Annotated in this window: 47 protein-coding genes (1 of these 47 only partly in view); 19 read left to right on the top strand and 28 right to left on the bottom strand. The window is 71.0% G+C overall.

The window, feature by feature from the left end; translation table 11 throughout:
* The 7 genes from H9Y04_RS27055 to H9Y04_RS27085 all read left to right on the top strand — a co-directional run.
* On the top strand, positions 1-305 hold the final stretch of the coding sequence (locus tag H9Y04_RS27055; RefSeq protein ID WP_187816797.1) for a helix-turn-helix transcriptional regulator. 553 nt of this gene lie to the left of the window's left edge; 305 of the gene's 858 nt are visible here — the last part of the coding sequence; its start codon lies off the left edge, out of view; its stop codon occupies positions 303-305.
* Positions 306-489: 184 nt separating this feature from the next.
* Positions 490-1,260 (top strand): hypothetical protein, encoded by a 771-nt coding sequence (locus H9Y04_RS27060; RefSeq protein WP_187816655.1) that lies wholly within the window; start codon positions 490-492, stop codon positions 1,258-1,260.
* Between the two features lie 77 nt (positions 1,261-1,337).
* Positions 1,338-2,087, top strand: coding sequence for a hypothetical protein (locus tag H9Y04_RS27065; protein ID WP_187816656.1), 750 nt, complete (start codon positions 1,338-1,340; stop codon positions 2,085-2,087).
* Positions 2,088-2,348: 261 nt separating this feature from the next.
* A complete protein-coding gene (locus H9Y04_RS27070) occupies positions 2,349-2,702 on the top strand; it encodes a cytidine deaminase-like protein (protein ID WP_187816657.1) in 354 nt (117 codons plus the stop codon).
* Between the two features lie 387 nt (positions 2,703-3,089).
* Entirely contained in the window at positions 3,090-3,575 is a 486-nt protein-coding gene (locus H9Y04_RS27075; protein ID WP_187816658.1) for a hypothetical protein, read from the top strand.
* Between the two features lie 206 nt (positions 3,576-3,781).
* Entirely contained in the window at positions 3,782-5,128 is a 1,347-nt protein-coding gene (locus H9Y04_RS27080) for a beta-xylosidase (RefSeq protein WP_187816659.1), read from the top strand.
* A 114-nt stretch (positions 5,129-5,242) separates the two neighbouring features.
* Complete coding sequence (locus H9Y04_RS27085; RefSeq protein WP_438818152.1) at positions 5,243-6,244, top strand: WxL protein peptidoglycan domain-containing protein; 1,002 nt, start codon at positions 5,243-5,245, stop codon at positions 6,242-6,244.
* Between the two features lie 21 nt (positions 6,245-6,265).
* Here H9Y04_RS27085 and H9Y04_RS27090 read toward each other — a convergent pair whose 3' ends face one another.
* Entirely contained in the window at positions 6,266-7,378 is a 1,113-nt protein-coding gene (locus tag H9Y04_RS27090; protein WP_187816798.1) for a carbohydrate kinase family protein, read from the bottom strand.
* Between the two features lie 107 nt (positions 7,379-7,485).
* On the opposite strand from H9Y04_RS27090, the gene H9Y04_RS27095 reads away from it, so the two are divergent.
* Together H9Y04_RS27095 and H9Y04_RS27100 are read left to right on the top strand one after the other, a co-directional pair.
* Entirely contained in the window at positions 7,486-8,787 is a 1,302-nt protein-coding gene (locus H9Y04_RS27095) for a 6-phospho-beta-glucosidase (RefSeq protein ID WP_187816661.1), read from the top strand.
* Positions 8,788-8,922: 135 nt separating this feature from the next.
* Positions 8,923-9,327: a hypothetical protein gene (locus tag H9Y04_RS27100; protein ID WP_187816662.1), complete on the top strand. Its 405-nt coding sequence runs from the start codon at positions 8,923-8,925 to the stop codon at positions 9,325-9,327.
* 45 nt (positions 9,328-9,372) lie between these two features.
* On the opposite strand, the gene H9Y04_RS27105 is transcribed toward H9Y04_RS27100, so the two are convergent.
* Positions 9,373-10,671 carry an enolase C-terminal domain-like protein gene (locus tag H9Y04_RS27105; protein WP_187816663.1) on the bottom strand — a complete coding sequence of 433 codons (1,299 nt, stop codon included), beginning with the start codon at positions 10,669-10,671 and terminating at the stop codon, positions 9,373-9,375.
* Between the two features lie 106 nt (positions 10,672-10,777).
* Here H9Y04_RS27105 and H9Y04_RS27110 point away from each other — a divergent pair, with 106 nt between their 5' ends.
* A complete protein-coding gene (locus H9Y04_RS27110) occupies positions 10,778-11,599 on the top strand; it encodes an IclR family transcriptional regulator (RefSeq protein ID WP_187816664.1) in 822 nt (273 codons plus the stop codon).
* A 65-nt stretch (positions 11,600-11,664) separates the two neighbouring features.
* On the opposite strand, the gene H9Y04_RS27115 is transcribed toward H9Y04_RS27110, so the two are convergent.
* Positions 11,665-12,570, bottom strand: coding sequence for a ribonuclease Z (locus H9Y04_RS27115; RefSeq protein WP_187816665.1), 906 nt, complete (start codon positions 12,568-12,570; stop codon positions 11,665-11,667).
* A gap of 32 nt (positions 12,571-12,602) precedes the next feature.
* Positions 12,603-12,956, bottom strand: a complete 354-nt coding sequence (locus H9Y04_RS27120; protein ID WP_187816666.1) for a histidine triad nucleotide-binding protein — start codon at positions 12,954-12,956, stop codon at positions 12,603-12,605.
* A 146-nt stretch (positions 12,957-13,102) separates the two neighbouring features.
* On the opposite strand from H9Y04_RS27120, the gene H9Y04_RS27125 reads away from it, so the two are divergent.
* Together H9Y04_RS27125 and H9Y04_RS27130 are read left to right on the top strand one after the other, a co-directional pair.
* Positions 13,103-14,197, top strand: a complete 1,095-nt coding sequence (locus H9Y04_RS27125) for an acyltransferase family protein (RefSeq protein WP_187816667.1) — start codon at positions 13,103-13,105, stop codon at positions 14,195-14,197.
* Positions 14,198-14,318: 121 nt separating this feature from the next.
* Positions 14,319-17,117, top strand: coding sequence for a CDP-glycerol glycerophosphotransferase family protein (locus tag H9Y04_RS27130; RefSeq protein WP_187816668.1), 2,799 nt, complete (start codon positions 14,319-14,321; stop codon positions 17,115-17,117).
* A gap of 91 nt (positions 17,118-17,208) precedes the next feature.
* Here H9Y04_RS27130 and H9Y04_RS27135 read toward each other — a convergent pair whose 3' ends face one another.
* Positions 17,209-20,439: a S41 family peptidase gene (locus tag H9Y04_RS27135; protein ID WP_187816669.1), complete on the bottom strand. Its 3,231-nt coding sequence runs from the start codon at positions 20,437-20,439 to the stop codon at positions 17,209-17,211.
* A 59-nt stretch (positions 20,440-20,498) separates the two neighbouring features.
* Between H9Y04_RS27135 and H9Y04_RS27140 the strand changes: the two genes are divergently transcribed.
* Entirely contained in the window at positions 20,499-21,029 is a 531-nt protein-coding gene (locus H9Y04_RS27140; protein WP_236071483.1) for a hypothetical protein, read from the top strand.
* A gap of 59 nt (positions 21,030-21,088) precedes the next feature.
* Here H9Y04_RS27140 and H9Y04_RS27145 read toward each other — a convergent pair whose 3' ends face one another.
* From H9Y04_RS27145 to hrcA, 5 genes are all read right to left on the bottom strand, one after another.
* Entirely contained in the window at positions 21,089-21,535 is a 447-nt protein-coding gene (locus H9Y04_RS27145) for a hypothetical protein (protein WP_187816670.1), read from the bottom strand.
* Positions 21,536-21,546: 11 nt separating this feature from the next.
* Positions 21,547-22,290: a 16S rRNA (uracil(1498)-N(3))-methyltransferase gene (locus tag H9Y04_RS27150; protein WP_187816671.1), complete on the bottom strand. Its 744-nt coding sequence runs from the start codon at positions 22,288-22,290 to the stop codon at positions 21,547-21,549.
* Positions 22,287-23,360, bottom strand: a complete 1,074-nt coding sequence (locus H9Y04_RS27155; protein ID WP_187816672.1) for a nitronate monooxygenase — start codon at positions 23,358-23,360, stop codon at positions 22,287-22,289. Before H9Y04_RS27155 ends, H9Y04_RS27150 begins: the two co-directional genes overlap by 4 nt.
* An 89-nt stretch (positions 23,361-23,449) precedes the next feature.
* Positions 23,450-24,586 (bottom strand): molecular chaperone DnaJ, encoded by a 1,137-nt coding sequence (gene dnaJ, locus H9Y04_RS27160; RefSeq protein ID WP_187816673.1) that lies wholly within the window; start codon positions 24,584-24,586, stop codon positions 23,450-23,452.
* Positions 24,587-25,603: a heat-inducible transcriptional repressor HrcA gene (gene hrcA / locus H9Y04_RS27165; RefSeq protein ID WP_187816674.1), complete on the bottom strand. Its 1,017-nt coding sequence runs from the start codon at positions 25,601-25,603 to the stop codon at positions 24,587-24,589. It lies immediately after the preceding gene.
* A gap of 142 nt (positions 25,604-25,745) precedes the next feature.
* Between hrcA and H9Y04_RS27170 the strand changes: the two genes are divergently transcribed.
* On the top strand, positions 25,746-26,468 hold the full coding sequence (locus tag H9Y04_RS27170; protein WP_187816675.1) for an MBL fold metallo-hydrolase: 723 nt from the start codon (positions 25,746-25,748) through the stop codon (positions 26,466-26,468).
* 35 nt (positions 26,469-26,503) lie between these two features.
* Positions 26,504-27,325: a DUF3097 domain-containing protein gene (locus tag H9Y04_RS27175; protein WP_187816676.1), complete on the top strand. Its 822-nt coding sequence runs from the start codon at positions 26,504-26,506 to the stop codon at positions 27,323-27,325.
* Here H9Y04_RS27175 and H9Y04_RS27180 read toward each other — a convergent pair.
* The 3 genes from H9Y04_RS27180 to H9Y04_RS27190 form a co-directional block, all read right to left on the bottom strand.
* Positions 27,303-27,890, bottom strand: a complete 588-nt coding sequence (locus H9Y04_RS27180; protein ID WP_187816677.1) for a Uma2 family endonuclease — start codon at positions 27,888-27,890, stop codon at positions 27,303-27,305. The genes H9Y04_RS27175 and H9Y04_RS27180 overlap by 23 nt on opposite strands.
* Positions 27,891-28,278: 388 nt before the next feature.
* Entirely contained in the window at positions 28,279-29,511 is a 1,233-nt protein-coding gene (gene hemW, locus H9Y04_RS27185) for a radical SAM family heme chaperone HemW (RefSeq protein ID WP_187816678.1), read from the bottom strand.
* Positions 29,512-29,587: 76 nt separating this feature from the next.
* A complete protein-coding gene (locus H9Y04_RS27190; protein ID WP_187816800.1) occupies positions 29,588-31,552 on the bottom strand; it encodes a SpoIIE family protein phosphatase in 1,965 nt (654 codons plus the stop codon).
* Between the two features lie 147 nt (positions 31,553-31,699).
* Here H9Y04_RS27190 and H9Y04_RS27195 point away from each other — a divergent pair, with 147 nt between their 5' ends.
* Positions 31,700-35,803, top strand: a complete 4,104-nt coding sequence (locus H9Y04_RS27195; RefSeq protein WP_236071541.1) for a HAMP domain-containing hybrid sensor histidine kinase/response regulator — start codon at positions 31,700-31,702, stop codon at positions 35,801-35,803.
* Between the two features lie 11 nt (positions 35,804-35,814).
* Positions 35,815-36,402, top strand: a complete 588-nt coding sequence (locus H9Y04_RS27200; RefSeq protein ID WP_187816680.1) for a response regulator — start codon at positions 35,815-35,817, stop codon at positions 36,400-36,402.
* 55 nt (positions 36,403-36,457) lie between these two features.
* Here the strand turns inward: H9Y04_RS27200 and H9Y04_RS27205 are convergent, their stop codons facing one another.
* The 4 genes from H9Y04_RS27205 to lepA all read right to left on the bottom strand — a co-directional run bounded on the left by H9Y04_RS27205 (position 36,458) and on the right by lepA (position 41,617).
* On the bottom strand, positions 36,458-38,347 hold the full coding sequence (locus tag H9Y04_RS27205) for an AMP-dependent synthetase/ligase (protein ID WP_187816681.1): 1,890 nt from the start codon (positions 38,345-38,347) through the stop codon (positions 36,458-36,460).
* A 211-nt stretch (positions 38,348-38,558) separates the two neighbouring features.
* Entirely contained in the window at positions 38,559-38,870 is a 312-nt protein-coding gene (locus H9Y04_RS27210) for a hypothetical protein (RefSeq protein WP_187816682.1), read from the bottom strand.
* Positions 38,871-39,089: 219 nt separating this feature from the next.
* Positions 39,090-39,467 (bottom strand): hypothetical protein, encoded by a 378-nt coding sequence (locus H9Y04_RS27215; RefSeq protein ID WP_187816683.1) that lies wholly within the window; start codon positions 39,465-39,467, stop codon positions 39,090-39,092.
* A gap of 287 nt (positions 39,468-39,754) precedes the next feature.
* Positions 39,755-41,617 (bottom strand): translation elongation factor 4, encoded by a 1,863-nt coding sequence (gene lepA, locus H9Y04_RS27220; protein ID WP_187816684.1) that lies wholly within the window; start codon positions 41,615-41,617, stop codon positions 39,755-39,757.
* A 248-nt stretch (positions 41,618-41,865) separates the two neighbouring features.
* On the opposite strand from lepA, the gene rpsT reads away from it, so the two are divergent.
* Entirely contained in the window at positions 41,866-42,132 is a 267-nt protein-coding gene (rpsT, locus tag H9Y04_RS27225) for a 30S ribosomal protein S20 (RefSeq protein ID WP_187816685.1), read from the top strand.
* A gap of 186 nt (positions 42,133-42,318) precedes the next feature.
* Here the strand turns inward: rpsT and H9Y04_RS27230 are convergent, their stop codons facing one another.
* The 5 genes from H9Y04_RS27230 to holA form a co-directional block, all read right to left on the bottom strand.
* Positions 42,319-43,071 carry an ATP-binding cassette domain-containing protein gene (locus H9Y04_RS27230; protein WP_187816686.1) on the bottom strand — a complete coding sequence of 251 codons (753 nt, stop codon included), beginning with the start codon at positions 43,069-43,071 and terminating at the stop codon, positions 42,319-42,321.
* Positions 43,068-44,168 (bottom strand): ABC transporter ATP-binding protein, encoded by a 1,101-nt coding sequence (locus H9Y04_RS27235; protein WP_187816687.1) that lies wholly within the window; start codon positions 44,166-44,168, stop codon positions 43,068-43,070. Before H9Y04_RS27235 ends, H9Y04_RS27230 begins: the two co-directional genes overlap by 4 nt.
* Complete coding sequence (locus H9Y04_RS27240) at positions 44,165-45,949, bottom strand: ABC transporter permease subunit (RefSeq protein WP_187816688.1); 1,785 nt, start codon at positions 45,947-45,949, stop codon at positions 44,165-44,167. Before H9Y04_RS27240 ends, H9Y04_RS27235 begins: the two co-directional genes overlap by 4 nt.
* Before the next feature lie 9 nt (positions 45,950-45,958).
* On the bottom strand, positions 45,959-47,458 hold the full coding sequence (locus tag H9Y04_RS27245; protein ID WP_187816689.1) for an ABC transporter substrate-binding protein: 1,500 nt from the start codon (positions 47,456-47,458) through the stop codon (positions 45,959-45,961).
* Between the two features lie 154 nt (positions 47,459-47,612).
* Positions 47,613-48,602, bottom strand: coding sequence for a DNA polymerase III subunit delta (gene holA / locus H9Y04_RS27250; protein ID WP_187816690.1), 990 nt, complete (start codon positions 48,600-48,602; stop codon positions 47,613-47,615).
* Positions 48,603-48,796: 194 nt separating this feature from the next.
* On the opposite strand from holA, the gene H9Y04_RS27255 reads away from it, so the two are divergent.
* Positions 48,797-49,651, top strand: a complete 855-nt coding sequence (locus H9Y04_RS27255; protein ID WP_236071486.1) for an alpha/beta fold hydrolase — start codon at positions 48,797-48,799, stop codon at positions 49,649-49,651.
* Positions 49,652-49,720: 69 nt separating this feature from the next.
* On the opposite strand, the gene H9Y04_RS27260 is transcribed toward H9Y04_RS27255, so the two are convergent.
* The 6 genes from H9Y04_RS27260 to H9Y04_RS27285 all read right to left on the bottom strand — a co-directional run bounded on the left by H9Y04_RS27260 (position 49,721) and on the right by H9Y04_RS27285 (position 57,078).
* The gene (locus tag H9Y04_RS27260) at positions 49,721-49,966 is read right to left on the bottom strand and encodes a hypothetical protein (RefSeq protein WP_187816691.1); all 246 of its coding nucleotides are present in this window, start codon (positions 49,964-49,966) and stop codon (positions 49,721-49,723) included.
* A 282-nt stretch (positions 49,967-50,248) separates the two neighbouring features.
* Positions 50,249-51,163: a YceI family protein gene (locus tag H9Y04_RS27265; RefSeq protein WP_187816692.1), complete on the bottom strand. Its 915-nt coding sequence runs from the start codon at positions 51,161-51,163 to the stop codon at positions 50,249-50,251.
* 229 nt (positions 51,164-51,392) lie between these two features.
* On the bottom strand, positions 51,393-52,241 hold the full coding sequence (locus H9Y04_RS27270) for an arylamine N-acetyltransferase family protein (RefSeq protein ID WP_187816693.1): 849 nt from the start codon (positions 52,239-52,241) through the stop codon (positions 51,393-51,395).
* Between the two features lie 53 nt (positions 52,242-52,294).
* Positions 52,295-53,611: an MFS transporter gene (locus H9Y04_RS27275; protein WP_187816694.1), complete on the bottom strand. Its 1,317-nt coding sequence runs from the start codon at positions 53,609-53,611 to the stop codon at positions 52,295-52,297.
* Positions 53,608-54,327 carry a winged helix-turn-helix domain-containing protein gene (locus H9Y04_RS27280; RefSeq protein WP_187816695.1) on the bottom strand — a complete coding sequence of 240 codons (720 nt, stop codon included), beginning with the start codon at positions 54,325-54,327 and terminating at the stop codon, positions 53,608-53,610. The genes H9Y04_RS27275 and H9Y04_RS27280 overlap by 4 nt, the downstream gene beginning before the upstream one ends.
* 30 nt (positions 54,328-54,357) lie before the next feature.
* Entirely contained in the window at positions 54,358-57,078 is a 2,721-nt protein-coding gene (locus tag H9Y04_RS27285; protein ID WP_308801118.1) for a ComEC/Rec2 family competence protein, read from the bottom strand.
* Positions 57,079-57,671 lie beyond the last annotated feature (593 nt).

Raw genomic sequence — 57,671 nt, forward strand, 5'->3', positions numbered from 1 at the left:
GCTCCGAGGCGCCCGACGACGAGGGGTTCCAGGCGCTGGTCGAGGAGGCCAAGGAGGCCAGCGACGAGTTCACGGCGCTGTGGGAGCGGCGTGACATCTCCCCCGGCGGCCTGATGAACAAGCAGCTCGACCACCCCGTGGTCGGCACCCTCCACTTCGAGTCCACGCAGCTGCGGGTGCCGGCTCGGCCCGATCTGGCGATCGTGCTGCACACGCCGCTGCAGGTCGCGGACACCGTGCGCAAGGTGGAATGGCTGGCCACACCGGAGGGCCGGCGGGGGTCGATGTATCCGGTCGCGGGCTGAGTCCCGCCGCTGGGTGCGGGCCGGGGCCCGCTGTCCACACGGCGTAGGGCTGCTCGGGAACTTGGTCCCTGCGCATCGGGACCTCCGGCGCACAGTGCGCCTTTACCTTCCATTTAGGTTGGTGGCATACCAAAGGCCGACAGTGGGTCGGCCGAGCATCTGTCACCCCCTTCAGGAGACCTTCGTGCGCACCCGTAACTCCCGTGCTGCAACTGGCGTGTTGGCGGCTGTGGCGCTGCTGACCGTGGCGGGATGCGGGGGCTCGGCGGACGCGGAGGAGAAGCCGAAGGCTTCGAAGCAGGCTTCTCCCTCCGCCTCCCCGAAGCCGGCGGCCAAGCCGCTGACGCAGGAGCAGGTCGAGGAGGCCCTGATCGAGGTGGCGGATCTGCCCAAGGGCTGGAAGCTGGACGCGTCCGGCGCCGAGGCCGCCGAAGGGGAGGGCCCGGCGCTCAAGGCGGACAAGGCCCAGTGCCAGCCGCTTCTGGACGGCACCGTCGAGGGCGACGCCGGTCCCCGGCCCAAGGCGGAAGCGCTCGCGGCCTTCGTGAAGAACACCGAGTACGGACCGTACCTGCTCGCCGAGGTCGGCGCCTTCACGGAGAAGCAGGCCAAGGCGCTGATGGAGGGCGAGGACGTCGTCAGCGGCTGCGAGTCGTTCACCGGCTCGTTCGACGGCGACGAAGTCTCCTTCCGTACCCAGGAGTTGTCCGTGCCGCGGGTGGGCGACGGCGAGGCCTTCGGGTACCGGTTCGTCATGGAGTACGAGGACGAGGACGGCTACGTCTACGTCGACCAGACCGACACCGTGACCGCCCGGGTCGGCAGCGCCCTTGTGCGCGTATCGCAGAACAGCGATGGGGGCCACGACCAGGAGGCCTTCGAGCAGGCCGTCGAGAAGCTTGTCGAGAAGACCCGCAAGATCGCGGCCAAGGGTGCGGAAGGTACCGGCGTCTGACGCCTCGTACCGCCTTCGTACCCTTGTGATCTGGTGCTTCGCGCATCGATTCGAACTCTGACACCTGGAGAACCTCCGTGCGTACCCCCTTGCGTCGCGCCGCCGTGGCCGCGCTCGCCTGCTCGTCCCTGCTGTTCGCCGCCGCGTGCGGCGGTTCGGCCGACGCGGACGGCAAGTCGTCGGCGAAGCAGAGCGCGCCGGAGAAGAAGGCGCCCGAGGCGAAGCCGCTGACCAGGGGCCAGGCCGAGGAGGCCGCCCTGGTGCTCAAGGACATGCCGTCCGGCTGGAGCTCGGACGAGTCGATGACCGACACCGAGGACGGCTCGACCGTCTTCGGGCTCGGCCAGGCCGCCAAGGACAAGAAGCAGTGCCAGCCGCTGCTCGACCAGATCGTCCACCACGCCCAGAGCCCGTCCCCGCAGGCCACGGTCACCAAGTCCTACAACAAGTCGGACCTCGGCCCGTACCTGTCGCACGGGGTGTTCTCGTACACGCTGGAGGACGCCAAGGAGGCCATGAAGAACTCGGCCCTGCCGACGGGCTGCGACTCCTTCACCGCGGACTTCGAGGGCGACAAGGCCACGTTCAAGTTCAAGAAGCTGGACCTGCCCGGGGTCGGCGACGAGACGCTGGCCTGGCGTCTGATCGCCGTGGACGACGAGAGCGGTGTGCCGATGCAGTTCGACTTCGCCGCCGCCCGCGTGGGCAGCGCGATCTCGGTCACGCTGCAGACCAGCGTCGACCGCAAGTCCGACGCCCCCGCCTTCGAGGAAGCCTTCGAGAAGGGCGCGAAGCGGGTCGCCGAGGCGGTCGAGGCCACCAAGTAGGACCTGCCCCCACAGCAGGGGGACTGGGGAGGGGAAACGGGGGAACCTCGGGGACTCAGGGAGGGACCCCGGAGGGGAGAGCACCCCGGTGCGGCTGTTGGGAGACGGCCGCACCGGGGCGCTCGTGTACTCGGCCGACGCCGGGCACGCGTACACGCGACCGGTGCCGCGGCCACGCTTACGCGACCAGTGCCGCGCAGCCCGTCACACGGACACAGGCCCCGCCCCGCACCCCCCGGCAACGCTTCGTATGCTCGACGCATGACCGAAAGCACCCCCCTCGACCCCGAGGACCGCAAGATCGTCACGCTGGCGCGCAGCGCCCGTGCCCGCAACGAGGTGCCCGAGGGTGCCGCCGTACGCGACGAGACCGGCCGCACCTACGTGGCCGGCACCGTGGCGCTCGAGTCGCTGCGGCTGAGTGCGCTGCGTACGGCCGTCGCGATGGCCGTCGCGAGCGGGGCGCAATCCCTGGAGGCCGCGGCTGTCGTCAGCACCTCGGAAGCGCTTTCGGCGGAGGACCTCGCGGCCGTACGCGATCTCGGCGGGGCGGGCACTCCGGTTCTGCTCGCGGGGCCCGATGGAACGGTGCGCTCCACCACGCCCGCTGGCTGAATCGAGCCCCCCAACTCCCTTGCTGAGCAGGGATGTTGACTGACGAGTCAGTAACCCGGATCGGCGCGGAAGTAGAAGAATCAAGGAAATTCCCCTTGTCTTCTCGCGCCGATTCGGTCTCAATAGGCAGCGCTTACTCATCCGACGGACCGTCAGATCTCCTGGGACGGCCGGTACGGGGAAGCAGAGCCGCAGCCCCGTACCGCTCTCGGCCTTCCCGCGTTCGTGCGGCACCCGCACTCCCCCACGGACGGTCTGCGCACACTTTTCACGCACCCCCTGCAGCGCCGTGCCCGCACGCCGGGCGACGGTGGGATGTCCTCCCGCGTGGATCTCGTGCGCCCTCGTGCGGCATACGGCAACTCCCTTACATGGAAGGGGAACCGAATGAGAGGCAGCAGAATCGGGCTCGGTGCGATGGCGGCGGGTGCGCTCGCCGCGGGAGCACTGGCCTTCGCGCCGGCGGCGATGGCGGTGACGCCGGCGAAGGCCACCGCGAACTACGACTGCGGCAGCTGGGGCGGCGGCACGGCCGAGCTGAACGCGACGCAGTCGGGCTCCGGCATCACCATCCAGGTCAAGACCGCGATCACCACCCCCATCGCCATCGGCGCGGGCGATGTGACGACCGCGCTGAAGCTGACCCACAACGGGACCGGCGCCGCCACGTTCACCGGCAGCGCCAACCCGGCCATCCCCGCGTTCGGCGCGTTCGACAGCGGCGTGCTCACCAGCACGACCGCCTTCGCCGCCGGCGACACGCTGGACTCGTACTTCGGCGATGACCCGTCGCTGACCCTCACGGTCTTCGGCACCACGGTCGAGTGCTTCGCCACGAGCGTCCAGGACCCCGGCCCGTTCGTGGCCGACTGATCAGCGCGTCCCCGCAGCAGGACCGGTGCCGTTCACGGGCGGCACCGGTTCCTGCGCGCCCGGGACGGGGCGCGATCTTGACAGAACCTGATGGCCCATCAGTCCAGTTGGGCCGATTCCATTGACTTCTCACACAACCCGCACATCAATGGCCGCTTGTCGTCGCGGAAGAGCCGCCGCGTCGACATACTCGAGGAGGGGGCAACATGCCTTCAGGAAAAGGGAGTTACCGCGGCCGAAGACGCCGCTGGACTGCAGGGTTAGGGGTGCTCGCGCTCGGCGTCATGGCGGGCGGGGCGGCCCTGGCGACCCCGGCGGCCGCAGTACCGCAGGAAGTCGAGTTCACCACCGTCTGTACGCCTCCGTCGAACCTGGGTATTCCGCCCATCGAGGGGCCCACCAAGGCGAAGATCACCGTCACGCCGGCCAGTCCCAAGGTCGGTGACACCGTCACGGTCACGTACGAGGTGACCAAGCCGGCCTCGGGCAACCCCACGAGCGTGGCGCTGCCGGCGGACATCATGAAGCCGAAGGGCAAGGTGATCCTCGGCGGGGCCCAGACCGGTGAGGTCGCCGTCGAGGGACCGCGCAAGAACACCCCGGTGGCGGGGAACGCACCGTTCCCGGCCTTCTCGATGACCGGCACCTTCACGGTCACCGCTCCCGGCGACATCACCTTCTCGCCGGGTGACTACACCATCAACACCAACTACATCATCGACATCGACATCCCGTGTGTCGTCAAGACACCGCCGGCCCCGGTCTCCGAGACGGTCACGGCAACGGGTGGCGGTGACCCGACCAACCCGCGCAAGCTCACACTGAGCGCGGCATCCGGTGCTCCCGACGCCTATGTGACCGGCACTCTGTCGGGGTTCACGCCCAGCACGCCCGTCACGCTCGCGGGCTGGAACGGCACCGCGATCACCGCCGACAAGCTGACCGCCACCTCGACGGCTGCCGGCGGGCAGACGATGCGGATCAGGGTCAAGGATCCGGCGACGGTCGGCATCGTGGCCTTCGAGGGCGCCGCATGGGATCCGGCGAAGGGCGCGGGCCCGCAGCCGTACACCCTCACCACCCCCGGTGGTGGCGGCACGACCCTGGACCAGAACCTCAAGTCCTCGGTCAAGGCAGGGCAGTTGACCATGACGCAGGCCGGTAACGCGGTCATGATGTCGGGCGTCGACTTCGGCAAGGGCGGGCCGTCCACCGGCGCGCTGCAGCAGGTGACGGTCAAGGACTTCCGCGGTGGCCCCGCGGGCTGGTCCCTGACCGGCAAGGTCACCAAGTTCACCGGTCCGAACGGTGCGTACATCGACGCGGACAAGCTCAGCTGGACGCCGAAGTGTGCCACCAAGGCGGGCAGCCCGAGCCAGTGCGCCGCGGGCACCGCCGGTCCGGTCGGTGCATCGGGCGCGACGCTCGCGCAGACGCCCAACGCCGCGCTGACCGGTGGTGAGTTCACGGTCGACGCCGGACTGTCGCTGAACGTTCCCGAGTTCACGGCACCCGGTGAGTACGCGGGTGTGCTGACGCTCACCCTCACCTGACGGCTCCCCCCTCACGTCAGGCATCCGCACCCTTTTCACCGGCGGACCGGCCCCTCACAGGCCGGTCCGCCACCCATACGTTTCCGGGGGTCCGCGCACATGTACGTCCCGCCCGTGTCCACAGCTTTCCGAGGTGTCCGGCCGGCAGCATCCCGAACTGCCCGCCCCTGCGCGGCACTTGCGGCCGCCCTCGCGCTGCTCGCCGCCCTGCTCCTGGCCGTCGGCGCCCCGGCTCCGGCGCATGCCGCCGACAACGGCCGCTGGTCGGTCTATCCCACGTCCGCGCAGCCCGGCGGGCGGCCCTACTTCTATCTCACGGCCGACCCGGGTACGACGCTGACCGACAAGGTCACCGTCACCAACAAGGCCGAGGAACCGCTCACGTTCAAGCTGTACGCGGCCGACGCGTACAACACCGCGCGCGACGGCGGGTTCGCGGTGCGCTCACTCGGCGAGAAGCAGACCGGGATCGGCGCCTGGGCCAAGCCGGAGAAGACCCGCGTGACGGTGCCGCCGGGGTCCTCGCTCGACATCCCGGTGACGATAAAGGTGCCGGAAGGCGCCGAGCCCGGTGACCACCCCGGGGCCCTGGTCGCCCTGGACGAGAAGGTCGACCCGGCCGAGGGCTCCGTCGAGGTCGGTGTGCAGCGGGCGGTCGGTGCGCGGATCTATCTGCGGGTGGGCGGGCCGACAATGCCCGCGCTGTCCGTCGAGAACGTGAAGATGAACCACGACAAGCCGCTCGTGCCCGGCTTCGGCAAGAGCACCGCCACCATCACGTACACCCTGCACAACCGCGGCAATGTGACCCTGAACCCGAAGGTCGAGCTGAGTGCGAACGGCCTGTTCGGGCGCAAGCTGCTCGACCGCGATCTGAAGAAGGTCCCCTCGGAGCTGCTGCCGCGGCAGAAGGTCGAGCTCACCGAGCGCTGGAGCGGGGCGCCTCAACTGGACTGGGGCGACGTGCAGTTGACCGCCACGAGCCAGGACGTCAGGACGACGGGCTCGACGACGTTCTTCGCGCTGCCGTGGCTGGTGGCCGCGGTGCTCTTCGGGGTGCTGCTGGGTGGCGGCGGCACGTGGTTCGCGAAGCGGCGCAGGGCGCGCAGGGCCTGACCCCTGCGGGCCAGGCCCTGCTCAGCGCTGCCCGAACCCGATCGTCGGCACGGCCCTGCGCAGCGGCCAGGGCCGTGCCGACTCCGGTACGAGCCCCGCGAGAAACGCATAGCGCCTGAGCGCGGCCGGGTCCTGGTCCTCGTACGACTGGATCCTGCGCCACCACGCCCCGATCTCCGCCCACCCCGGCGCCGACAGCGAGCCGCCGAACTCCTGGACGGAGAGCGCTGCGGTCAGGCCGGCGAACGCAAGGCGGTCGGCGAGCGGCCAGCCCGCGAGGGTGCCGGTCACGAAGCCCGCGACGAACACATCGCCCGCGCCCGTCGGGTCAAGGGCCTCCACCTCGATCGCGGGAACCTCGGCGGTCTCGCCGGTCCGCCCGTCCACCGCGTACGCGCCCTCCGCGCCGAGCGTCACGACCGCGAGCGGTACGTGCGAGGTCAGGGCGCGGGCCGCGGCGCGCGGGCAGTCCGTGCGTGTGTAGCGCATCGCCTCCTCGGCGTTGGGCAGGAAGGCCTCGCAGTGCGCGAGGTCGGGCAGGGCGGCCAGATCCCAGCGTCCGCTCTCGTCCCAGCCGACGTCCGCGAAGATCATCGTGCCCTCGGCGGCGGCCTGCGCCACCCACTCCTCGCGCACCCCGGGCGTCAGCGAGGCGATGGCCGCGCGGGAGCGGGGCGGGCAGTCGGGGGCGGGTTCGACGGGCGGGGCGTCATGGCCGTGCGAGACCATCGTGCGCTCCCCCTCGTACGCCATCGAGACGGTCACCGGCGAGTGCCAGCCGTCGACCGTGCGCGACTGCGAGAGGTCGATGCCCTCGCCCTGTTCGAGCGCGTCCCAGCAGTACGAGCCGTAGTGGTCGTCGCCGAACGCGGCCGCGAGCGAGGTCCTGAGCCCGAGCCGGGCGAGCGCGGTCGCCATGTTGGCCACCCCGCCGGGGCTCTGCCCCATGCCGCGCGCCCAGGACTCGGTGCCCCGTACGGGGGCGGAGTCGAGGCCGGTGAAGATGATGTCCAGGAAGACGGTGCCGGTCAGATATACGTCCCACGGCGGTTCGTCCGGTGTGCGCAGGGCGGCGAGCGGATCGAGGCATCCCTTGTCCGCGGCCGGTCCGAAACGGCCGCCACCGTTCAGCAGCTGGGTGCCGTCGATAGCGCTCACGAGGTGCTCCGTAGGAGATATGCCTGCAGATCCGGCCAGTCTGCCTCAGGGGTCTGACAATCTCCTGCGATACGTTCCGTGGCATGAGGCTGACGATTCTGGGTGGCGGTGGGTTCCGGGTTCCGCTGGTGTACGGGGCGCTGGTGGGGTCCGAGGTGCGGGAGCTGACCCTGTACGACACGGACCGTGCGCGGCTCGACGTGGTGCGGTCGGTGATCGAGGGCATGGGGGCCGCCGAGGGGCCGAAGCTGCGGATCGCCGAGGACCTGGACGACGCGGTGCGCGGGGCCGACTTCGTGTTCTCCGCGATCCGCGTCGGCGGCACGGCGGGCCGGGTGCGCGACGAGCGCGTACCGCTCGCCGAGGGAGTGCTGGGGCAGGAGACGGTGGGCGCGGGCGGGGTCCTGTACGGGCTGCGCACGATCCCCGTGGCGCTGCGGATCGCCGAGCGGGTCAAGGAGCTCGCGCCCGATGCCTGGGTCATCAACTTCACCAACCCGGCCGGCATGGTGACCGAGGCGATGGCCTCGGTGCTCGGCGGGCGCGTGATCGGCATCTGCGACTCGCCGGTGGGCCTCGTCCGGCGCGCGGCGCGGGCCGCCGGAGCGGACCCGGAGACGGTGACGTACGACTATGTGGGCCTCAACCACCTGGGCTGGCTGCGGAAGTTGACCACTGCCGACGGCCGTGACCTGCTGCCCGGGCTGCTCGCGGACTCGTCGAAGCTCGGCACCTTCGAGGAGGGCCGGCTCTTCGGTGCGACCTGGCTGCACGCCCTCGGCTCACTGCCCAACGAGTATCTGCACTACTACTACTTCCGCCGCGAGACCCTCGCCTCCGTGGCCGAAGCCGCCGAGACCCGCGGCGAGTTCCTGGACCAGCAGCAGGGCGGGTTCTTCGGCCGGGCGCAACAAGAGCCTTCCCGCGCCTACGAGTTGTGGGAATCCACCCGCCGCGAGCGCGAGTCGACGTACATGGCGGAGTCCCGCGCGGCGAGCGGCGGCTGGGAACGCGACGCGTGCGACCTGGACGGCGGCGGCTACGACCAGGTGGCGCTCGCCCTGATGCGCGCCCTGTCCTCGGGCGCCGGCGCGCGTCTGATCCTCAATGTACGCAATGCCGGTACGGTCCCCGAGCTCCCGGCCGACGCCATCATCGAGACGGTCTGCGAAGTGGACGCGAACGGCGCCCGCCCCCTGCCCTGCGAGCCGCTCGGCCCGGCCGAGTTGGGGCTGATGCTGCAGCTCAAGGCGGTCGAGCGGGCAACGGTCGAGGCTGCCGTGTTCAAGGACCGTGATGCGGCGCTGCGGGCCCTTGCCCTGCATCCGCTGGTTGACTCCCCCGCGGTGGCCGCGCGGATCCTGGAGCGGATCGCGGCGGGCTAGCGGCCACGGGCGGACGGTACTCGCACCGGAGGCGGTCCGGCGCGCGCGGAGATCGAATGACTTCGCCGCATCATCAACTTCCCGTAGCGTCGGCGTAGTTGTGCTCGAAACCCAGCCGACGAAAGAGAACTGCCGATGCTGAAGAGCCTGGGCCGCAAGGCCACCGCCGCCGCTCCGATAGCCGCGCTGATGCTCGCGCTCACGCCGGGTGCCGCGTCCGCCCACCACACCGAGTGCGAGGGCAACGTCATCATGCGGATCCCCGCCGCCGACGGCGTGAAGGTGGCGGGTGCCTGTATGGAACCGCACGGCGAGACCCTGCGCGTACGGGACTACAAGGCGGATGGATACGGGGCCCGCGCGCAGGCCTACCGCAAGGTCCGTACCGAGTGGGTGAAGGTCGGCGGCGTCTGCTTCGACGACACCAGCACCGGAAACCCCGACCGCTATTGCGATCTCGCCATCGCCGAGACCACCGACGTGAAGATCAGGCTCTGGGAAGGCGCCTACGACATCTGGGGCCCGGTCTTCACCGTCTGACGCCGGTTTCGCCGTACGGCGGCAGCTGCCGCGACCGGGCGCCGGTCACCAGCGCGGCACGGCCGGCATGACCCAGTCGGGGTCGGCCACCCGCATCGCGGCCACGTCGTCCCGGTCACGGTGGGTGCCGTCGTCGTCGAGCCAGCGCCGGTGCAGGAACTCCAGGCGCTCGCGGTCGAGTTCGACGCCGAGGCCGGGTGCGTCGGACACCTCGATGCGGCCGCCCTCGAAGGGAAGGCGCCTGGTGATGACGTCCTCGGTCTGCCACGGGTAGTGGCTGTCACAGGCGTTGTCGAGGTCGCTCACGGTGGCCGCGACATGGGTCATCGCGGCCAGGCTGATGCCCGTATGGGTGTTGGAGTGCATGGACAGGCCGACGCCGAACGTGCGGCAGATCGCGGCGAGTTCCCGCGTCCTGAGCAGACCGCCCCAGTAGTGATGGTCGGACAGGACGACCTGGACCGCGCCTTTGGCGAAGGCCTCGGGTATCTCGGGGAACGTCGTCACGCACATGTTGGTGGCGAGCGGCACATCCGTGGCGGCGGCGACCTCGGCCATCTGCGCGGTGCCGAGCGTCGGGTCCTCCAGATACTCGAGGACGCCGCCCAGCTCGCGCGCGACGTACAGCGAAGTGGCCACGCTCCAGGCCCCGTTGGGGTCGAGCCGCAGCGGCCGGCCGGGGAAGGCCGCGGCGAGGGCGCGGATCGCGGCGATCTCCTCGTCGGGCGGGAACACCCCGCCTTTGAGCTTGAACGAGCCGAAGCCGTAGTCGCGCACGAAGCGCCGCGCCTGTTCCACGACGCCCGCCGGGTCGAGCGCCGCACCCCAGTCGTCGCGCTGGCCCGCGCCGCCCGGGTGCTCGGCCCAGCGGTAGAAGAGGTACGCGCTGTACTCGACGGCGTCGCGCACCTTGCCGCCGAGCAGCGCGTGCACCGGCAGACCGAGCGCCTTGCCGAGCGCGTCGAGGCAGGCGACCTCGAAGCCGGAGACGACGGACAGACGCAGCTTGTCGGCGGTCTGCACACCGCGCTGGCCGCCGACGTCGACGCCGGACTCGGGGGCGCCGGAACCGGGGATCCGGGCGGCGAGCGCATGCAGCCCGTTCAGCCCGTCGACCCGGCGACCGGGCAGCGCCGCGGCCAACTCCCGCGCGAGCGCCAGGTACTTGGCGTCCCCGTAGGTCTCGCCGACGCCGGTGATCCCGTCGGCCGTGACCACCTCGACGATCAGCCGGGGCGTGTACGGCTGGTGCACGCCATGGGTGTTCAGCAGCGGCGGATCCGCGATGAGGACCGGTGTGAGCCGCACTTCTGCGAGGGAGAGAGCGGTGGAGAGATCGGTCATGCGTCAGCAGTCTCCGTATGCAGATGTCGTCTACGTATGAAGATGGAGACTAGGGAGGTGAACATCAGGGGGTCAAGGGATCGGACCCACGGATTACGATCACCGCATGCCGGCAGAGGAGAGCGCACCCCACACCCCCGCAGACCAGCCCCCCGCGGGCGGCGTGCGCGAGGTGAAGTCCGCCGCGCGCACCGTCGAGCTGCTCGAAGTGCTCGCCGCGCGCGGTGACCGGCCCGCGCGTCTGCGGGAGCTGGCCGAGGAGCTCGGTGTCCCGCGCAGCTCCATGTACGCGCTCCTGCAGACCCTGATCGACCGCGGGTGGGTGCGCACCGACACCACGGGTTCGCTGTACGGGATCGGCATCCATGCGCTGCTGACCGGCACCAGCTATCTGGACAGCGATCCGCGCGTACGGATCGTGCGGCCCTATCTCGACGAGGCCTCGGAGGCGCTCGGCGAGACGATCCATCTGGCCCGGCTCGACGGCACGGACGTGGTGTACCTGGCCACGCGCGAGTCCCATGAATATCTGCGGACGTTCTCGCGCGTGGGCCGCCGGCTGCCCGCGCATGTGGGCGCGCTGGGCAAGGCGCTGCTCGCGCAGGCCCCGGACGAGCGGCTTCCGCAGGGCGAGTTGGAGCAGCTCACGCCCAACAGCCACACCACCGCCGCGTCCCTGGCCGCCGATCTCGCCGAGGTGCGGGCGCGCGGCTATGCGATCGACCGCGAGGAGGGCGTCCTCGGCATCGCGGGCTTCGGCTTCGCGCTGCGCTACGACGATCCGGCGGTGGACGCGATCAGCTGCTCGGTGCCGGTCGCTCGGCTCACCGAGGAGCACGAGCAGCGGATCGTGGCCGTGATGCGGGAGATCCGCACGAAGATCGAGTCGGTGGCGCCGCGCGCGTCCGGCAGCGCGCAGTGGCGCTGAGCGCGGCGCCGCTCCGAACGGACGACCCACGCCTCAGCACCGCTCCCCAGCGGACGACCCGCGCCTCAATTCCTCTTCGGCACAGCCACCCGCATCAGATCCGCCGCCACCGTCAACTCGCCCTCGAACCCGGCCGCCCGCGCCTGCCGCTCGAACTCGGCCGGATCGGTGTACCGCTGCGAGAAGTGCGTGAGCACGAGATGCCGCACCCCGGCATCGCGCGCGACCGCCGCCGCCTGCCCCGCGGTCAAGTGCCCGTGGTCCTCGGCCAGTCGGAGGTCCTCGTCGAGGAACGTGGACTCGATGACCAGCAGATCGCACGCCTCCGCCAGCGCGTGGACCCCGTCGCACAGCCGCGTGTCCATCACGAAGGCGAACCGCTGGCCGCGCCGCACCTCGCTGACGTCCTCGATACGGACGCCCCCGAGCACTCCGTCGCGCTGCAGCCGCCCCACGTCGGGCCCGGCGATCCCGCGGGCCCGCAGCGCCTCGGGCAGCATCCGGCGCCCGTCGGGCTCGACGAGCCGGTACCCGAAGGACTCCACGGGATGCGAGAGCCGCCGCGCTTCGAGCCGGTACGCGGGCGTCTCGGCGAGCACACCGTCCGCGGCGACCGGCGCCTCGGCCAGCTGCACGGTCTCGCGGTAGGCCGTCGCGTACCGCAGCCGCTCGAAGAAGTGCTGTCCGCTCGCCGGGTAGTGCGCGGTCACGGGGTGCGGCACCCGGTCCAGGTTGATGCGCTGGATGACGCCGGCGAGCCCGAGCGAGTGGTCGCCGTGGAAATGCGTGACACAGATCCGGTTGAGGTCGTGCGCGGCGACCCCGGCCCGCAGCATCTGCCGCTGCGTGCCCTCGCCCGGGTCGAAGAGGATGCCCTCGCCGTCCCAGCGCAGCAGATAGCCGTTGTGGTTACGGTGCCGCGTGGGCACCTGGCTCGCGGTGCCGAGCACCACGAATTCCCGTGACGACAAAGGAACTTACCGACTCTCGTACGTAACCGACGTCAGCCCGGAGGCCACTGCAGCCCGCGCCCGCCCAGGACGTGCGCATGCGCGTGGAACACCGTCTGCCCGGCACCGGAGCCGGTGTTGAACACGATCCGGTAGCTCTCCAGCTTCTCCTCGGCCGCGACCTCCCCCGCCTCGCGCAGCACATCGCCGGCGATCGCGGGCTCGGCGGCGGCGAGCGAGGCGGCGTCCGGGTGGTGCACCTTCGGGATCACCAGGACATGCGTCGGCGCCTGCGGATTGATGTCACGGAAGGCGACGGTCGTCTCGCTCTCGCGGACGACGGTGGCCGGCACATCGCCCGCCACGATCTTGCAGAACAGACAGTCGGCCTGCGGTTCTCCGGCCATGGGGCCGCCTCCCTCTGGGTCCGCCGATGAGCTCCTGCGCATGCTACAAGGGGCGTTCGCACGGCGGAGCCAAGTGTCACAGTGGGTTCCGGTTCTGTGCTCTGCCTCACTGCGAGCCCCCGGAAGGCGTGAGTAGGGTCCGCCAGATGCCCACTCTTGAACTCGCGCGGAGGCAGGCCCCAGCGGGCGCGGCCCCCACTCCCGCCCCTCGCACCAAGGGCAGGGACCCCTACTTCGACAACGTGAAGTACGCGGCGATCGTGCTGGTGGTCGTCGGGCATTCCTGGGAACTGCTGCGCGGCGAAAGCCGCGTCCTGGAAGCGGCGTACCTCCTTCTCTACGCGTTCCACATGCCGGCTTTCATCATCATCTCCGGGTACTTCTCGCGGAATTTCCGCACCACCGAGGGACGTGTCGGCCGGCTGGTCGCCACCGTCCTCGTGCCGTATCTCGTGTTCGAGCTGGCCTACACCCTCTTCGAGCGGGCTTTCGCCGATCCGGGGCAGCGTCTGACGCCCACGGACCCGTACTGGCTGATGTGGTTCCTGGCGGCACTGTTCATCTGGCGGCTCACCACCCCGATCTGGCTGGCCCTGCGCCGGCCGGTGCTGATCGCTTTCGCGCTCTCCGTGGTGGGGCTCGTGGCGCAGGGCATAGGCAACGACTTCCAGCTGCGCCGGGTGCTTCAGTTCCTGCCCTTCTTCGTGCTCGGCCTGGTACTCAAGCCCGAACACTTCGGGCTGATCCGCCGCCGTGCGACGCGGCTGCTCGCTCTGCCCGTGGTCGCCGCCGCGGCCGTCCTGGCGTACTGGGCGGTGCCGCGGATGTCGACGAGCTGGTTCTACCGCCGGGACGGCGTCACGGAGCTGGAGGTGTCGGCCGGCGTGGGCGTGGCCATGGCGGCCGCCCTCTTCGTCTGCTCGACAGTCCTGTCGATCTGCTTCTTCGCCCTGGTGCCCGGCCGCAGGCTGCCGGTCACCGCGCTCGGGGCCGGGACCATCACCGGCTACCTGCTGCACGGCTTCGTCATCAGGGGCGTCGAGTACGCGGGCTGGCACCACACCCACTGGCTGCACACCCCCGGCGGCAAGCTCGCGATCACGGCGGCGGCCGTCCTGGGAGCGACGCTGCTGTGCACCCGTCCGGTGCACCGCGCGCTGTCCTTCGTCGTCGAGCCCAAGCTGAACTGGATCTTCAAGGACCGGAACCCCGAGACGTCAACCGCTTCGCCGCGTATGTGATCTGCATAACCTTGTTCCGCTTCCGTACAACCCTCTTCCTCTCTGCGTTGTCCCACATTCACCGTCGCGCGATGTGTCCTTCGCGCTTCGTTCACTTTGTGTCGCAGAAAGGCAAGCGTCAGTGGCTGCTCGCTTTACCGATCGTGTTCCCGATGAGCTGGCCCGGCGCCTCAGGTACCTGCCGGAGGCCACGCCCGAGGAGCAGCAGCTCTTCCTCGCCGACGCGAAGAGGTTCGTGGCGGGGCTCGACCGCAAGGTCCTGCGCACCGCGGGCCCCATCACCAGGACGAAGTGGCAGCTCGCCGCGGACGGGCGGCTGTCCGAGCTGCTCGCGGTGCTCGCGCACGACCGTGAGCACCCGGCCACCATCAAGGTGCAGGGTCTGCGCACCGCGCGGCTGTCCCTGCCCGGTCTCGACTCCTCCGTCCTGCCGGACGACATCGCCACCCTGAACCGCAAGGACATCCCGGTCCGCAGCAGGATCACGGAGCTCGACTGGGCGGACGGCAAGCTGCGCGTACGGGGCTACGCGTACGTCGCGAACGTCCCGTTCGAGAAGGGCGGCCTGCGGATGGCCGCCCTGCGCCGCCGGGGATCGAAGCGCGTCGTCCCGCTGCGGATCCGCAGCTTCGTCGAGCCCGCGGCGACGGCCGAGTCCAAGCAGTCGATGCACAACTTCGACGGCTCCGGCTTCGAACTCAGCGTGAACCCGCGGCAGCTGCGCCGCCGCGGCGGCTGGCAGTCCTCGAAGTGGGACCTCGGCATGATCATCGCCGGCCCCGGCAACCTGTACGCCGGCCGGCTCGCCAAGGGCAACCTGGGCAGTGCGGTCGACGGACTCGTCCGCCGCCTCGACGACGGGGTCCGGCTGGTCGCCACGTTCCCCAAGAACCGGCTCCAGCTCACCGTGGACGTGGTGCCCGCCGAGGTCACCGGGCACTCCGTCGACAACGGCATCCTCACTCTCGTCGTCCGGGCGCGTCCGGACAGCGAGCCGAAGACGCTGCGCATCGAGCAGCCCGTGAAGGACGCTCCGCCCGCGTTCTCCATGGAGTTCCCGCTGGAGCGGCGCTCCGGCGGCCAGGGCTGGATCCAGTACGAGGCCCGCGTCCCGCTGGACAAGCTCCCCACGGCACAGGACGCCCTCGGCGCAACGGCCGACCTGCACACGATGATCCGCTTCGCCGACGGCAAGGAGCGGCGGGCGACGGTCGCCGAGACGATGACCGCGCGCGCCTATCCGCACGGTACGGACGAGGAGATCGCGGTCGACACGGACGCGGTGGGTGTCTTCCGCCTCCGGGCACAGGCGCGCCGGCCGGTGGTGGACCGGGTGGAGTGGAACGCGGCCGGCGAGCTCACCGTCGAGGGCAGTTACAGCGGCCCCGGCGACCGCATGCGGCTGCTCCTGCGGCACACGGGCCGGCACGAGGACCGGGCTCTGGACATGTCCTTCGCCGACGGCCGGTTCACCGCCTGCTTCACGCCCGACGCCGTGTCCACGTACGAGGGTGAAGTGCCGCTGCGCGCCGGACGGTGGCACTTCAACTTCCGCGCCGTGGAGGAGTGGGACCACGTCCGGGACATCCCCGTCACCCTGCGGCAGGACCTGGTGGAAACGCTGCCCAAGCGCTGGCAGGGCGGTCGGCGGACCTACACGGTCGGGCGCAGCTCGTTCGACCGTTTCTTCCTGGAGTCGGGATCCGTTCTGGGCCCTGACGAAACCGGCGGGTACCGGCAGCGGAAGCTGCGCGAGAAGTTCCACACCCAGCAGCGCGAACTGCCGATCAAGGAAGCCGTGCTCTACGCGAGCTTCGGCGGCAAGCAGTTCTCGGACTCGCCGCGGGCGGTCTACGAGGAGCTGGTGCGCCGCGGCGTCGAGGTGGAGCACATCTGGACGGTCTCCGACGAGCAGGCCGTGGTGCCGGAGGGTGTCACCACCGTCGAGTGGGCCAGCAAGGAGTGGTACGAGGCGCTGGCCACGAGCCGCTATCTGGTCTTCAACCACGGCATCCGCGACTGGTTCCAGCGGCGCGAAGGGCAGGTGGTGGTGCAGACGTGGCACGGCACCCCGCTGAAGAAGATCGGCGCGGACCTGCTCGGCACCCCCAAGGCGAATCTCGCGTACATCGCCAGCCTCAACGACCGGTTCAGCCAGTACAGCTTCCTGGTGTCGCCGAACGCGTTCACCACTCCGATCATGAAGAACGCGTTCCGTGCGACCTGCGAGATCCTCGAGTCCGGCTATCCGCGCAACGACATGTTCCACTCCGCCGACAAGGAGGAGCGGGCCGCGCTGGTCCGAGCCCGGCTCGGCATCCCCGAGGGCAAGAAGATCGTGCTGTACGCGCCGACCTGGCGGGACGACCAGCGCTACGGCGGCCGCCGCTTCAAGCTGGACAACCAGGTCGATCTGGGCGCGGCGCAGCGGGTGCTCGGCGACGACCACGTCTTCCTCTACCGCAAGCACCCGAAGGTGCTCGACAGCATCCCCGGTGCCGGCCAGGGCTTCGTGCACGACGTGACCAGCTACCCGGACATCGCCGAGCTGTACCTGATCGCCGACGTACTGATCACGGACTACTCGTCGGTGTTCTTCGACTTCGCCCACTCCGGCAAGCCGATGCTCTTCTTCACGTACGACCTGGAGCACTACCGCGACGAGCTGCGAGGCCTGTACTTCGACCTCGGTGAGCGTGCGCCCGGCCCGCTGATCAAGACCTCGGACGAGCTCATCGCGGCGATCCGGGACATCGACGAGGTGAGCCGCACCTACCAGGAGCGCTACGAGCAGTTCGCCCGGGACTTCTGCGAGCCGTCCGACGGGCACGCCGCGGAGCGGGTGGTGGACCGGATGCTGGAGCTCTCGGCCGGGCACGTGCTGCCCGCCCCCTCCGCCGAGGCGCAGCCGGTGCGCTGACCTTCCGGTGGCGAAGGCGCCCTTCCCGCTCGTACGAAGCGAGCGGGAAGGGCGCCTTCGCCATAGGAAAGGGCGCCTTCGTCGTACGTCCTCAGTCCCGGCCGAGTCCCGGAAGGTCCGGGGCCGCCTTCGCCGGTGTGCGCTCCAGTTCCTCCAGGGCCACCCGTATCGCCGTGTCCAGCTGGGGATCGCGGCCTGCCGCATGGTCCTGCGGGGCGGTCACCACCTCGATGTCCGGGTCGACGCCGTGGTTCTCCACGTCCCAGCCCGGGCCCTCCAGCCAGATCGCGTACTTGGGCTGGGTGACCAGGGTGCCGTCGACCAGACGGTAGCGGCTGTCGATGCCGATGACGCCGCCCCAGGTGCGCACGCCGACGACCGGGCCGATGCCGAGTGCCTTGATGGCGGCGTTGACGATGTCGCCGTCCGAGCCCGAGAACTCGTTGGCCACCGAGACCACCGGGCCGCGCGGCGCGTCCGCCGGATAGCTGAACGGGCGGCGGCCGCGCGGCAGGTCCCAGCCGACGATGCGGCGGGCGAGCTTCTCGACCACGAGCTGCGAGGTGTGGCCGCCGCGGTTCTCGCGCACGTCCACGACCAGGCCCTCGCGGGCCACCTCCACGCGCAGGTCGCGGTGGATCTGGGCCCAGCCGGGCGCCTGCATGTCGGGGACGTGGAGATAGCCGAGGCGGCCGCCCGACCGCTCGTGCACATACGCGCGGCGGCCGGCGACCCAGGCGTGGTAGCGCAGCGGTTCCTCGTCGGCGAGCGGGACCACGACCGCATGGCGTACGTCGCCGCCGCCGGAGGGCGAGACGGTGAGCTCGACGGTCTTGCCGGCCGAGCCGACCAGGAGCGGTCCCGGGCCGCGCAGCGGGTCCACGGGCCGGCCGTCGACGGCGACCAGGGCGTCGCCGGGGCGGACCGCGACGCCTGGTGCGGCGAGCGGGGAGCGCGCGTACGGGTCGGAGGTCTCCGAGGGCAGGATGCGGTCGATCCGCCAACTGCCGTCCTCGTGCCGGGAGATGTCGGCGCCGAGCAGGCCCTGGCGCGTATCGGATGAGCCGTAGCCGCCGTACGGGGTGACATAGGCGTGCGAGGTGCCGAGCTCGCCGTGCACCTCCCAGAGGAGGTCGACCAGGTCGTCGTGGGTGGCGACGCGTTCCAGGACCGGGCGGTAGCGGTCGAGGACGCCGTCCCAGTCGATGCCGCCGAGGTCGGGGCGCCAGAAGTTCTGGCGCATGAGCCGGCCGGTCTCCTCGTACATCTGCCGCCATTCCGCGGCGGGTTCGATCTGCTGGCGGATACGGGACAGGTCGACGGTGATGTTGGAGTCGCTGCTCTCGTCGGTGGAGGGGCGGCGGTCGCTGGGGATGACCTTCAGGACCTCGCCGGTGTGCAGCAGGACGCGCTTGCCGTCGCCGGTGACGGTGAAGTGGTGGGCGTCGGTGGCCAGTTCCTCGATCTGCTGCTGCGCCAGGTCGTAGCGTTCGAGCTCGGTGCGCGGGCCCGGGTCGTCGGGGGTGGCGCGGGAGACGCCGAGTGCGCCGCGTACGGGATGGCGCAGCCACAGGACGCCGTCCTTGGCTGCCCGCAGGGTGGAGTAGCGGGCGGCCTCGACGGGGAACGGGATGATCCGGTCGGCGAGTCCGTCGAGGTCGATCCGGGTCGCGGGCTGGTCCTCGCCGCCCGGGACCTCCTCGCTCTTCTCGGTGGACTCGAAGGGGCGGCCGTGGCGCTGCGGTCCGAAGGGGGACGGGGTGGTCGCCGCGAGCGTGATCAGGTGCGGGCGGCAGGCGCCGACGAAGGCGAGGTCGAAGACATGCGCGTCGTAGACCGGGTCGAAGGAGCGCTCCGAGAGGAACGCGAGGTGCTTGCCGTCGAGCGTGAAGGCCGGCGAGAAGTCACGGAAGCGCAGTGGCGTGGCCTCGGTGACGGAGAGGTCGGCGGTGTTGGCGAGCTTCAACTGCCGTAGCGGGGAAGGGCCCGCGTGCGACCAGGCGAGCCAGGCCGAGTCCGGCGAGAAGACCAGGCCGGTGGCGTCGCCGTCCTCGCTTCTGTCCACCTCGCGCACCTCGCCGCTCTCGCGGTCGACCAGGAGCACCCGGCCGTCGTGCGAGGCGACCGCGGCGCGGCTGCCGTCGGGCGCCATCGCGAGTGAGAGGACCCGCCCCAACTGCCCGGCGGCGACCCGCCGTACGGAAGCGCCCGTGGCGACCCCGGCGGCGGGCGCGAACTCCAGGGCGTCCTCGCCCTCGGCGTCCGTCACCCAGACCACGTGCTCCTCGCCGCTGACCCGGAAGGTGCGCGGCAGCCGGGCCCGTACACCAGGAGTGGAGGCGAGCGCCCGCGCCGGGCCTTCGCGGTGCGTCACCCAGTGGATCGAGCCGCGTACGGACACGGCGCTGCCCCGGCCGGTGTGGTCGGGCGCGGTCGCGCCGAGGAAGCGGTCGGCCTTGACGGGGTGCGGCTGCAGATCGACGCGCTGCCCGCCGAGCCGGATGTCGAGCAGCCGCGGTTCGCTGTCGAGATCGTCGACGACCCACAGCTGACCGGCACTTGTGTACACGACCCGCTGCCCGTCGCTCGCCGCGTGCCGCGCGTAGTAGCCCTCGGCCGGGCTGTGCCGCCGCAGGTCCGATCCGTCCGGCAGCGAGGAGTGGAGCGCCCCGACCCCTTCGTGATCCGACAGGAACGCGATCCGCTCCCCCACCCACAGCGGGTATTCGAGATTCCCGTCCAACTCCTCGTGCACGCGGGTGAATTCACCCTCCCCGCCCAGGTCGATCCACAGCTTCCCCGCCGTACCGCCGCGATACCGCTTCCAGTACGCGGCCTCGCGCCCCATCGACACGGAGACGAGCAGCACCTGCCCGTCGGGCCCCCAGGCGACATCGCCGACCGGCCCGTACGGCAGCCGCGTCGCGGGCCCGCCGTCGAGCGGGACGTCCCAGGCCCACTGGCGGCGCAGGGAGGCCTGGCCGTACGTGGTGACGGCGAGGATGCCGCCATCGGGGGTCCAGCCGCGGACCGAGGTCTTGAGACTCCCCCAGTGCGTCAGGCGCTCGGCCCGCCCGCCGTCGACGGGCGCGTAATGCACCTCGGGCGCGCCGTCCCGGTACGAGGTCCAGGCGACATGGCGGCCGTCCGGGGATATCCGCGGATGGCTCACGGGCATGTTGTCCGCACTGACCCGCCAGGCACGCCCGCCCTCGAGCGGTGCGATCCAGACGTCGTCCTCCGCCGTGAAGGCGACCAACTCGCCGTGCACATGCGGGTATCGGAGATACGAGGGATGCGGGAGGTTCGAGGGGGTGGTCACGGCCACACCTTAAGCAGGGCCTCTACCGCTCCGGGAGTCCCAGTGGGAACCTGTCTCGTATGGGCGCATTGAGGCGTTTACGCGATCGCCGGGTCCTGGCCGCGACCGGGGCGGTGGCTGCCCTGACCTTGGGCGTCACCGCATGCCAGGACATCGCCGGAGGGCTCAACACGGTCGCCGTGGCGATCACCACGGACCAGAAGGGCACCGACGCCCTGGAGCGCAAGGGCGTGGACGTCCAGTGGCTCAGCTGCACTTCGACCTACGGCGAGGGCGGCGGCACGCCGAACTCCTCCAAGTCCCCTTCCGTACGCAGCATCGCGACGGTGGACTGCGAGGGCAGGACCAAGGACGGCCGCGACATCACCCTCACGGGCAAGGTGACCGAGGAGCTGGGCGGTGCGTGCGTACGGGGTGATCTGACGGGCAAGGTCGGGGGCAAGACCGTCCTGCGGGCGAAGGTCCTGGGCAACTGCGCGGACGCGCCGCCGAGTTCACGTCCGCCGGGGAACGGCCCGCAGCCGACCGTCACGGTGACGACGACGGTGACCGTGTATCCGCCGACCTGCGACTGCCGTCCCGGAAAGTGACGCGGCGTGGGCGTGCGCTCAGGAGAACCCGCCGGCGAGGAACACGATCCCCAGGGCGATCAGCGTCGCGGCCGCGATGCCGCCGCCGATGTACCCGAAGATCCGCCCCACCCGCTCCGTGGCCGGGCCTCCTCCTGCCAGCCGAGCTCCTCGGCGAACCCCCGGATCAGCCGGTGCCCGTCCGCGGAACGGAAGCTCTGCCGCCCCGAGCCGTCCACCGCACTGCTGAAGGTGCGATAGCGGGCGCGGCCCCGCTCCACCGTGCTGCTCCACTGCCCGGCCGGACCGCGCTGCTGCGTACGGACCACGTCCGTGATGGTGAAGGTGTTCGCCGCCGGCCGCAGCACCACCTGATACGTGTGCCGCTTCCGCACGTACCGCGACGGCTCGGGCACGTCCACGGCCAGCTCGAAGCCCTGCCCGGTGCGCTGCCAGTCGTACGCGGGCTCGGCGGCTTCCCTGACCCGGGCGCAGAACTCCTCGACGTCGGCGCTGCTCCGGCTCACGACTGTCGCCACTATCCCCAGCGCCCCGTCCGTCCGAGGAGCAGCGCCGCCGCGGCGGTACCCGCCGTGGACGTCCGCAGCACACTGGGCCCGAGCCGGTACGGCTTCGCGCCCGCCGCGGCGAACGCCTCCAACTCCTTCGGGGACACGCCCCCTTCGGGCCCTACGACGAGGACGATCGATCCGGACGCCGGCAGCTCGGCGGACGCGAGCGGCTCGCTGCCCTCCTCGTGCAGGACGGCCGAGAACGACGCCTCGCCCAGGAGCGCGGCCACCTGCTTGGTGGAGGCGAGTTCGCCGACCTCGGGGAAGCGCAGCCGGCGCGACTGCTTGCCCGCCTCGCGCGCCGTCGCCCGCCACTTGTTGAGGGACTTGGCGCCCCGCTCGCCCTTCCACTGCGTGATGCAGCGGGACGCGGCCCACGGCACGATGCCGTCCACACCCGTCTCGGTCATGATCTCGACGGCGAGCTCACCGCGGTCGCCCTTGGGCAGCGCCTGCACGACAGTGATCCGCGGCGCAGGCTCCGGCTCCTCGCGCAGCTCGGACGCCTCGACGAAGAGCTTGTCCTTGCCCTCCGTGCGCAGCACGTGCCCGGCCGCCGCCCGCCCTTGACCGTCGGTGAGCACGATCTCCTCACCGATCTGGAGCCGGCGCACGGACACGGCATGCCGGCCCTCCGGCCCGTCGAGCGTGAGCACGGCACCGGGCCCGGCCCCTTCGAGGGACTCGACCACGAACACGGGGGCGGTCATGCCGCACCCCTGGCGCCCAGCGAGGAGGCCGCGGACCGGTACTCGGCGGCGAGCACCTCGACCAGCTGCGCGGCCGGCAACTCCCGTGCCATCCGGTGTCCTTGACCGGCCCACAGCGCCATGCCCTGCGCGTCCCCGGCCTTCGCGGCGGCCTTGCGCAGCCCGCTCGTGAGGTGATGCACCTGCGGATACGCGGCCGGCGCATAGGGCCCGTGCTCGCGCAGGAACCGGTTGACCAGGCCGCGGGCGGGCCGCCCGGAGAAGGCCCGGGTCAGTTCCGTCCGTACGAACATGGGGTTGGTCACGGCCTGCTTGTGCAGCACATTGGCGCCGGACTCCGGGCACACCAGGAAGGCTGTGCCGAGCTGCGCCATGTCCGCACCGGCCGCAAGGGCCGCCGCGATCTGTCCGCCGCGCATCAGACCGCCCGCGGCGATGATCGGCAGCTGCACGGTCTCGCGCACCTGCGTGATCAGCGAAAGGAGCCCGATCCCCGCGCCGTCCGCCTGCGGATCGTCGCGGTGCGTGCCCTGGTGGCCGCCGGCCTCGATGCCCTGCACGCACACCGCGTCGGCCCCCGCCCACTGCGCGGCCTGCGCCTCCTCGGGCGTGGTGACGGTGACGACGCTGTACGTGCCGACGCGGGCCAGGGCGTCGAGCACATCGCGGCTCGGGCAGCCGAAGGTGAAGGAGACGAGCGGCACCGGGTCCTCGACGAGGATCGCCAGCTTGGCGTCGAAGCCGTCGTCGGGATCGGCGTCCGGATCGCCGAGGGGGGTCTCGTACCAGGCGGCCTCACCGGCGAGCTGCGCCGAGTAGACGGAGACCGCGGCCTTGTCGGCCAGCTCGGGCTGCGGCATGAACAGATTCACCCCGAAGGGCTGCCCGGTCAGACCGCGCACCTGCTTGATCTCCTGGTACATGCCGTCGGCCGTCTTGTACCCGGCGGCGAGAAAACCGAGCCCGCCCGCCTCGGAGACGGCAGCGGCCAGAGTGGGGCAGGAGGCGCCACCCGCCATGGGGGCCTGCACGATCGGGTGGGGGCAGAGATCGGTCAGTGCGGTGGACATGACGGCATCGTGCCACGTCCGCCGTTCCCTGCTAAATCGGGCCTGCCCTCCTCTCGTACGAGAGGAGGGCAGGCCCGCAAGCGCACAACTCAGCGCCCGTTGAAGGCGTCCTTCAACCGCGAGAACAGACCCTGCTGGCCGGGCTGGAACTGACCCGTGGGCCGCTCCTCACCGCGCAGCGCCGCCAGCTCCCGCAGCAGCCGCTCCTGCTCGGGATCCAGCTTCTGCGGCGTCATGACCTCGACATGCACGATGAGGTCACCGCGCCCGCCGCCCCGCAGATGCGTGACGCCACGGCCGTGCAGCGGGATCGACTGACCGGACTGCGTGCCGGGCCGGATGTCGACCTCCTCCATCCCGTCCAGCGTCTCGAGCGGCACCTTCGTACCGAGCGCGGCCGCCGTCATCGGAATGGTCACCGTGCAGTGCAGATCGTCGCCGCGCCGCTGGAACACCGGGTGCGGCAGCTCGTGGATCTCGACATAGAGGTCACCGGCGGGACCGCCACCGGGGCCCACCTCGCCCTCGCCGGCGAGCTGGATCCGCGTGCCGTTGTCGACACCGGCCGGGATCTTCACGGTCAGCGTGCGCCGCGACCGAACGCGGCCGTCACCGGCGCACTCCGGGCACGGGGTCGGCACCACGGTGCCGAAGCCCTGGCACTGCGGGCACGGCCGCGAGGTCATGACCTGGCCGAGGAAGGACCGCGTGACCTGCGAGACCTCACCGCGGCCGCGGCACATGTCACAGGTCTGCGCGGAGGTGCCGGGCGCGGCACCCTCACCGGAACAGGTCGAGCAGACGATCGCCGTGTCGACCTGGATGTCCTTGGTGGTGCCGAACGCGGCCTCGTCCAGCTCGACCTCGAGCCGGATCATCGCGTCCTGGCCACGGCGCGTACGGGAACGGGGTCCGCGCTGGGACGCCGTACCGAAGAACGCGTCCATGATGTCCGAGAAGTTCCCGAACCCGCCCTGGCCGAAGCCGCCGGCACCACCGCCGCCGGAGGCCGACAGGGGGTCTCCGCCGAGGTCGTAGACCTGCTTCTTCTGCGGGTCGGAGAGCACCTCGTAGGCGGCGTTGATCTCCTTGAACCGCTCCTGGGTCTTCGGGTCCGGATTCACATCCGGGTGCAGCTCGCGGGCGAGTCTGCGGAAGGCCTTCTTGATCTCGTCCTGGGAAGCGTCGCGGCGCACGCCGAGTACGGCGTAGTAGTCCGTGGCCACTTACGACTCCGCCAGGATCTGTCCGACGTAACGTGCCACTGCGCGTACTGCTCCCATCGTTCCGGGGTAATCCATGCGGGTCGGGCCGACCACGCCGAGCTTGGCGACTGCTTCGCCGCCCGAACCGTAGCCGACCGAGACGACCGACGTGGAGTTGAGCCCCTCGTGGGCATTCTCATGCCCGATCCGTACGGTCATGCCCGAGTCCGTGGCCTCGCCGAGCAGTTTGAGGAGCACGACCTGCTCCTCGAGTGCTTCGAGCACCGGCCGGATCACGAGCGGGAAATCATGTCCGAAGCGCGTCAGATTGGCGGTGCCGCCGATCATCAGCCGCTCTTCGGTCTCCTCGACAAGGGTCTCGAGAAGCGTCGCGAGGACGGTCGCGACCGTCCCCTGGTCGTCCCGGTCGAAGGACTCGGGAAGATCCTGGACGAGCTGCGGCACGTCGGAGAACCGGCGTCCCGCCACTCTGCTGTTGAGCCGGGCCCGCAGATCCGCGAGCGAACTCTCACCGAACGGCGCCGGGCAGTCGACATGCCGCTGCTCGACCCGCCCCGTGTCCGTGATCACCACGAGCATCAGGCGCGCGGGCGCGAGCGAGAGCAGTTCCACATGCCGCACCGTGGACCGGGTCAGCGAGGGGTACTGCACGACGGCGACCTGCCGCGTGAGCTGCGCGAGCAGCCGTACGGTCCGGCCGACGACGTCGTCGAGATCGACGGCCTCGTCCAGGAAGCTCTGGATGGCACGGCGCTCGGGAGCCGACAGCGGCTTGACGCCGGCCAGCTTGTCGACGAAGAGCCGGTACCCCTTGTCCGTGGGAATCCGCCCGGCACTCGTATGAGGCTGGGCGATGAACCCCTCGTCCTCCAGGGCCGCCATGTCATTGCGGACGGTCGCGGGCGAGACCCCGAGCTTGTGCCGCTCGGTGAGGGCCTTCGACCCCACCGGCTCCTCGGTGCCCACATAGTCCTGGACGATGGCGCGCAGCACCTCGAGCCTGCGTTCACTGAGCATCCGCGCACCTCCATCTGTCGATCCCGGTCCGGCCGTCTGGCACTCATGACGTGCGAGTGCCAGCAAAGCTTCTGGTCAGTGTACGGCCGTCGGGTGCCGCCCCGGCAAGGCCGGTCCGGCCCGATGCGGATAGCGTCACGGTATGAACCTCAGTTGGGAAGAGTTCGGCTGGGAGGAGCTTGCCGACGGAGTCGGCCGCAGACGGCTCCCCGTCTGGGACGCGACCGTCGCGCTCGTCGTCGGCTCCTCGGGCGCGCTCCTCTTCGACACGGGCTCCTCACTGCGCGAGGGCGCCGAGATCCGCACACAGGTGCAGGCGTTGCTCGGCGGACGCCGTGTCACGCACATCGCCCTCAGCCATGCGCACTTCGACCACGTCCTCGGCACGGCCGCGTTCGCCGGCGCGCAGATCTACGCGGCGGCGGGCATGGAACAGGTCCTTTCGGCCGGGCTCGAGGAGCTCCGCCTCGACGCGGTGCGCCAGGGCGTCCCCGAGAACGAGGCGTCCGCCGCCGCCGACATCGTCATCCGGCCGCACCACCTCATCACCCATGAGTGGAGCATCGACCTGGGCGGCGGCCGCGAAGTCCTGCTCGCGCTCGCCGGCCCCGCGCACTCCACGTACGACCTGGTCGCCTGGATCCCGGACGCGGAACTCCTCCTGTGCGGCGATCTCGTCGAGGAGTCGGGCGATCCGCAGGCCGGACCGGACGCCACCCCCGGCCTGTGGCCGCACGCCCTCGACCGCCTGCTCGAACTCGGCGGACCCGAGGCCCGCTACGTGCCGGGGCACGGTTCGGTGGTGGACGCGAAATTTGTCCGTACGCAGCGCGAGGCCCTGGCCGCAAGGTTCGGCGTGTCGTAACCCGCCCGGCCCACCGCTTTCCTATTGTCGGCCGAATGCGCAGCTACAGCCCCGACCTGACCCCGCCGTGGAAGAAGCCGAAGCCGGTGCCGACCGTGGAGGCGACCACGGACCTGGTCGTCGAGGAGGTGGCGACGGGCTTCTGCGGCGCGGTGATCCGCTGCGAGGCGGGCACGGTCACCCTCGAGGACCGCTTCGGCAAGCACCGGGTGTTCCCGATGGAACCGCGCGGCTTCCTCCTGGACGGCAAGGTCGTGACCCTCACCCGCCCCACGGGCGCGGCCCCCGTACGTCCCACCCGTACGGCATCCGGCTCGGTCGCCGTACCGACGGCCCGTGCGCGGGTGGCACGGGCCGGCCGTATCTATGTCGAGGGCCGTCACGACGCCGAACTGGTCGAGAGGGTCTGGGGCGACGATCTGCGCATCGAGGGCGTGGTCGTGGAGTACCTGTCGGGCATCGACGACCTCCCGGCCATCGTCGCGGAGTTCGCCCCGGGCCCGGACGCCCGCCTGGGCATCCTGGTCGACCACCTGGTCCCCGGCTCGAAGGAGTCCCGTATCGCGGCCTCGGTCACGGGCGCGGACGGCGGCAATGTCCTCGTGGTCGGCCACCCCTACATCGACGTATGGGAAGCGGTGAAGCCCTCCGCGGTGGGCATCGCCGCCTGGCCCCGCATTCCGCACGGCGAGGACTGGAAGACGGGCATCTGCCGCGCCCTCGGCTGGCCGCCGAACACGGGCGCCGCCTGGCAGCACATCCTGTCCAAGGTCCACTCGTACAAGGATCTGGAGCCGGAACTCCTCGGCCGCGTCGAGGAACTGATCGACTTCGTCACGGGCGACGGTGGCGCGTGATGCCCGGCAGCGTCGGGAACTCCGTGGTGTCGAGTTCGACACCGAGCAGGTCCACCTGCACCCGGAGCCCGAACTTCGTCGTGCGCTCCACCTGGTAGTCGGCTGCCTCGCCCTTCCCGGTCGGCTCCGTGAGCAGCATGCACTGGCCGGCCATCGGGTCGATGATCAGGTACGCGGGGACCTCGCCTGCCGCGTAGATCGACCGCTTCTCGCCGTAGTCGCGGTCCACGCTGGTTTTGGAGACGACCTCGACGACGAGGGTGATGATCTCGGCGGGCAGCAGCCGCCCCTGTGCCGGACCGGCACCTCGTTCGAGAACGACGAGGTCGGGCTGGGGCTCGCTGCTCTCCCCCCGGATCGCGATGTCCTGGGTCTGGAGCCGATCCCAGGCCCTGCGTGGAATCTGGTCCTGAACGTCCTGGACGATCCGGTTGTGGACCAGATCCGGCCCGGCCACCATCACAATGTCCCCCCGGAGGAGCTCAGCCCTGTAGCCCTCCGGAACCTCGAGGTTCTCGAAGAACTCGACGACGTCAGGGACTGGCCGGTCATCCACAGCGGTCATCTCCGTGGCCCTCCGCTTCTCGCCATCGCTCGTGCGACAGCAGCGTAGGAACAGGGTAGGCAGGCACGTCCGAGATTCGCACGGGTTCACTCAGCCGTGTGATCGTCCCGCTCGACGACCTGCGTGGCCAGTACCGCCCTATAGGACCGGACAGTCTTCAGTGGCTCGGCGTCGCGTACGACCCGGAGCAGCGAACTGTCCCGGTCGATCTCGCCCGCCGCGCAGAGTTGCAGATGTGCACGAGCCGTCCAGGGTTCGAGCCCAGCACGGGCGGGCCCCGGCCCACGCATCCCACCGGATACGGGTGACCTGCTCGCCACTTGACGACCGGCGCCCGGCCCATCCCGTGGCGCTCGGCGCCGACACGGGGAACTCAGCGGCAGCCGCCTCAGTCCACCAGGTCCCTGACCACCGCATCCGCCAACAGCCGCCCCCGCAGCGTCAGTACGGCCCGCCCTTCCCCGTACGGAACGGGGTCGAGCAGACCGTCCGCGAGCGCGCGCTCGGCGGCCGCGAGACCGGCGGGCTTGAGCAGGGACAGCGGGCAGCCGTCGATGAGCCGGAGTTCGAGCAGGATCCGCTCGACGCGCCGGTCCTCCTGCGAGAGGAGCTCACGCCCCGCCCCCGGCGAGGCACCCTCGGCGAGCCGGCCCGCGTACGCCCCCGGATGCTTGACGTTCCACCACCGCACCCCGCCCACGTGGGAGTGGGCGCCGGGCCCCGCGCCCCACCAGTCGGCGCCGCGCCAGTAGAGCTCGTTGTGCAGACAGCGGGCCGCCTCGGACGTGGCCCAGTTGGACACCTCGTACCAGTGGAAACCTGCCGAGGAGAGCACCTCGTCCGCCATCAGATAGCGGTCCGCGTGCACATCGTCGTCCGTCATCGGGACCTCGCCGCGGCGGATCCGGCGGGCGAGCTGGGTGCCCTCCTCGACGATCAGCGCGTACGCGGACACATGGTCGGGACCCGCACCGAGCACCGCGTCCAGGGAAGCCTTCCAGTCGTCGTCGCTCTCCCCCGGCGTGCCGTAGATCAGGTCGAGGTTGACGTGCTCGAAGCCCTCGGCGCGCGCCTCGGCCACACAGGCCTCCGGCCGCCCCGGTGTGTGCGTACGGTCGAGGATCTTGAGCACATGCTGCTTCGCGCTCTGCATCCCGAAGGAGACCCGGTTGTAGCCCCCGGCGCGCAGCGCCGCGAGATACGCGGGGTCGACCGAGTCCGGATTGGCCTCGGTGGTGACCTCGGCCCCGTCCGCGAGCCCGAACTCGTCCCTGATCGCGCCGAGGATCCGTACGAGATCGGCGGCGGGCAGCAGCGTCGGCGTGCCACCGCCCACGAACACGGTCTCGACGGCCCGCGGATCGTCTCCGAGGACCTTCCTGGCCAGCCGGATCTCGTCGATCAGGGTGTCGGCGTAGTTGTCGCGCGAGGCGAGCACGCCCCCGGATCCGCGCAGCTCACTGGCGGTGTACGTATTGAAGTCGCAGTAGCCGCAGCGGGTGGCGCAGTACGGCACGTGGACATAGAACCCGAGGGGCCGCTCCGCACTGCCGGACAGTGCGGAGGCGGGCAGCGCCCCGTCGGAGGGCACGGGTTCCCCGTCGGGAAGAGCAGAAGGCATGCCCCTATTGTCAACCACCCGGCGCGGGGACCGGGCCCGCTCCCCTGCCGGATCCCCGGCCGCCTCCCCGGCCCGCTTACCTGGCCTGCAGCACGAGCACCGCCAGATCGTCGTCCACCGGCGTCTGCGCGAAGTCGTGCACGAGACGGCGGATCCGCTCCGCCACCACAGTCGCCGACAGGCCCCCGCTCCCGGCCAGGGCCCGTGCGAGCCCGTCGCCGTCGTCCAGCATCCGCAGCCCCGAGCGCCGCTCCGTGACCCCGTCCGTCACGCAGACGAGCGTCTCGCCCGAGCCGAGGACGAAGGACTCGCTCTCGTACTCCGGCTCGTCGAGCACACCGAGCAGCACCTGCGGCCCGGCGGCCGCCCGTACGGCACCGTCCGGGCCGAGCAGCAGCGGCAGCGGATGCCCGGCGCAGGCGAGGGTGCAGCGCACGCCTTCCGGTGAGGGTTCGAGCTCTCCATACAGCAGGGAAAGGAAGCGCGCGGGTGAACCGTCCGGAGCCAGATCGCGCCGGCCCGCCTCCGCGAGCGCGCGGGCCGCGGAGTCCGCCGCCTCGGTCGCGTCGTCGAGCAGCAGCCGGTTGAGGCGGTCGAGCACGTCGGAGACCTGGTAGCCCTCGCGGGCGAGCAGCCGCAGCCAGGGGCGGGCGAGGCCGGTGACGACGGCGGCCTCCGGTCCGTTGCCGCAGACATCGCCGAGCGCGAAGCACCAACGGCCGTCGCCCGCGGGGAAGATGTCGTAGAAGTCGCCGCCCGCGAGACCGTTGTCCCGCGGCTCGTACACCAACGCGCTCTCCACGCCCGGGACTTCGGCCATCGAGCTGGGCAGCAGACCGCGCTGCAGGACACGGCTGATGGTGGCCTGGCGCGCGTACTGGCGGGCCGCGCCGATCGCCAGCGCCACCCTGCGGCTGAAGTCCTCCAGAAGCCCGGTCACTTCGTCGGGGAAGCGCATCAGACCGGCCCGCCCGAGCAGCAGCGTGCCGAGCGCGCGGCCGCCGGCGACCAGGCGGTACGCCACCGCCGTACCGGTGGTGTCGCCGATGCCCTCGAAGGGCCAGGGCACCGGAACGGGGCCGCCGTGCAGCGGGCCGGGGATGGCGGGGGCGTCCTTCTCCAGTACGCGGCGCAGGTCCTCGATCCGCGATTCGTTGTGGTGCCAGACGCGCGCGAGCCGGGGCGCGGTGGGCCCGGTGCCGCGGCCGTGCCGGTCCGCCTCGTCGTTGAGCCAGACCGCGCACCAGTCGGCGAGCCGCGGCACGAGCAGCTGTCCGGCGAGGGCGGCCACCATCTCCTCGTCCAGCTGCCCGGCCAGCAGATCGGAGGCCTCGGCGAGGAACGCGAGCGCGCCGCGGTTGCCCCAGTCGCCCTGCTCCCGGGCCTTCTTGGGCTGCGGCGCGAGGATGTCGGCGACGCGCAGCCCGCGCTGCAGCGCCTGCTCCCCCGCATACGCCTCGATCTGCCGGGCCGCGTCGGCCCCGTCCACGGGCAGCCGCGCCCATACGGTCTTCTTGCCCGGGCGGTAGGTGATGCCCCAGGACTCCGAGAGGCAGGCGACGAGCTGCAGGCCTCGGCCGTACTCGACGAGACCCTGCGGCGGTCCGCCCAACTCGCCCTGCACCGCGCGTCCCGGGTGGTGGTCGCACACCTCGATGACCACGGCGGCGCCGTCCTCCAGGTCCCCGTCGGCGGCCACCCCCGCGTCGAGACGGCACAGGACCTCGACATGGGTGCCCGCGTGGACGACGGCGTTGGTGACGAGTTCGCTGACCAGGACGACGGCGTCGTCGGTGAGGCGCTCCGTCAGGCAGGCGGCGGCAGAAACGCCGCTCTCCGCCCAGCCGGCGAAGGCGGCGCGGACAAAACGGCGCGCTGCGGCCGGTGCGAGTGGATTGCCGGGCAGCGACGTGCTGGCACGGGTGTCCTCCGCGGACCGCAGCGGGACGGGGCCGGTGGTACCGGCCGGGCGGAAAGTGTTCTCCCGCTGCATTGGAATGGACCCCACTGTGCGGCTCCTGAGCAGTTCAGGGAAATGCATCTCAGGTGACATGGACAGAGTGACAGACTGGCCCCGCCCATAAGCGCCGAGTTACTGAAGTGGGCCGCCATGAGTGACAACATCGCAGTTTCAGTGCTCGGGAACGGTCAAGTCCGAGCAGAAGACTTCCAACCGCTGCTCGCCGCGATGACCTCGCTGCGCGATGGCGACTTCCGGGTGCGGGCACCCGAGGGCTCGACCGGTGTCTCGGCCGAACTCGCGGCGGTCTTCAACCAGATCGCCGACCGCAACCAGCATCTGGCCTCCGAGCTGGCCAGACTGCGCCGCGAGATCGTCCGGCACGGCAGACTGGACGAACGGGTCGCGGCCTCGCCGGGCCAGGGTGCCTGGACCACGACGGTCACGGACGCGAACATCGTGGTCGACGCCCTGGTGGCTCCCGCCGCCAACGCCACCCGGGTGCTCGACGCGGTGGCCGGCGGCGACCTGACGCAGCGCGTCGATCTGCACGACGGCAACCGGCAGTTGCGCGGCGATCTGCGCCGCCTGGGCCGCGCCGTCAACAAGATGGTCGACCAGCTGTCCCTCTTCACGGGCGAGGTCACCCGCGTGGCCCGCGAGGTCGGCACGGAGGGCCGGCTCGGCGGACGCGCCAAGGTGACCGGTCTCTCCGGCAGTTGGCGCGCCGTCACCGAGGCCGTCAACACCATGGCGTCCCGGCTGACCGCCCAGGTCCGCGACATCGCCGCGGTGACCACGGCGGTGGCGAGCGGCGACCTGACCCGTACGGTCACGGTCGAGGCCACCGGCGAGTTGCTCGAACTGAAGCTCACCGTGAACACGATGGTCGACCAGCTCTCCGCCTTCGCCGACGAGGTCACCCGCGTGGCCCGCGAGGTCGGCACCGAGGGCCAGCTGGGCGGCCGCGCCCAGGTCCGCGGCGCGAGCGGGGTCTGGAAGGACCTGACGGACAACGTCAACTTCATGGCGTCCAACCTCACTTCCCAGGTACGCAACATCGCCCAGGTGACGACGGCGGTGGCGTACGGGGACCTGAGCCAGAAGATCACCGTGGACGCGCGCGGCGAGATCCTGGAGTTGAAGTCGACCGTGAACACGATGGTCGACCAGCTCTCCGCCTTCGCCGACGAGGTCACCCGCGTGGCCCGCGAAGTGGGTACGGAAGGAAAGCTCGGCGGCCGGGCCCAGGTCCGCGGTGTATCGGGCGTCTGGAAGGACCTCACCGAGAACGTCAACTTCATGGCGGACAACCTCACTTCGCAGGTCCGCAACATCGCCCTCGTCTCGACGGCCGTCGCCCAGGGCGACCTGTCGAAGAAGATCACGGTCGAGGCCAAGGGCGAGATCCTGGAGCTGAAGACCACCTTCAACACGATGGTCGACCAGCTCTCCGCCTTCGCCGGCGAGGTCACCCGCGTGGCCCGCGAGGTCGGCACCGAGGGCAACCTCGGCGGTCAGGCCCAGGTCCGCGGCGTATCGGGCGTCTGGAAAGAGCTGACGGACAACGTCAACTTCATGGCGTCCAACCTGACTTCCCAGGTGCGCAACATCGCCCAGGTGACGACCGCCGTGGCCAACGGCGACCTGTCGAAGAAGATCACCGTCGACGCACGCGGCGAGATCCTGGAGCTCAAGGACACCGTCAACACGATGGTGCAGCAGCTGCGCGCCTTCGCCGACGAAGTGACACGAGTGGCCCGCGAGGTCGGCACGGACGGCCGTCTCGGCGGACGCGCTCAGGTGCTCGGCGTATCGGGTGTCTGGAAGGACCTCACCGAGAACGTCAACTTCATGGCGGACAACCTGACATCACAGGTCCGCAACATCGCCCAGGTCGCGACCGCCGTGGCCCAGGGCGACCTCTCCAAGAAGATCGACGTGGACGCGCGCGGCGAGATCCTGGAGCTCAAGACCACCATCAACACGATGGTCGACACGCTCTCGTCCTTCTCCTCCGAGGTCACCCGCGTGGCCCGCGAGGTCGGCTCCGAGGGCCAACTGGGCGGCCAGGCGCGGGTCGAGGGCGTGTACGGCACGTGGAAGCGCCTGACCACGAGCGTGAACGAGCTGGCCCTCAACCTCACCACCCAGGTCCGCGCGATCGCCGAGGTGGCCTCTGCGGTGACCCAGGGCGACATGTCACGGTCGATCACCGTCGAGACCCAGGGCGAGGTCGCCGAGCTCAAGGACAACATCAACCTGATGGTGTCCAACCTCCGCGAGACCACCCGCGCGAAGGACTGGCTGGAGTCCAACCTGGCCCGTCTCGCGGCCCTGATGCAGGGCCACCGGGACCTGATGGAGGTCGCCGACCTGATCCTGCGCGAGCTGACCCCGCTGGTGAACGCGCAGTACGGCGCGTTCTTCCTGGCCGACGCCGAGGCGGACGGCACCCAGCTGCGTACTCCCGTACCGACCAAGGGACTTGCCTTCATCGGCGGCTACGGCTCCGCACAGGGTTCGGTCACCGAGACCGGCGCCATGCCGGTGCACGGGCTCGTACGGCAGGCGGCCCTGGAGAAGAAGCGGATCCTCGTCGAGGAGGCGCCGCCGGACTACATCAAGATCAATTCGGGGCTCGGCGAGGCGCCGCCGAGCAGCGTCGTGATCATCCCGATCCTGTTCGAGGACCGGCTGCTCGGCGTCATCGAGCTGGCCTCGTTCTCCCGCTTCTCCGATGTCCACCTGGCGTTCTTCGACCAGTTCGTCAACACCATCGGCGTCGCGATCAATACCATCATCGCCAACTCCCGTACGGAATCACTGCTCGGCGAATCCCAGCGCCTCGCACTCCAGCTGCAGGAACGTTCGGACGAACTCCAGCGCCAGCAGGCCGAGTTGCAGCGCTCCAACGCCGAACTGGAGGAGAAGGCGGCGCTCCTCGCGACGAGCTCCCAGTACAAGTCGGAGTTCCTGGCGAACATGTCGCACGAACTGCGCACCCCGTTGAACTCCCTGCTCATCCTGGCCCGTCTGCTCGCCGACAACCCCGAGGGCCGACTGAACGACCAGGAGGTCCAGTTCGCCACGACCATCCACCGCTCGGGCACGGACCTGCTGCAGCTGATCAACGACATCCTCGACCTGTCCAAGATCGAGGCGGGCCGGATGGACGTACGCCCGAAGAAGCTGCCGCTGATCAAGCTGCTCGACTATGTGCACGCCACGTTCCGTCCGCTCACCCTCGACCGGGGCCTGGCCTTCGAGGTCGCGGTCGGCGAGGACGTACCGCGCGAGATCTACTCGGACGAGCAGCGGCTGCAGCAGATCCTGCGCAACCTGCTCTCCAACGCGGTGAAGTTCACCGCGAGCGGCCGCGTCGAGCTGCGCGTCGGCCGCGTGAGCACGCTGGACAGCAACAATCTGGCCTTCTTCAAGGAGGGCGAGGACCTGCTCGCCTTCGCCGTCTCCGACACCGGGATCGGCATCTCCGCCGACAAACTCCCGGTGATCTTCGAGGCGTTCCAGCAGGCCGACGGCACCACCAACCGCAAGTACGGCGGCACCGGCCTCGGCCTGTCCATCAGCCGGGAGATCGCCGGCCTGCTCGGCGGCCGGATCGTCGCGGAGAGCGAGCCCGGCAAGGGGTCCACCTTCACGCTGTACGTTCCCGTGGCCCACTCCGGCCACGGCCCCGTACCGGCCCCCGAGCTCGAGGGCAGCGAACTGACGCAGGGCCTGCGGTCGTTGAAGCTGCCCGAACAGCACTCCCCCGAGGACCCGGTGGCGGCGCACGACCAGGACGACAACTGGCCGGCCACCACCAAGCTGGAGGAGTGGCGCAGCGGCAGGGCCGGACAGGTGCTGCAGGGCCACAGGGTGCTGATCGTGGACGACGACATCCGCAATGTCTTCGCCCTGACCCATGTGCTCGGCCGGGTCGGCATGCCCGTCCTGTACGCGGAGAACGGCCGCGAAGGCATCGAGATCCTGGACCGCAACCCGGACGTCGAGGTGGTCCTGATGGACATCATGATGCCGGAGATGGACGGCTACGAAACGATCGAGGTCATCCGCCGCACACCCCGCTGGGCGGAACTGCCCATCGTGGCCCTCACCGCGAAGGCCATGCCCGGAGACCGCGAGAAAGCCATCAGCAACGGTGCCAACGATTACGTCCCCAAGCCGGTGGACGTGGACATGCTGCTCACCGTGATGTGTTCCCTCCTCGACCCTGAGGGCCCCGACGAGCAGCACGAAGAAGTATCCGTCGAGCAGGGGCAGGCGAGCGACAGAGGGGAGCCCGCTACCCCTTCTGAGACCGAATAGGTCGTATCCGCATGAGCACTGAGGTTTCGACAGATGACCGCGCCAGCATCCTCCTCGTCGACGACATGGAGGACAATCTGACCGCTCTCGAAGCCGTCCTGGGGTCGCTCAACGAACCACTGGTCCGGGCCCGTTCGGGCGAGGAGGCGATGAAGGCGCTGCTGCGGCAGCCCTTCGCCGTCGTCCTGCTCGACGTACGGATGCCCGGCATGGACGGCTTCGAGACGGCCGCGAACATCAAGCGGCTCGACCAGACCAAGGACATCCCGATCATCTTCCTGACCGGGACCGACGCCGACACGGGCTATGCCTTCCGGGGGTACGCGACGGGTGCGGCGGACTATCTCACCAAGCCCTTCGACCCGTGGGTGCTGCGCGCGAAGGTGACGGTCTTCCTCGATCTGCACCGCAAGAACCTGCAGCTCCAGCGCATGCTCGCCCGCGAACAGTCCCAGTTCGCCGAACTGTCCGAGCTCCTCACCAGGCTCGAAGCCCGGCTGACCGACGACGCCGGCTCACCCCATCTGGTGGAGGCCCGGGGCGAACTGGCCCGTATGGAAGAGGTGCTCACGGAGATGCGGCGCGGGCGGAGCCACTGATCCGGCTCCGCCCGCGCCTTGGTCCCGCAGGGGGTTCGAGGTAGACCTCGGGGCCCTACGCCTCGCGTGCTCCCGCGTACATCTCGTCGACGAGCGACTTGAACTCCCGCTCGACGACCGGCCGCTTGAGCTTGAGGCTGGGCGTCAGCTCGCCGTGCTCGACATCGAGGTCACGCGGCAGGATCCGGAACTGCTTGATGGTCTGCCAGCGCTGCAGGCCCTGGTTGAGCTCCGTGACATAGCCCTCGATCAGGGCCTTCGTCTTCGGATCCGCCAGGACGTCCCCGTACGAGGTGGAGGAAAGACCCTCCTCCTTCGCCCAGTTGGTGATGGCGATCTCGTCGAGGGCGATCAGCGCGGTGCAGTAGTTGCGGTCGGCGCCGATGACCAGGATGTTCGAGACGTACGGGCAGACGGCCTTGAACTGGCCCTCGACCTCGGACGGCGCGATGTACTTGCCGCCGGAGGTCTTGATGAGGTCCTTCTTGCGGTCCGTGATGCGCAGATAGCCGTCGGCGGAGAGCTCGCCGATGTCCCCGGTGTGGAACCAGCCGTCGGACTCGAGGACTTCGGCGGTCTTCTCGGGCAGCCCGTGGTAGCCCTGCATGATGCCGGGGCCGCGAAGGAGGATCTCGCCGTCGTCCGCGATCCGCACCTCGCAGCCGGGCAGCGGCTTGCCGACCGTGCCGGTGCGGTAGGCCTCACCGGGGTTGACGAAGGACGCGGCGCTCGACTCCGTCAGACCGTAGCCCTCGAGGATGTGGATGCCGGCGCCGGAGAAGAAGAAGCCGATGTCGGGCGCGAGCGCCGCCGAACCGGAGATACAGGCCCGCAGCCGCCCACCGAAGGCCTCACGCAGCTTGCCGTAGACCAGCTTGTCGGCGATCGCGTGCTTGGCGCCGAGCCCGAAGGGCGCGGAGGACTTGCCCGTACGGCGGAAGTTGTCCTGCGTGACCTTGGCGTACTCGCGCGCGACACCCGCCGCCCACAGGAAGATCTTGTACTTGGCGCCACCGCCGGCCTTCGCCTTCGCCGCGACCCCGTTGTAGACCTTCTCGAAGATCCGCGGCACGGCGGCCATGTACGTGGGCTGCACGACCGGCAGATTCTCGATGATCTTGTCGACCCGGCCGTCGACGGCCGTCACATGCCCGACCTCGATCTGACCGCTGGTGAGCACCTTGCCGAAGACATGCGCGAGCGGCAGCCAGAGGTACTGCACGTCGTCGGGGAAGAGCAGCCCGGTCTGCGCGATGGACTTCGCCATGTACGACCAGTTGTCGTGCGGAAGCCGAACCCCCTTGGGGCGCCCGGTGGTTCCCGAGGTGTAGATCAGGGTCGCGAGCTGGTCCTTGGTGATCGCCGCGACCCGCTCCTTGACGGACTCGGGGTTCTTCTCCAGATACGCCGCTCCGCGGGCCTCCAGGTCGGCGAGCGAGAGCACCCAACCCTCCGGATCGCCCTCGGCGGCCTGCGCGTCGGCGGCCTCGATCACCACGACGTGCTTCAGACCCGGCAGCTCATCGCGCCGCTCGCGCGCCTTGGCCAGCTGTGCGCCGTCCTCGGCGATCAGCACGCGGCTGTCGGAGTCGCTCAGGATGTACGCGGCTTCCTCGGCGTTGGTGGAGGCGTAGACCGTGGTCGTGGCGGCCCCGGCACACAGGATGCCGAGGTCGGTCAGGATCCACTCCACCCGGGTGTTGGCCGCGAGCGCGACGCGCTCCTCGGGCTGCAGCCCGAGTTCGATCAGTCCGGCGGCGATCGCGTAGACGCGCTCGGCGGCCTGGCCCCAGCTCAGCGACTTCCAGTCGTCCGGACCCTGGCCCGAGGCCGGCGGCACCGGATAGCGGTAGGCCTCCCCGTCGGGCGTCTTGGCCACGCGCTCAAGGAACAGGTTCGCCACGGAAGGCGGGCGGTTCTCGATCAAGTTCTGTGTGTCGCTCACGACATCCTCCGGGCCCGCGACAGTGCGTGCGACTGAGTGGCTGCTGGTGCGTTCTGTGGTGTGCGTTGTTTAACTTGCCAGTAACTATCGAGCAGTGATCAGAGTAGAGCGCCCGGGCCCGCCGCGTAAGAGGCCTTGAGCTGTCAGTTCCTCACAGAACGGCAACGGGCCCGCAGCGCTGGTGCGCTGCGGGCCCGTGCGGGCGATCCGGTCAGTTGACGCGGAAGCTCGCGGAGGTCTCGGAGCTCGCCGTGGCGTCCGCGTCGGCGGCGACATCCGCGTCGACATCGGCGTCGGCGTTGACCCTGGCGTGCGCGTAGACGTCCGGGATCAGCGCGTCGACGAGGCCCGCGAGGTCCAGGCGGACCAGCGCGTTGAGGGCCGCGTCCGCCGTGGCGGTGGCCGTGGCGTTCTCGTCCGGCACCGGAGCGGACGTCGCGGACGCGGCGGAAGCCGCACCGCCGAGCATCAGGACTGCGGCGCACACAAGGCCGGCGCCACGCACAACTACGTTCTTGTTCATGGGGGTTACCTCCTTCAGGCACCGCCATACATAACCTCGAATTATCGCCCCGTAACACAGTTAATGCGGACGGGCGAGCGTAGGCGGCCAAATGAGGGAGATACCCGGGAAAACGGGCCCCATAAAAAGAAAAACGGGCCCGGCGCAAGAAATGCGCCGGGCCCGTTCAATTCACGTTGCCGCCGCTCGGAGGTGCGGCACGCGTGAAGGTGGGGCGATTCAGCCGATCGGCAGGCCACCGAGGTGCGGCATGGCACCCAGAGCCTTGGCCTTCGCGTCCTGGTTGACCTTGCCGGTCGCGTCGACGTCCGTCTGGTTGGCGGCCTTGACGACGTTGTCGCTGCCGTCCTTGACCGTGCCGCGAGCCTCCTTGGCAACCTTGGTCAGGGAGTCGAACCAGGCCTCGACGTCAACGTCCACGACGTCCTTGAGGTCATCGGCGTCGACCGAGGAGTCGTTCACCGTCTTGGTGTCGACCAGCTTCGGGTTGTCCGCCGGAGCGGCCGCACGCGGGGCGTCGTCGGCCATCGCCGGGGAGGCGAAACCAACAGCCATGACGGAACCGGCAACGACAGCAGCAGCCTTGGTGTACTTCACTTCAGGATCCCTTTCTGAGAGCGACGTTCTTCACGGTCACGACCGTCGTGCCGTCCGAGCGTTTTGCTGGCCGCTCGGAACGTCGCTGCCACCCTTCGTAACGGGGCGCCCCTGCCTGCGGAAACTCTAAAATCACGGCTTTTTTGGCATTCACTCGGATGTCGCAGAATTCTTCCAATTCTCACATCAACGCAAAAGGCGCCCGTCCGGTTCAAGGACGGGCGCCTCCGGTTGGACCGAGTGGCCCAAGAACGCGCTCTGCGGGGCGGGTTACCGCCCGGGGAGGACTACTTCTTCTTCGGGCCCTCGTCGCTGGAGAGCACCGCGATGAAGGCCTCCTGGGGCACCTCGACGGAGCCGACCATCTTCATGCGCTTCTTGCCCTCCTTCTGCTTCTCGAGCAGCTTCCGCTTACGGGAGATGTCACCGCCGTAGCACTTGGCGAGGACGTCCTTGCGGATGGCACGGATGGTCTCGCGGGCGATGACCCGCGAGCCGATCGCGGCCTGGATGGGCACCTCGAAGGCCTGCCGCGGGATGAGCTCGCGCAGCTTGGCCACGAGCCGCACGCCGTACGCGTAGGCCGCGTCCTTGTGCGTCACGGCCGAGAAGGCGTCGACCTTGTCGCCGTGCAGGAGGATGTCGACCTTGACGAGCGAGGCGGCCTGCTCGCCGGTGGGCTCGTAGTCGAGCGAGGCGTAACCGCGGGTCTTGGACTTCAGCTGGTCGAAGAAGTCGAAGACGATCTCCGCGAGGGGCAGCGTGTAGCGGATCTCCACGCGGTCCTCGGAGAGGTAGTCCATGCCGAGCAGGGTGCCGCGCCGGTTCTGGCACAGCTCCATGATCGAGCCGATGAACTCGGACGGGGCGAGCACCGTGGCGCGGACGACCGGCTCGAAGACCTTGTCGATCTTGCCCTCGGGGAACTCGCTCGGGTTGGTGACCGTGTGCTCGGTGCCGTCCTCCATGATCACGCGGTAGACCACGTTGGGGGCGGTGGCGATCAGGTCGAGACCGAACTCGCGCTCCAGACGCTCGCGGATCACGTCCAGGTGCAGCAGACCGAGGAAGCCGACACGGAAGCCGAAGCCGAGGGCCGCGGAGGTCTCCGGCTCGTAGACCAGCGCGGCGTCGTTGAGCTGCAGCTTGTCGAGGGCCTCGCGCAGGTCCGGGTACTCGGAGCCGTCCAGCGGATACAGACCCGAGAAGACCATCGGCTTCGGGTCCTTGTAGCCGCCGAGCGCCTCGGTGGCGCCGTTGTGCAAGGAGGTGATGGTGTCACCGACCTTGGACTGACGGACGTCCTTCACGCCGGTGATGATGTAGCCCACCTCGCCGACGCCGATGCCGTCGGCCGGGGTCATCTCGGGCGAGGAGACACCGATCTCGAGCAGCTCGTGGGTGGCGCCCGTGGACATCATGCGGATGCGCTCGCGCTTGTTCAGCTGTCCGTCGACCACACGTACGTACGTGACGACGCCGCGGTACGAGTCGTAGACCGAGTCGAAGATCATCGCGCGGGCCGGGGCGTCCTTGACGCCGACCGGGGCCGGGACGTCCTTGACCACGCGGTCGAGCAGCGCCTCGACGCCGAGGCCGGTCTTGGCGGAGACCTTCAGGACGTCGTCCGGGTCGCAGCCGATGAGGTTCGCGAGCTCCTCGGCGAACTTCTCGGGCTGCGCGGCCGGCAGGTCGATCTTGTTGAGCACCGGGACGATGGTGAGCTCGTTCTCCATCGCCAGGTAGAGGTTCGCCAGGGTCTGCGCCTCGATGCCCTGGGCGGCGTCGACCAGGAGGATCGTGCCCTCACAGGCCGCGAGGGAGCGCGACACCTCGTACGTGAAGTCCACGTGGCCGGGGGTGTCGATCATGTTCAGGATGTGGGTCCTGCCCTGATCGGGGCCCTCGGTGGGCGCCCAGGGCAGACGGACCGCCTGGGACTTGATGGTGATGCCGCGCTCGCGCTCGATGTCCATGCGGTCGAGGTACTGAGCGCGCATCTGCCGCTGCTCGACCACTCCGGTCAGCTGGAGCATGCGGTCGGCGAGCGTGGACTTGCCGTGGTCGATGTGCGCGATGATGCAGAAATTGCGGATCAGAGCCGGGTCGGTACGGCTCGGCTCGGGCACATTCGTAGGGGTCGCGGGCACGCAGGGTCCTGATTCTTGAGACGTCCGCAGCGTTCTGCGGCCTCGGGTCGGATCGATACGTAGCCTCCATGGTCCCATGAGCGGCGGGATGGGCTCGGTTTGGGCCGGTAGGAGTACGGCTGGTACCTTGGACAGCTGTGTCTCACTGCCCTCTAAGCGACGAGGCACTCGGTATCAAAGACCAGTCCCCAGGATTTTCCCGGGTTTCCGGGCTGTCCGGGGGGCGACGAACCTGTAAAGGCTCTTTCGTGGCGAACATCAAGTCCCAGATCAAGCGGAACAAGACGAACGAGAAGGCGCGCCAGCGCAACAAGGCCGTCAAGTCCTCGCTCAAGACCGCGATCCGCAAGACCCGTGAGGCGACCGCCGCCGGTGACGTCGAGAAGGCCACCACGGCCCTCCGCGAGGCCACCCGCAAGCTGGACAAGGCCGTCTCCAAGGGTGTCATCCACAAGAACCAGGCCGCCAACAAGAAGTCGGCGCTTGCTTCCAAGGTTGCCTCCCTCAAGGGCTGAACGATCTCTTGATTTGACCGCCGGGACGGACCAAGCGGGCCCTCTCATCCGCTCCTGACCGGCACCCATGATCCGCACGCGGCCTGCGTTCGCCACGCGGGTGCGGATCGAATTGCTTGCAGTACCGAAAGACCCCGCCACCGTCCTTCCCCAGGACGTGGGCGGGGTCTTTTGGCGTTACGGGTGCTACGGGCGCGACGGGGCCCAGCCGAGGAGCTGTTTTGTGTACGGGTCCCTGGGCGAGGCGAAAAGCTCGTGTGTGGGCGCGGTCTCGACGAGCCGGCCGCCCGGGGCCATCACGGCGACGCGGTGCGCGACGTGGTGGACGAGGTCCAGGTCGTGGCTGATGAACAGGTAGCCGAGGCCGAGCCGCTTCTGGAGGCCGGTGAGGAGGTTCACGACGCCGGAGCGCACCGAGGGGTCGAGCGCCGAGACCGGTTCGTCGAGCACCAGGAGACGGGGGTCGAGAGCGAGCGCGCGGGCGATCCCGGCGCGCTGGCACTGGCCGCCGGACAGCTCGTGCGGCAGCCGGTCCGCATACGCCGGGTCGAGCCCGACCAGTTCCATCAGCTCGGCGGCCCGGGCGGCACCGGCCGGCCTGCCGTGCACCCGCAGCGGCTCGGTGATGGTGCGGCCGATGGGGGCGCGCGGGTCCAGCGAGCCATAGGGATCCTGGAAGACCGGCTGGAAGCGGGGGCGCAGGGCCCGCAGCCTGCGGCCCTTCAGGCCGGTCAGCTCCTGGCCCGCGAAGCGCACGCTGCTGCCGGGCTCGGGCCCGACGAGTCCGAGCACCGCGAGGGCGGTGGACGACTTGCCCGCCCCTGACTCTCCGATGAGCGCGAGCGTCTCGCCCTCGTCGACTTGGAAGGAGACCCGGTCGACGACGGTGCGGTCGCCGTGCCGTACGAGCAGATCGGTGACGTCGAGCAGCGGGGTCATCCGGTGGGCTCCCTGAGCTGGAGGTCCTGGAGGCCCTGGAGGTCGTAGAGCATGACGGCCGGCATCGGGAGCTGGTGCGCTCGGTGGCAGGCGACGGTGCGCGGGCCCGCCGGATCGGTCGCGGCGGGTGCCGGCTCTTCGTCCCGGCACACCTGGGCGGCGAGCGGGCAGCGAGGGGCGAAGGCGCAGCCCCGAGGGAGGTCGAGCGGGGACGGCGGCGTGCCGGCGATGGCGGGCAGGGGGGCCTGCGGGGTGCGGGCGGTGGCGGACAGGGAATCCTGCCCGCGCCGCGCGGTCCCGGTCGTCCGCCATCCCGGCAGCTTCGACGCCACCAGGCCCGCCGTATACGGGGAGCGCGGGTCGCCGAAGACCTGGTGGGCCGGTCCCGACTCGGCCACGCGGCCCGCGTAGAGGACCACGGCCTCGTCGGCGCGGGTCTCGGCGAGCTCCAGGTCGTGGGTGATCAGGAGCAGCGCGGCGCCGCTCGCCGCACGCGCCTGGGCGAGGACGTCGAGGACCTGGTCGCGCACCCGGGGGTCGAGCGCGGTCGTGGGCTCGTCCGCGACGATCAGGCCGGGGCCGTTGACCAGGGCCATGGCGATCACGGCGCGCTGGCGCATCCCGCCGGAGAACTCGTGCGGCAGGGCACGGGCCCGCCGGGCGGCGTCCGCGATGCCCACGCCGTCGAGCGCCGCGACGGCCCTGCGCCGCGCCTCGGCGCGCGGGACGCGGGCCACCGACCGTACGGCGGCGGCGAGTTGGTCACCCACCGTGTGCACCGGGCTGAGCACGGCGAGGGCGTCCTGCGGCACATAGGCGATGCGGCGGCCCCACAGCCGCCGGTACACCGATGGGCCCGCTCCGGCGATCTCTTCGCCGTCGAGCCGTACGCTCCCCGAGATGCGGGCGCCGTGCGGGGGCAGGCCCAGGATCGCCCGGGCCGTCAGGGACTTGCCCGCACCGGACTCGCCGACCAGGGCGGTCGCCTGTCCGGGGCGTACGGCGAAGGAGACACCGCGTACGGCCTCCGTACCGTCGATGCCGACGCGCAGGCCGCGGACGGCGAGGAGCGGGTCGGCAGAAGAAGCGTGCGTCAACTTGCCACCTCCACGGGCTGTTCGACGAGGCGGCCGGGCGTCGGTGCGATACTGACGGCGCTACGGCGGGTGCGCGGCCGCAGGCCCGCGAGGGTCACCGCGAGCGCCGCGAGGAGCGCGAGTGCGACCGCCGGTGCCAGGGCGGCGACGGGCGCCCGCTCCACGTACAGCCGCGATTCGTCGAGCAGCAGACCCCACTCCGGGGACGGCGGCTGTGCGCCGAGGCCCAGGAAGCCGAGGGCCGCCAGGGCGAGCGCGACGCCCGGAAGGCGCAGGACCGCGTGCCGGGCGACCGGGCCCGCCACCGCGGGCAGGACGTGGCGCATGAGGATCCAGGCGGGGCCCGCGCCGATGGCGCGCAGGGCCATGACGTGCGAGCTCGCGCGTACCTCCTGGACGAGGGCGGCCGCGTGCGCGGCGAGCGGTGGCCAGGAGATGAGGGCCACGGCGAGCGAGGCGCCGAAGGTGCTCGGGCCGGTCAGCGCGGCGACGAGGACGCCGGCGATGACGGGCGGCAGCGCGTTGGCGATGTCGGCGAGGCCCGCGCCGGCGTTCGGCAGGAAGCCGATCGCGAGCGCGAGCACGAAGGAGACAGCACAGACCGCGAGGGCCACGCCGACCGTGGTGGTCGCGCCGTGCCCGAGCCGGGCCAGGACGTCACGGCCGAGCGCGTCCGTGCCGAGCGGGTGCGCGGCGGAGGGGTCGGCCAGGCGCAGGGCGGTGTCGACGGTGTACGGGTCGCGCAGGAGCCCGGTGCCGATGACAAGGAGGAGTACGGCGGCGAGCGCGGCGGGGACCCGGGCGCGCACCCGGCCGGGCTGCGGCGCGGGCAGGGTCAGCGCACCGCCCTTGAGCGCGGCGCCGAACAGCCGCCGTCGGACGAGCGCCGCACAGCCGCCCGCCGCAAGCGCGAGGAGCAGCAGGGCGAGCACGCAGCCCTGGAGCAGCGGCAGATCCTGGGACTTGGCGGCGCCGAGCGCGGTGCGTCCGAGGCCCGGCACCGCGAACACGGTCTCGACGGCGACCGCGCCGCCGGTCAGACCGACCACGACCAGGCCGGCCTGGGGCACGAGCGCGGGCAGTGCCCGGCGCAGCGCGGCCGCGACGACCCGGAGCCGGCTCACGCCGGAGGCCCGCCACACGTCGGTCCAGCGTTCGCGGAACACGGCGGGCAGCGCGTCGTCCACGAGCCGGCCCAGCAGTCCGCCGGCGGGCACGCCCATGGCGAGAGCGGGCAGGAGAAGGTGCTCGGGTCCCTGCCAGCCGGAGACCGGGAGCGCTCCGGCCCACACCCCGAGGACGATCAACAGGACGGTGGCCAGGAGGAATTCGGGCACGGCGGCGAGCATCGCGCCGGCCGCTCCTCCCCCGCCGCGCAGGGTGCCGCGCGCACCGCGCACCAGCGCCGGAGCGCAGACGGCGGATGCCACGAGCAGCGCGACCACCAGCGAGGCGGCCATGAGCGTGAGCGAGACCCCGAGCCCGGAGCGTACGGACGGCAGGACCTCGGCCCCCGACACCCAGCTCGTCCCGAGCTCGCCGCGCAGCAGTCCGCCCGCCCAGTCGCCGAGCAGAGCGAACGGCCCCGCCTCCAGGCCGAGATCGCGGCGTACGGCCGCCAACGCCTCGGCGGTGGGCTCCTGTTCGGCCGAGCGTGCGCGCAGCACGCTGAGCGCCGGGTCCTTGCCGGACAGCCAGGGCAGCAGGCCGACCGTGGCGACGACGGCGGTAAGCGCCGCGAGCCGTGCGAGTCCGGCTCGCAGCGCCTTGTTGTTCCTCATCGGTGGGCGCTACTTGATGTACGTGTCGGGCGTGATCAGTTCACGCTCGCGCGGGTCCTTCGCCGAACCCACCACGTGCGCGGCATCGCCCTGGATGACGCGCTCGTGCAGCATCGGGATCGCGGCGTCGGTGTTGAGCACGGCGGTCTCGGCGTCGAGCACGGCGGCGCGGCGCGCGTCTCCGGCGGCGGTCTCCTCGGCGGTACGTACCGCCTCGTCCACGCCCGTATCGGCGAGCTGGGAGATGTTGAAGGAGCCGTCGCTCATGAAGTCGCTGTGCAGATACGCGGCCGGGTCACCGGAGTCGATGACGGTGGCGCGCGACAGGATGAAGGCGTCGAAGGCGCCGGCGAGCGCGTCGGCCTCGATGTTGGCGTACTCGCGCACCTCCAGCTTCACCTCGAACCCGGCGTCCTGGAGCTGCTGCTGGAGCGTGGCGGCCACCTCGGGCAGCTCGGCGCGGTCGGTGAAGGTGCCGATGGTGATCACGTCGTCGGCCGGCTTCGCGGCGCGTGCGGCGCCGGTGCGCCCCTCGCGCTGCTCGGCCGCCCACGGCAGGGCGGGGCCGAGCAGGCCTTCGGCGACATCGGCGCGGCCCTCGTAGACACCCTTCACGAGGGCTTCGGCGTCGATGGCCTCGCGGGCCGCGGCGCGCTGCCCTGCGTCGCGGAAGACGCCCTTCTCGGTGTTGAGGTACAGGGTGTTGGTGCGCGGCATCGGCACCTCGGTGATCTGGTCCTGCGCGAGCAGCGAGGCCTGCGAGACGGGAATCGCCTCGACGATGTCGGCCGCGCCGCTGCGCAGGGCGGCGGCGCGCGCGGCACCGTCGGGCACGAACGTGACGTCGATCCCGGCGGCCTTCGCGCGCCCGCCCCAGTACTTCTCGTAACGGTCGAGGGTCGCCGACGAGGCACCGTCCGCCTTCTTCAGGACGAAGGCACCGGTCCCCGCGCCGACCGGGTTCACCGTTTTCCCCTCGTACGCCTTGGCCGCGAGGATCGACAGCTGCGGCGAGGAGAGCCGCTGCGGTACGAGCGGGTCGGGCTCGCCCGTGGTGACGGTGACGGTGTCGCCCTTCGCGGTGGCCTTGAAGTCGACGCCGTCGAGGATGCGCGGCTTGGGCGCCGCGCCGGCCGCCTCGGTCAGGGAGCGCTCGACGGCCTCGGCGGTCAGCGAGGTTCCGTCGTGGAAGGTCACCCCGTCGCGGATGGTGAAGGACCAGGTCAGATCGCCGGTACGGGTCCACTTGGTGGCGAGCGACGGCTCGGCGTCGCCCTCATCGTCGAGAGTGACGAGGGTCTCGGCGGTGGACCAGCGCGAGAGCTTGAAGGCGTCGTCGCTGAGCGGGGAGAGCCCGGAGCGGGGCGGGTTCATCATCGCCACGCGTATCCGCTTGCCGTCCGACGCCTCGGCGCCGGCGGAGGTGTCACTCGCGGCGAAGCAGCCGCTGAGGGCGAGGGCGGAGGTGAGCGCGAGAGCGATCGGAGGCAGGGGCTTACGCAGGCGCACGGCACTTCTTCCAGGGGCAGGGACGGGTCGCCCCTGGACACGGGGGCAGGCGCGACCGCTGTACGTCCGTCGGACCCTAGCATTATGACAATCGTTTTCACTAACAGTCCGACCGGTGCCGCGGCCGGACCTTGCTGAGGTGCTGCCTCTGCGGTCAGCGGCCCCGCGAGGCGCGGGCCGCCCGGGCCACCGTGACGACCGCCTTCTCCAGGGCGTACTCCGGGTCGTCGCCGCCGCCCTTGACGCCGGCGTCGGCCTCCGCGACGGCGCGCAGCGCGATCGCCACCCCGTCCGGGGTCCAGCCGCGCATCTGCTGGCGGACACGGTCGATCTTCCAGGGCGGCATGCCCAACTCCCGTGCCAGATCGGCCGGCCGGCCGCCGCGGGCCGAGGAGAGCTTGCCGATGGCGCGTACGCCCTGGGCGAGGGCGCTGGTGATCAGGACCGGCGCGACGCCCGTGGACAGCGACCAGCGCAGGGCTTCGAGGGCCTCGGCCGCCCGGCCTTCGACCGCGCGGTCCGCGACCGTGAAGCTGGAGGCCTCCGCGCGGCCGGTGTAGTAGCGCCCGACGACCGCCTCGTCGATCGTGCCCTCGACATCCGCGACCAGCTGGGAGACCGCGCTCGCGAGCTCGCGCAGATCGCTGCCGATCGAGTCGACCAGGGCCTGGCAGGCCTCGGGGGTGGCCGAGCGGCCGAGGGTGCGGAACTCGCCCCGTACGAAGGAGAGCCGGTCCGCGGGCTTGGTCATCTTCGGGCAGGCGACCTCGCGGGCGCCGGCCTTGCGGGCCGCGTCGAGCAGGCCCTTGCCCTTGGCTCCGCCCGCGTGCAGCAGGACGAGGGTGATCTCCTCGGCGGGAGCGCCGAAGTACGCCTTCACGTCCTTGATCGTGTCCGCGGAGAGGTCCTGCGCATTGCGGACGACCACGACCTTGCGCTCCGCGAACAGCGACGGGCTGGTCAACTCGGCCAGCGTGCCGGGCTGGAGCTGGTCGGGGGTGAGGTCGCGGACGTCCGTATCGGCGTCGGCGGCGCGGGCGGCGGCGACGACCTGCTGAACGGCGCGGTCGAGCAGCAGGTCTTCCTGGCCCACGGCGAGGGTGACGGGGGCGAGCGGGTTGTCTTGTGCAGCGTTCCTGGCCATTGCCGACAAGGATCCCATGGGGCACTGACAGTCGGGTACGGGCGCGGGGCGGGCGGGAGGTGGGGGTGGGGTCGCGGAGGCGTGGGGTCGCGAGGGCACGGTTCGCGAGGGCACGGTTCGCGAGGGCACGGGTCGCGAGGGCGCGCGAACATTCGTACAAGACCGGGTGCGGGTGGTGCGCGCACCATCCCCGTATGGCTACTGCTGAGGAATCCCGCTTCATGCAAGGGATGCAGGTGATCCGGGAAGGTCGGCGCGGGGCGCCCCCGCTCGTCCTGCTCCACGGGTCGGGGGCGTCGGGCGCCGCGTGGGGCCCGATGAGCGCGCTGCTGAGCGCGCAGCGCGACGTCGTACGGGTCGACCTGCCGGGCTGTGGGAAGTCACCGTCCGCGCCGACTTACGCGGTGTCCGCGCAGGCAGACCGGGTGGCGGCACTCCTGGACGAGCTCGGGCTGCGGCGGGCCGCCGTCGCCGGGCACTCCAGCGGGGGCTATGTCGCCACCGCGCTCGCCGAACAGCGCCCCGATCTGGTCGGTTCGCTCGCGCTGATCAGCACGGGGCCCGGGCTCGACGCGCTGCTGCCGGAGCCGTTCGTGCTGCGTGCCCTGCTCGGGCCGCCGTTCGGTCCGCTGCTGTGGGCGCTGCGCCCGGACGGCATGATCCGCAAGGGCGTCCAGGCGACGGCCGTCCGCCCTGTCGACGTGCCGGACGAGCTCGTCGCGGGGGTGCAGGGGATCACGTATCGCACGTTCAGGAAGGTACTGCGCGCGAACGGCGCGTACCTCACCGCGCGGAACGTGCCCGAGCGTCTCGCCGCCCTGTCCGAACCCGTGCCGGTGCTCGTGGTCTTCGGGGACGCCGATCCGCGCTGGGATCCTGCCTCGGCCCGGCGCTACGAGAAGGTGCCGGGCGCGCGCGTCGAGATGCTGGCCGGGGTCGGGCATCTGCCGCCGCTCGAGGCGCCCGAGGCCACGGGTGAACTGCTGCTTGCGTTCACGGCGGCCGGCGGTCCCGGGCTCGGCCTCGGGTCGGCGCCGGTGGCCACGTGACACCCGGCCGGACTTCTACGGGTCCTTGTGCTTCTACGGATCCTGGCGCTTCTACGGGTCCTGTCGCTTCTACGGGTCCTCGCGCCAGCCCTCGAACTCGGCGGCGAACGCGTCGAGTTCGGCCGGATCGAGGGCATCCTCGGCGTCGGCCAGGACCACAAGCCACTGGGCGTCCTCGGCGTCGTCCTCGCCGGCCAGGGCATCCCGTACGAGCTGAGGCTCCTCCGAGATGCCGAAGCGGGCGGGCAGGGCCTCGGCCAGTTCTTCCGCGGTGTCCCGGTCGGGCAGCACCAGGACATGTCGTACGTCGCTCACCTGGCCATTCTCGCGCACGGGTCGGGCTCTGCGGATTCGGATCGCTTGGGTGGGGTGAGTGAGCGTGAGGGGGGTGCGAGCGAGTGTGAGGGGGGTGCGAGCGATCGTGACGGGGGTGCGAGCGATCGTGACGGGGGCGTACAAGCGATCGGGGGCTGCCGCCCCCGTGCCCCCGCGCGGATTGGGACGGGAGCTCGCCCTTCTCTCATGGCAGTCGTGAGTTGGTCGCAGGGGCTGCGCCCCCGCACCCCGCCGCAGGGGCTGCGCCCCCGCACCCCGCTCTCACGACTTGGGGATCACCTGAATATCCAGATCGATCGTGATGCTCGGGCCGACCACCGCGATGCCACGCGCCAGCATGGTCTGCCAGCTGACCGTGAAGTCGTCGCGGCGCAGTTCGGTGGTGGCGCGGCAGGCGGCGCGGGTCTCGCCCTCCATGCCGTGGCCGATGCCCAGGTACTCGGTGTCGAGGGTGACGGTGCGGGTCACGCCGTGCAGCGAGAGGGCGCCGGTGACGGCCCAGCGTGAGCCGCCGCGGTGGACGAAGCGGTCGCTGTAGAACTCGAGCGTCGGGTAATTGTTCACGTCGAGGAAGTCGGCCGAGCGCAGGTGGTCGTCGCGCATCTTGACGTTGGTGTCGATGGAGGCGGCGTCGATCACGACGTGCATGGCGGACTGTTCCATGCGGTCGGCTATCCGTATCGCGCCCGCGAAGGTGTTGAACCGGCCGTGGATACGGGCGAGTCCGATGTGCCGGGCCGTGAAGCCGATGGAGGAGTGGGCCGGTTCGATCTCCCAGTCGCCGGGCTCGGGCAGCGCCGGGGGCTGGGCGACCTGGAGGGTCACGTCGCCGAGTGCCGCGTGCCCGCTCGGGGCGACGGTGGCATTGCCGCGGAACGGGGTGTACCCGTCCGCGGAGACCGCGAGGCGGTACTCACCGGCGGGCACCGTGGCCACGAAGGAACCGTAGGGGTCCGCCTCGCCGGCCACGACCTTGCGGCCCATCCCGTCCGTCACGGCGAATTCGGCGCCGCGCACCGGCTCGCTGACCGGGTCGAGCACCCGGCAGCTGAGCAGACCGCCGCTGGGCGGTATGGCGAAGGCGCTCGCCGAGCCGGGCGCGAGCCCCGGGTGATGGGCGCGGCCCCTGCGGCTGCCCATGCGTGCGGAACGGTTTCCCAGCCTGCGGCCGAACATCTTTGCGTCCCCCTGAACGACGTGTCTGTCTGTGCTCCCGCGCCCCGTACAGGCTGCGCCCGGGCGCCTGTGCCCTTGACGGCACGATTTGTGCCCTGCGGTGGCACGCGTCGGCGTGTGCGGTGCCGACGTTGCATTCGACCATCCGTGCGGCTTTCGGGGCAACACGGGGTCACATCGCGGGAATGTGCAGGTGGGGCTGGGGTGGGGCTTAGATACCGGCTGGTAGCTAGTCGCGGGGTCTGGGTGAATTGACCGTTCCGGTTGCGGGGTCCTCGGGGAGACGGTCGAGCGGCATGCCGAAATGATCCCGGTACGCCGCCAACACCTCGGCGTCGGAGCCCAGTTCGCTCGTACGCCGCTCGCCGTCCTCCGTGACCGTCAGGGTGCGGCCACTGAGGGTGATGCGGCCGCGGTCCGTGCGCAGCGAGCAGACCAGGGAGCGGGTGAAGTGCGAATCGGGCGAGGTGCGGTGGTACCAGGCGCCTGCCGTGAAGTCGCGCAGCGCCCGCGGGCGCGGGTCGAGCACGAACTGCGGCTTGCCGTCCCTGAACAGGTCGAGATCACCGTGGGCCGCCTCCGCGAGCCGGAACGAGCCCTCCGGGTCCTTCTGCTCCCCGCGCTCGCCGAAGGCCTGCGGATACAGGCTGTGCGAGCCGAAGCCGACGTCGGCCAGCCACTCCGCACCGTCCACGTCCCGTACGCGCAGCGCGAGATGGTCGTACGGGATGCCCGGGCGGCCTTCGGCGTCGTACACCCGTGCCTGGAGCAGCGCCACCTCGTAGCCGAGCCCGCCGAGCAGGGCGGCGAAGGCCCCGTTGAGCTCGTAGCAGAAGCCTCCCCGGCGGGCGTCGACGATCTTGGCGACCAGCGCATCGGAGTCCAGCCGGATCTCCTCGTCCAGGTGGATGGAGAGATTCTCGAAGGGGACGCTGCGCAGGTGGCGCTCCTGCAGCGTCCGCAGCGCGGTGCCGTCCGCGCGGTGCGGGCGCCGGGCGCCGATGCGGTGCAGATAGGCGTCGACGCGGGCGGCGGACAGGCCGCGCTCGCTCGGGGTTGCCGCTCCGGTGGCGCTCATGCCTTCATGCCTTCCTTCATGGGCTCAGTGTGGCGGCGAGGGGCGCGCCGGCGTCAACTGCCCCGCGCGGCGTCGGGCGTTGTGGCCGGTGCCGCGTCGGGCGTCTCGCTTTGCACGGCGGGGGCCGAGGGCAGGTCGCGTATCCGGGCGATGGGTGACAGGAGCAGCCAGAGCGTGCCCAACGCGGCTCCCGCCGTGCCGATCCACAGGGCGGGCCGCACCCCGAGGAACGTGCCGAGGAATCCGCCGGCCACCGCTCCGAGCGGACGGAAACCGTGGGTGAGGAAGCGGAAGGCACCCAGGACGCGGGAGCGCAGTCCGTCGGGCACCAGCGCCAACTGGAGCGAACCCGCGGCGATGTCCAGGAGCATCACCCCGGCGCTGGAGACGAACTCGGCCACGAACAGCAGCGTGAGCACCAGGCCGGTCGGTCCGCCGGCCAGCGGAACGAGCAGGAGGGGCAGGGTGAACGCGGCGCAGCCGAGGACGATGGACGGACCGATGCCGATCCTGCGCACGACCGCACCGCTGCCCACCGCTCCGGCGAGCCCGCCGACCGCCGCCACGCTGAGCACGGCGCCGAACATGCCGGCGCTCAGGCCCAGTTCGCGGGTCGCGTAGAGCACGAAGAGCGTGTGGAAGATGAAGTTGAAGAACTGCAGGGTGGCCACGGCACCGAAGAACGCACGCATGGGCGGGTTCGCGAGCACCCACCGTATTCCGGCGGTGAAGTGGCCTGGCTCGGGCTCCGCGGGAGGCGGCTCCGCGGGAGCGATACGGGCCAGCCGCTCGGCGGAGAAGAGGTAGGTCAGGCCGGTGGCAAGGAGCGCCACCGGCGCCGAAAGGACAGCGACGAGCACACCGCCGAGGCCGGGGCCGCCGAGCCAGGACATCGAACGGCTGCCGTTGACCAGCGAGTTGCCCTGCACATAGCGGTCCGCGGGCAGCAGGGCCGCGAACACGACGACGTTGCACACCTCGAAGAGGACGGTCAGCGCGCCCACGCCAAGGGCCACCACGTACAGCTGCGGCAGGGTGAGGGCGTCGAGCGCGTACGCGACCGGCAGGCTGAACAGCAGGGCCGCCCGCGCCAGATCGGTGAAGATCATGATGCGTCGCCGGTGGGCCTGCCGGTCGGCCCAGGCGCCGGCGGGCAGGTTGAGAAGGAGTGCGGGCAGCAGCTCCGCCGTCTTGAGCCAGCCCATCTCGGCCGCGTCGGCTCCGAGCACCACAACGGCCGCAAGGGGCAGGGCGATCAGCGATATCTGGTCGCCGACGAGCGAGACGGTCTGGCCGGTCCAGTAGCGCCGGAAGCCCTGGTCCCGCAGCAGGGGCGGGACCCTACGGCCTATCGCGCCGGTGCGCTTCACGAGGGGTCTCCTTCGGGTGCGGGTGCGGGTGCGGGGTGCGGTCCGGGGTGGGCTTCGGGTGTGGGCTCGGGGTGCAGTCCGGGGTGGGCTTCGGGTGCGGGCACAACCCCGGACCGGGGGTGGTCCTCGGGTGCGGGGCACTCCGGTGGGAGGTCGGGGAAGGAGAACGCCATCCGCATGAACTCCACCACGCGGGCACCCTCCGGGCGCTGCGCCGGGTCCGCGTTACGCACCTCGTAGGGGCGGGTCAGCGCGTCCACCTTGGCGCGCAGCTCGGCCAGTTCACCGGCGGTCAGATACAGCTGACTGTCGCCGAACATCTCCGCCTCCTGCCACTCACGCGGCAGCAGATGCCGCTGTTCCAGGGCCCGGATCGTCCGCTCGAAGTACAGCTCGGCCGCGGTCATGCTCAGCGCCGCGGCGGCCTGGGCCACGTCGGGGTCCTCCGAGTACTCGGGCCACTCGGTGTACGCCGCCGTCGCCTGCCAGGGCTTCTCGCGCCCCTGTCCGCCGCCGGCCTGCTCGACGAGTCCGTACTTGGCCAGCATCCGCAGGTGATACGAGCAGCTGGCCACCGACTCCCCCGTCAGCTCCGCGGCCCGGGTCGCGGTGAACGGCCCCTCCCTGCGGAGCATCCCGACCAGTTTCATCCGCGTGGGGTGGGCGTAGGCCCGCAGCGCCTTGGCGTCGGTGAGCAGCTTTTCTCTCTTCACCATGCTTGTAAAGGTATCTTTAGAAAGAAACCTTTACAAGGGATCGCGCGAGGTCACCGCCCGCAGATCACCTCCCTCCCCCGTGACTGCCACCGCTCCGTCGAGGTCCGTGCGCAGAACGGTGGCGCCGCCCGCGCGCAGAGCGGCCACGACGCGCGGGGACGGATGCCCGTATCCGTTGTCGGCGCCCACACCGATGAGGGCCAGCCGCGGGCGGACGCGACGCAGGAACTCCGGGTCCTGATACGGGGAACCGTGGTGGGCGACCTTGAGCACGTCCACGGGCGGGAGCCCGGGCGCAGACCTCAACAGGGCTTGCTGGGAAGGGGGTTCGAGGTCTCCGGGGAGCAGCAGTGTCAGGCCTGCCGCGCGGACGAGGAGGGTGACGCTGGCGTCGTTGGGCTCGGTGGGGGGCGCCGGCCGTGCCACAGATGGGCGGCCGATCGGTGGCGGGGCGGCGGACGGCCCGCCGATGTGTCGCCGGGCGGCGGACGGCTGGGCGGCGGGCGGCCCGCCGACGGGTCGCCGGGCGGCGGACGGCTCAGCGGCGGGCGGCCCGCCGACGGATCGCCGGGCGGCAGGCGGCTGGGCGGCGGGTGGCCAGAGGACCTGCCAGTGGACGGGTCCTGCGCGGCGGCTCTCGCCGGCCGCGGCGGTGAGGACGGGGATGCCGTGCGCCTGGGCCTGCGCTCGTACGAACAGGGCTTGTTCGTAGGGCTCTTGGAGACCGGTCGTCTGGATCGCACCGACGCTGCGCCCCCGCAGCACCCCGGCCAGGCCCCCAACATGGTCCGCGTGGAAGTGCGTGAGCAGGACGAGCGGGACGCGTGTCACTCCGAGGGTGTGCAGACAGCGGTCGACCAGCCGCGGGTCCGGACCGGCGTCGACCACCACGGCGGTACCGGGCCCCGTGGAGAGGACCGATGCGTCGCCCTGGCCCACGTCGCAGAGCACGTAACGCCAGCCCGGCGGCGGCCATCCCGTCAGTACGCGGGTGAGCGGGGCGGGCCGCAGCACGGCGAGCATCAGGAGCAGGACGCAGACGATCAGCGCCAACGGGTGGCGCAGGAGCCGCCGGGCCAGGGGTAACAGAGCCAGTGCCACAGCTGCCAGGAGCAGTCCGCCGCCCCAGCCGTCGGGCCAGTCCAGCTGGGAGCCGGGAAAGGAAGCTCCGGTGCGGGCGACGGCGGCCACCCATTCGGTCGGCCAACCCGCGCACCAGGCAAGGGCTTTGGCGACCGGCATCGCGAAGGGGGCAAGGGCGAGCGTGGCGAAGCCGAGCACCGTGGCGGGGGCTACGGCCAGCTCGGCCAGGAGATTGCAGGGCACCGCGACCAGGCTCACGCGCGAGGAGAGCACGACGACCACAGGCGCACACACCGCTTGCGCGGAGGCCGCGGCCGCGAGCGCTTCGGCGATACGGGGCGGAACGCGCCGGCTCTGCAGTGCGGCGCTCCACTTGGGGGCGATGACGAGGAGGGCGCCGGTGGCGAGGACGGAGAGCAGGAAGCCGTAACTGTGCGCGAGCCAGGGGTCGAAGAGAAGCAGCAGCAGTGCAGCCGCGGCGAGTGCGGGGATGAGGGAGCGGCGGCGTCCGGTGGCGATCGCGAGCAGGGCGATGGCACCGCAGGCCGCCGCGCGCAGCACGCTCGGGTCGGGGCGGCACACGAGGACGAACGCCAGGGTCAGGGCGCCGCCGAGCACGGCGGTCGTCCGCAGGGAGAGGCCGAGCCGTGGTGCGAGACCGCGGCGTTCGGCACGCATCGCGAGGGCGGGTGGGCCGATGAGCAGGACCAGGACGATGGTGAGGTTGCTCCCCGATACCGCGAGCAGGTGCGTGAGGTCCGTGGCGCGGAAGGCTTCCTGCAGATCGGGCGGCACCCGGGTGGTGTCGCCCACGACCAGCCCGGGGAGCAGGGCGCGGGCGTCGGCGGAGAGGTGGTCGGTGGCCGCACGGAGCCCGGCCCGCAGTTCGCCCGCGGTGCGCTGCAGTGCGGTGGGGCCCTCGATGATGTGCGGCCTCTGGTCGCCGGGGACGCGCAACACGGCCGCGATGCGGTCACCCCCGGCCAGCGGGGGCGCCAGTGCGGCACGCAGGTGGAGCCGGGTGGAGGGCAGGAGGGACAACCACGGGGAGTCGACGGCCAGTTGGGCTGCCGGAGCGGATTCGGGGGTTGGAGCTGGACTGTTGGTGGCGAGGGCTTGCGGGAGCTCGGGAGCAGCGGGTTGGGGGAACTCGGCGGAAGAGGCGCGGGGGAACTCAGCGGGAGAGACGCGGAGGAACTCGACGGAAGAGGCGCGAGGTAGCTCGGCGGCAGCATCCTGTGGGAGGTCGGCGGCAGAGGGACGGTGTGCTTCGGCGGCGGCGGCGCGAGGTAGCTCGGCGGCAGCATCCTGTGGGAGGTCGGCGGCAGAGGCACGGGGCATCTCGGCGGCAGCGGCGCGGGAGATTTCGGCGGCAGAGAGCTGGGAAATTTCCGCTGCGGAGGCACGGCGGACTTCGGCGGCAGGGGCGCGAGCGATGACGAGGACAGGGGTGTGGGTGGCGACCGTGCCGGTGTCGCGGGTGGTGACGCGGCGTACGTCGGCGTCGAAGACGATGCTCGGCGGTGCCTGCCGGTCGCCGTCGATGCGGGGCCGGGAGATCCGCGGGTCCGAGGTGACGGTCAGCTCGACCGTCACCGTGCCGTATTCGCCGGCCAGGCGTGGCAGCGGCCCCTGGTACAGCCCCGCCGAATGCAGCCCGGCGGACACCGCGGCTCCGGCGGCGCAGAGCAACGCGGTGGCCGTGGCGAGCAGGAGCGGGGTGCGACGTCGTGCATCTGCCCGGGCGGCCTCGCCCTCCGCCCGCCGGCCCCACCAACCCTGCTGGCCACGCGGCCCCCGGCAGGTACGCCGATCATCCTGCCCCGAGCGGCCACGCCGGCCCCAACGGCCTCGCCAAACCCGGCAGGTATGCCCATCGTCCTGCCCCGGGCGCCTCCGCCACCGGCCACGCCACCCCCGGCAGCTCTGCCGACCCCGCCGCCTCGCCAACTCCCAGCCCAGCAGGGCCGCCGCGAGCAGCAGGCAGCCGGCCGCGGCGGGCCAGATGTCGGCCGTCGGACGCCCGACTGCCAGGGCCGCCGCCGCCCAGGCCGCGAGCAGGGGCGGGACAAGGCGGAGATCGGCCGGACCTTCCTGGCGGGGGTGCGAGGCGCCCAGCCGATGGCCCGACAAGGCATGCACCGCGGGGCGGGGCAGAGCAGGATCCGCAGATCCCCCGGCCCTGTCCCGCCGGGCGGGCACACCGGAGCGGGACAGAGCAGCTTCAGAAGACGCGCCCGAACCATCTCCCCGGGCCGGCA

This window comes from Streptomyces polyasparticus (assembly GCF_014493765.1).
Taxonomy (GTDB): Bacteria; Actinomycetota; Actinomycetes; order Streptomycetales; family Streptomycetaceae; genus Streptomyces; species Streptomyces polyasparticus.

Excerpts from the sequence above, each read along its gene's own strand:
- H9Y04_RS27075 (WP_187816658.1), top strand. The coding sequence starts at position 3,090 with ATGAGAGGCAGCAGAATCGGGCTCGGTGCGATGGCGGCGGGTGCGCTC.
- H9Y04_RS27255 (WP_236071486.1), top strand. The coding sequence starts at position 48,797 with ATGGCTACTGCTGAGGAATCCCGCTTCATGCAAGGGATGCAGGTGATC.
- H9Y04_RS27240 (WP_187816688.1), bottom strand. The coding sequence starts at position 45,949 with ATGAGGAACAACAAGGCGCTGCGAGCCGGACTCGCACGGCTCGCGGCG.
- H9Y04_RS27270 (WP_187816693.1), bottom strand. The coding sequence starts at position 52,241 with ATGAGCGCCACCGGAGCGGCAACCCCGAGCGAGCGCGGCCTGTCCGCC.
- H9Y04_RS27190 (WP_187816800.1), bottom strand. The coding sequence starts at position 31,552 with ATGCATTTCCCTGAACTGCTCAGGAGCCGCACAGTGGGGTCCATTCCA.
- H9Y04_RS27175 (WP_187816676.1), top strand. The coding sequence starts at position 26,504 with ATGCGCAGCTACAGCCCCGACCTGACCCCGCCGTGGAAGAAGCCGAAG.
- H9Y04_RS27200 (WP_187816680.1), top strand. The coding sequence starts at position 35,815 with ATGAGCACTGAGGTTTCGACAGATGACCGCGCCAGCATCCTCCTCGTC.
- hemW (WP_187816678.1), bottom strand. The coding sequence starts at position 29,511 with ATGCCTTCTGCTCTTCCCGACGGGGAACCCGTGCCCTCCGACGGGGCG.
- H9Y04_RS27195 (WP_236071541.1), top strand. The coding sequence starts at position 31,700 with ATGACCTCGCTGCGCGATGGCGACTTCCGGGTGCGGGCACCCGAGGGC.
- H9Y04_RS27120 (WP_187816666.1), bottom strand. The coding sequence starts at position 12,956 with ATGGCCGGAGAACCGCAGGCCGACTGTCTGTTCTGCAAGATCGTGGCG.
- H9Y04_RS27280 (WP_187816695.1), bottom strand. The coding sequence starts at position 54,327 with ATGGTGAAGAGAGAAAAGCTGCTCACCGACGCCAAGGCGCTGCGGGCC.
- H9Y04_RS27110 (WP_187816664.1), top strand. The coding sequence starts at position 10,778 with ATGCCGGCAGAGGAGAGCGCACCCCACACCCCCGCAGACCAGCCCCCC.
- holA (WP_187816690.1), bottom strand. The coding sequence starts at position 48,602 with ATGGCCAGGAACGCTGCACAAGACAACCCGCTCGCCCCCGTCACCCTC.
- H9Y04_RS27070 (WP_187816657.1), top strand. The coding sequence starts at position 2,349 with ATGACCGAAAGCACCCCCCTCGACCCCGAGGACCGCAAGATCGTCACG.
- H9Y04_RS27170 (WP_187816675.1), top strand. The coding sequence starts at position 25,746 with ATGAACCTCAGTTGGGAAGAGTTCGGCTGGGAGGAGCTTGCCGACGGA.
- H9Y04_RS27105 (WP_187816663.1), bottom strand. The coding sequence starts at position 10,671 with ATGACCGATCTCTCCACCGCTCTCTCCCTCGCAGAAGTGCGGCTCACA.
- H9Y04_RS27125 (WP_187816667.1), top strand. The coding sequence starts at position 13,103 with ATGCCCACTCTTGAACTCGCGCGGAGGCAGGCCCCAGCGGGCGCGGCC.
- H9Y04_RS27265 (WP_187816692.1), bottom strand. The coding sequence starts at position 51,163 with ATGTTCGGCCGCAGGCTGGGAAACCGTTCCGCACGCATGGGCAGCCGC.
- H9Y04_RS27180 (WP_187816677.1), bottom strand. The coding sequence starts at position 27,890 with ATGACCGCTGTGGATGACCGGCCAGTCCCTGACGTCGTCGAGTTCTTC.
- H9Y04_RS27080 (WP_187816659.1), top strand. The coding sequence starts at position 3,782 with ATGCCTTCAGGAAAAGGGAGTTACCGCGGCCGAAGACGCCGCTGGACT.
- H9Y04_RS27150 (WP_187816671.1), bottom strand. The coding sequence starts at position 22,290 with ATGACCGCCCCCGTGTTCGTGGTCGAGTCCCTCGAAGGGGCCGGGCCC.
- H9Y04_RS27095 (WP_187816661.1), top strand. The coding sequence starts at position 7,486 with ATGAGGCTGACGATTCTGGGTGGCGGTGGGTTCCGGGTTCCGCTGGTG.
- H9Y04_RS27100 (WP_187816662.1), top strand. The coding sequence starts at position 8,923 with ATGCTGAAGAGCCTGGGCCGCAAGGCCACCGCCGCCGCTCCGATAGCC.
- H9Y04_RS27155 (WP_187816672.1), bottom strand. The coding sequence starts at position 23,360 with ATGTCCACCGCACTGACCGATCTCTGCCCCCACCCGATCGTGCAGGCC.
- H9Y04_RS27230 (WP_187816686.1), bottom strand. The coding sequence starts at position 43,071 with ATGACCCCGCTGCTCGACGTCACCGATCTGCTCGTACGGCACGGCGAC.
- H9Y04_RS27210 (WP_187816682.1), bottom strand. The coding sequence starts at position 38,870 with ATGAACAAGAACGTAGTTGTGCGTGGCGCCGGCCTTGTGTGCGCCGCA.
- hrcA (WP_187816674.1), bottom strand. The coding sequence starts at position 25,603 with ATGCTCAGTGAACGCAGGCTCGAGGTGCTGCGCGCCATCGTCCAGGAC.
- H9Y04_RS27140 (WP_236071483.1), top strand. The coding sequence starts at position 20,499 with ATGGGCGCATTGAGGCGTTTACGCGATCGCCGGGTCCTGGCCGCGACC.